This is a genomic window from Paenibacillus apis (genome assembly GCF_018333295.1).
Lineage (GTDB): Bacteria > Bacillota > Bacilli > Paenibacillales > Paenibacillaceae > Fontibacillus > Fontibacillus antibioticophila.
Genome location: NZ_BORS01000015.1, coordinates 1 through 57,671, shown reverse-complemented (window position 1 = coordinate 57,671; position 57,671 = coordinate 1). Strand labels below are relative to the sequence as shown.

Sequence of the window (57,671 nt, the reverse complement as noted above, 5' to 3'; positions counted from 1 at the left end):
CTTGAAGGAAGGTTTGGAAGAAGGCTTGGAAGAAGGCTTGGAGAAGGGGATTGAACAAGGCATAGCAGTGGGCATGGAAAAGGGAATCGAGAAAACTGCCCTTAATATGCTTCGCGAGGGAATGGAGATACCGCTGGTTGCCAAAGTTACGGGGCTGTCTGAAGAGCAGGTCGTGAAGCTAAAGAAAACTAGCCCCATAAAATGAACTGAACTACTCTGCCCAATACTGCAAATGCACCACGAGAAAAAATTAAATAGTTATTATTTTGAAACATGTCTAAACTACCGTTAATAAAATTTCTTTAAAGAACCGATTGACACCCCTACTACTCGGTGATACAATGTACCTGTAATCAGCGATACTGAATAGCGAAAGCAAGAGCTTTCATCCGCTATTCGGTTCATTTTTCCACCGGTACTAAGTTATACAGAATATTAGTCAGACAGAATAGTTTGGAAAATGATTGAGGTGAAGGAGAAGAGCCATGAATTTCTGGGACAAAATCACAGGCAATGACATGACGAGAGAATTTAAAGGGTTTGAAGCGCGGGCTCAAAAGCTGCCGGCGGATTACCAAGCGGCATGGGAGAAAATTAAAACGAATCTTTGGCAGCACTCCGACTTCACCGGTCGCAACCTCATGCCCATCCTGGACGGTGCCCTGAGCTGGCTTGAAGAAACGGCGGCGGACGGTCAGCGCGTTCAAGAGGTACTGGGTGACGATATCCAAGGTTTCTGTTCAGCGCTGGCCGGCGAAGAAGGGGCCAAGTCGCTTCGTGACAAGTGGCGCGAGCAGCTCAACAAGAATGTCGCCAAAAAATTAGGGGAGCTGGAGGGAAAACATGAATATTCAAGAAATGCTCCAAGGTAAAAAAGAATGGCGGGCTCACGTCGCACGCGTTAAAGCACTCCCGCAGGATTATCAAATCGTTTATAACGAGATTCAGAAATATCTTTTTCGGGTCGGCCCCGTTGAACTCAGTATTGGGATCGGCTTGCTCTCGGGGATTGTGGATTTATTTGAGGAGGGCGCGAGTCTTGGGAAAGGAGTCCTCGAGGTGACGGGGCGCGACGTTGCGGCTTTCTGCGACGAACTCATCAAAGGCTCCAAAACGTACACCGATATCTACGAAGACTCCGTTAACCAGGCAATGAACAAGGCCACGAAAAAGGTTACCGACAAAATGAAGTAAAGGGTGCAGATTATGGACAATTTAACTGAAATGCTGAAGGGTTCGCTGGAAGGGTGCGTCTTGGAAATCATCAGCCGCCGTGAAACGTACGGTTACGAGATTACCCGGCGCCTGAACGAGCTGGGGTTTTCCGAAGTCGTGGAAGGGACGGTTTATACCATCCTTGTGCGATTAGAGAAGAAAAATCTGGTGAATATCGAAAAGAAACCGTCGGATATGGGACCGCCCCGCAAGTTCTATACCCTGAATGAGGCTGGCCGCCAAGAGCTCGCCTCGTTTTGGAAAAAATGGGATTTCCTATCGTCAAAAATCAACGCTTTGAAGTCCAATTAGCTTCATAAGATATTCCGAACCCTAATTGGAACATCCCATGAAGTTCAACCCAAAGGAGGAGAAGCAACATGTTGGAAATGTTCAAAAAATTAATCGGTGATAAGAAAGAATACAAGATGATGATGGCAAGGGTGGAGGCACTGCCGGAGGACTACCAGTATGTGTTTAAGAAAATCCAAAACTATATGTGGAATTTCTCGGCGGGTAACGGGATGGATATGCTGCACATGCAATACGAATTAGTCGATTTGTTTGAAGCCGGCGCGGCGGAAGGAAGACAGGTGCTGGAGATCACCGGGGAAGACGTGGCGTCGTTTGCCGATGGCCTCGTGGCCAATGCGAAAACCTACTTCGCTAAATATCGGGAAGATCTGAATCAAAGCATTCTGGAGCGATTAAGAAAAAAATAAAACTTGGTCGGATCATACCGTAGATCAAACCGACTGAATGGCTGGTTCCGAATGGATACTTCCACCTTTGCTATTCAGTTTTATTTTAGTCAGGTAGTAAGTGATACGTGTTACCAGTGTTACTAAATAGTTGATTATAGGAGGAGAAAAAAGATGGGTAATGCAGCGATTTCCGTAAAAGGACTTAAAAAATCATTTAAAGACAAGGAAGTCTTGGAGGGAGTGGATTTTGAGGTGCGGCGCGGCGAAATTTTCGCGCTGCTGGGCTCCAATGGAGCGGGCAAGACGACGACGGTCAACATCCTCTCGACGCTGATGAAGCCCGATGGCGGAGAAGCAAGTGTTTGCGGCTCTGACGTCCAACGTCAACCGGATCATGTTCGCCAGAGCATCAGCCTGACCGGGCAGTTTGCAGCTATAGACGGCATGCATACAGGAAGGGAAAATCTGATAATGATCGCCAAGCTGCGGGGAGTTTCCCATCCCGCTCAAGTCGCCGACAATCTGCTTGCTAAATTCAGCCTGACCGATGCGGCGGGCCGCCGGGCGGACCAGTATTCCGGCGGGATGAGGCGCCGGCTTGACATCGCCATGAGCCTGATCGGGAGTCCGGCAGTCATTTTTCTCGACGAACCGACGACAGGACTTGACCCCGAAGCGCGGATTGAAGTCTGGAATACCGTCAAGGAACTTGCCGGCAGCGGAACGACCATCATGCTGACGACCCAGTACCTGGAGGAAGCCGAACAACTGGCGGACCGGATCGCCATCCTGCATGGGGGAAAAATCATCACGACCGGTACCCTTGCCGAACTCAAAGAGATGTTCCCGCCAGCGAAAGTGGAGTACGTTGGGAAGCAGCCGACTTTGGAGGAAATCTTCCTCGCGATCATCGGCAAAAGGGAGGAGAAGTAAATGACAAGCAAAACAGGGGTATTACTAGGACGTTTAATGCGCAATATCATGCGCAGCCCGGATACGATTATCACGGTAGCGATTACGCCAATTGCGATGATGCTGTTATTTGTTTACGTATTTGGCGGCGCCATAGAGTCAGGTACGGACAATTACGTCAATTATTTATTGCCGGGAATCTTGCTGATGGCGATTGCATCCGGCATCTCTTACACGGCTTTCCGGCTGTTTGGGGATATAAAGAGCGGGTTGATGGCGCGTTTCATCACCATGCCGATCAAGCGCTCGTCGGTATTATGGGCTCATGTATTGACATCGCTTGTTTCCAATGCGCTCACTGTCGTGGTGGTTTTTCTCGTTGCGCTTTTGATGGGCTTTCGTTCAAGCGCCGGTATCCTGGAATGGCTCGCGGTAGCCGGGATCCTCGGATTGTTTACGCTGGCGCTGACCTGGCTGGCGGTCATTCCCGGCTTGACAGCAAAGACAATGGAAGGGGCAACGGCCTTCTCGTACCCGTTGATATTCTTGCCGTTTATCAGTTCGGCCTTTGTCCCTACCGAAACCATGCCTAAAATTGTTCGGGTGTTCGCCGAGAACCAGCCCGTGACTTCCATCGTGAATGCGATTCGTGCTCTCTTGTATGGAGGATCGGTTGGCAGCGAAATCTGGACCGCGCTTGCCTGGTGCGTCGGCATTATGATCATCGCCTACTTCTTCGCCAGCAGAGTATTCAAAAGCAAGTTAGGGTAAGCCTCAATCGCTTATCCCAACGCGAGGCAGAAGGTGTTGCTATTTCGGTTCGCCCATGCCATTCTTTTCCTATCTTAAAAGAACGGAGGGTTACGTGGGATTGATTGGGGGGCAGCCTCCTAATCAATTGGGCAGCATTTGCTGCATAACAGGAACTTATTCTGGAGATCGTAGAGAGGGCCGATATTTCGGACGGCGAAACGTTGATTTAGTGGTATAATAGGCGTATCTGCAAAGGGTACTGATGAATTTGCAACTGCAGTTGAGAAAATTGCGCATAACGTTTCCAATAAGATATTTGAGAGCGATGGACCTGTTTATTTAGAGGATGGATTATGGGCTGAAGAATTGACATACGATGAAATGATTCAGAAAATAGCTATAAATAGAAATGAATCTATAGAAAATGTTAGAAGAAATATAAGCAAAAATGAACCCTCCTTAATGGCTGATGATCATATTTTCTATGTACATTTTTATTTTACTTTGGAAAAAAGGACGGGAACCGTGGAATTATTAGTGAATAAACTCATTAGCAGTATTCTGCAAATCCTTCTTTTTGCCGCCATTCCATTGATTTGGTGGGCTGTATCATCGAGAAGGCAAACCTCCTTCTGGAACTGGATCGGGTTGAAGAGAATCGGAGAAGCCAAAGGCAAGGGCCTGTATGTATGGATGGGGGCAGTGATTGTTGGATTTCTCCTGCTGTCGCTGTTGATCCTTCCCTTGGTATCGGGGTCTGACACGGCCGCCTCGGAGTTTAATGGTCTGGGAATCGCCGCCTTGCCTGCCGCATTGGTATATGCCTTCTTTAATACGGCGCTGCCGGAGGAGATTATTTTCCGGGGATTTTTGTTAAAAAGATGCTCGGCAAAGCTTGGATTTCCCATCGGAAATGCGATTCAGAGTCTATTGTTCGGATTGATGCACGGAGTCATGTTTTTTGCAATCACCGGCGCCCTTACGGCTTTGTTGATTATTATTTTCACAGGAGCCATCGGCTGGTTTATGGGGATGATCAATGAAAAGAAGGCGAATGGATCGATTCTTCCGAGCTGGCTGATTCATGGCATTGCCAATACATTCTCGGCGTTAATGGCCATGTTTTTGATTTTCTAAGCTGAAGAATCATAACCACCCGTTGGACGGGTGGTTTGCTCTTGTGGGAGGATAAACCCCTGTTTCCAAGCTGCGCCTGCTGGTTGCTTCAGCTCATTAAGCCTATTCTGACTGATTGCTGGATCACCTTGTCGATGAATTGTAGAACATACAACTAAAACCTCATCATTTCCAAATTTCACAGGTTTAAGTGTACCACCTACAGCTAAAAGTCTGTTTTTTTTCAGAAGGGCTGAGTTTTTGCGAATCTAACTGCACTCTATACACCTATTTTTAAATGCAGAGCCAGAGTCCAGTAATTAGGTGTACCTTTTACACTTAAACCGCCGCCCTAGGTTGAATATAAACTGGAGTAAAGATCTTGTTGGCAACCAAGAACTATAGTCTAGCTCACACGAAGTGGATGTGCAAACCCAGTTTAACTGGGAAGTGGAAGTGACAAATAACAATGAGCCTGAACAGATTTGTGGTCAGGCTAGCGTCTTTAGGCGCAGTTTGGCAACAAGGGGTTATACCCCAAGAGCAAACCACCCGTTGGACGGGTGGTTATGATTATGGCAACTTCCAATGATTATGCGGCTTGAGCGGGTATCGTTTCGCACTTCGCTTCGGAAGCGCCGCGTTTTTTGACGAAGGTGCCGCTTTTGTGTATCCTTTGTATTTCCGTCACACATTACTGAATATCCGACTATAAATGAAGACGATTGTATCAGTGCCCTCCGTTTATAATGGAGAAAAGACCTCGCTTTCCGGGAGGGGTTCCATTCATGTACAAGTTGATCATCGTCGACGATGAATATTCGACCCGTAACGGGCTAAAAGTGTGCATCAACTGGCTTGAATACGGTATTGAAGTTATCGGCGAGGCCGAGAACGGGATGAAGGGATTGGCGCTGGCCCAAAGCTGCCGGCCTGATATCGTGCTAACGGACGTCAAGATGCCCGGGATGGATGGCATCGAAATGGTCAGACGGCTGAGGGAAGTCATGCCCGAAATCAAGATCGTCTATATCAGCGGCTACGACGACATCGCTTACCTAAAGTCGGCAATAAAGATGGACGCAGTGGATTACATCCTGAAACCGGTCAACCTGGATGAACTGACGGCCGTCGTCGAGAAAATCATGGACATGTCCAAGCGCGAAGAGAGAGCCAATGACCTGCTGCAGCGGATGAGCACCAAGCTGCAACAGAGCATCCCGCTGCTGAAAGAGAAGTTCTTGATCCAACTGATCCGGGACGGTAATCCGGATCGCGCCCAGATCGAGAGGCGAATCGACTTCCTGGAGCTGCGGCTGTCGTACGACGCTTCTTATTGCGCGCTCATCATCCGCATCGACAACGCAATTACCGTGTTCGAAGCGATGTCGGAGCAGAACACGCAACTGATCTCGTTTGCGATCCAGAACATTTGCCAGGAACTGGTCGATCAGCGGACGTCGGGCTATGCCTTCGAAAATCGCCGCGGCGAATACGTGCTCATCATCGCTTTACCGGAGACGTTGGGAGAAGATATCCTCCTTCCGTTCGTCGAGGAATTGACGAGTAGCCTGCACGGGTTCCTAAAACGGCTGGCGGAGATTCACCTGACGATCGGCATCGGCGGCAGCGCCGCGCACCTGGGCCAATTGACTGAAAGCTACCAGACGGCCGCGGAAGCGATCGAACGCAAGTTATTCCTCGGCCGGAACCAGGCAGTCATGTATGACGCAATGGCGGCCAGCAAGGACGTGGACTACCGGCGCATCAACGAGTTGCTGGCGGCGATCGCGTCCGTGCTCAAGACAGGCGACGCGGAACAGATCGAGCAGTTGCTGGAGGCGATATTTCGAGAACTGATCCTCAGTCGCGGGATCAGCTATAAGGATTGTCAGCGGATCTGCTTGCAGGTTCTGCTCGTCGCCTCACAATTTCTGTCCGAATTCGGCCTTCGCACCGGCCTCCAGAACGGCGAAGAATCCGAAGTGTGGGAGCAACTGCTTAAGTTGGAGACGCTGGACGAGATGAGCCGTCATATAAAGCATTATTTGTTTTCGATCTGCCGCCAGGTAGAGACAAAGTCGTTCAAGAAGGACCATGACGACGTCATCGGGAAGATCATCCGAATCATCGGCGAGCGTTATGCGGAGAACTTGACGATTTCGGATATCGCACAGCGGGTTTATCTGGCCAAAACGTATATCTGTCTGCTCTTCAAGCAGGAGACGGGGGAGACCATCAATGAATATATCACGAGAGTTCGGATGGAGAAGGCGAAGGAACTGCTCAAGGAGACGGACAAGAAGCTGGCGGACATCAGTCAGGCTATCGGCTATGTAGAACCGAGCTATTTCACGAAGCAATTTCGCAAATACACGGGCATGACGCCAAGTGATTACAGGGACATTCATCGGAGGTAATGATCATGAGAGAACGTTGGCGGGGCAAAAGCTGGGCGACGCTCGGCGACAGTATTACTGCTGCAAACGGCTATCAGCCGCTGGTTTCGCAAGCGCTTGCATTCGAGCGAGTCGGCAATTATGGCCAGAGCGGCTGTCCGATGACGGCGGGCAGCGACAGGGACGAAGGGGCGACGGTTTATATGGGCGAGCGCCTGGAAAGGACCTACGACTGCGTCACTATCTTCGCAGGCACGAACGACTACCGTCTGGGTATGCCTCTCGGCGACCTTCGCCCGGTCGGTCAGGCGCCCTTTGATATCCGTACCTTTTGCGGCGCCTATCAGACGCTTGTCGAAGGCTTGCTGGCGCGCAATCCTTTATGCCGTCTGAATCTCTGGACACCGCTGCAGCGGGACAAGGATGGCTTTGACGGCGAGCGGCGCAACGGCCAAGGTGCCTTGCTGGCGGAATACGCGGCGGCCGTTGTCCTGCTCGGAAAAGCATACGCTTTGCCCGTGCTGGATTTACACGCACAAAGCGGTTTCAATAAGCTGACGCTGGACGTGCTGACAAGCGATCGGCTGCACCCAAACGAGGCGGGCCACCGGCGGATCGCCGATCTGGCCATCCCATTCCTGGCGGCGCTCTGATATCGGAAGAGAGGCGGTGCACCAGCGATGGGCGTGGTTCGCAAATTCCGTCTGCTGTGGGCGGAGTGCAGAAGGACAATTATCCTCTATTTGCTTATTGTATTACTGCCGGCCGGCGTGCTGTTGCATTACTACTTCCAACGGTCCGAGGACATTTTTGAGCGGCAAGTTACGGAGTCTATTCTGAATTCGATCCGTCAGGTTAAGATCAACTTAGATTACCGCTTGTCCAAAGTCGACGAGATTTCCGACGCGCTGATCTTGAACACGGATCTGTACGACCCGTTGGCTGGCGATCCGCTGGCAGGCACGCATTACAGCCAGGTTCAGGAGGAGGCCAAGCTGGGCAATCTGGTTCGCAGCCTGCAGGGCAATGACATTCGCAAGATCAAGCTGTATGTTAATCCCGATAAAATGTACGCTCGCGAGCACGTCAACTTTTTTAGCCTCGACGAAGCCAAGGAGGAGCCATGGTACGGGCAGGTGATGAGGAGCAATGGCGGCGTGTACTGGATTCCCACCCGAACAGTCTCCTACCTCGGATCGCCGGGCTCGGTTCGGATTGTCTCCTCCGCCCGCATCATCCGGGATCCTGGCAATTACGCTCGAATTGTCGGCATTCTGGAGCTGGACGTACCGGAGGCCAACCTGTCGGCCATTCTCGCGCAGGCTGAGTATCAGGAGTCGAATCGCACGATGTATGTCGTCGATGGCGACGGCTTCATTATATCCCAGACGCAGGAGGATCTGATCGGCACGCGGCTGCTGCAGCCGGATATGTTCAACACGGTGCGGGATCAGGCTTCGGGCATTCGGCGCATGACGATCGGCGACGAGGCTTATTATATGATTTTCGACACGTTGGATGAGAACGGATGGAAGGTCGTCTCGCTGTTGCCCGTTCGCCTGATCAACCGGACGAATGCGGACTTCAACGTCGGCTTTTCCATTGTTCTGAGTTTGTCTCTGATGCTGCTGGTCATCTTGGGCGCGTTCCTCGTATTTGCGAACGTCAACCGCAGCATGATCGCGAGACTGCGGCACATCACCGAACAGTTGAAGGAGCGGGGCGCGGTGGTGATCGAGGAGGGACTTCCAAGGCGCCGCGGCGTGGTTATTCAGTTGGAGAAAAGCGTGACGCACATGCTGAGCACGCTGCAGCAACTGCTGGAGGACAACTATCGGACAAAGGAAAAGGAGAAAGAAGCGCAGATGCGGGTGCTGCAGGCGCAAATCAACCCCCACTTCCTCTATAATGCGCTCGATACGATCAACTGGATGGCGCTGACGAAAGGGGCAAAGGACATCAGCCGGATGCTGCAAATGCTTGCGCAGTATTTCCGGCTGAGCCTGAGCAAAGGCAAGGATATCGTCACGCTGGAGGAAGAAATGAACCTCGCGAAGGCATATCTCGAGATCCAGAAGCAGCGGTTCCACAGTTTCGAATACGAGATGGTGTATCCTGATTCGCTGGCCGGACGATTACTGCCGAAGCTGATCGTGCAGCCGATCATCGAGAACGCGATTTTACATGGTATACAGAACGAGGACGGCCATCAAGGCTGCATCCGGCTGGAAGTCTTCGAGCAGGGAGGCGGCTTCGTCATCCGCGTCGCCGACAACGGCACGGGCATGAGCGAGGATAAGGTGCGTGAACTGTTCGCAAGTTTCTCGTCGCTGCCGACCTCGACGTCCAGCTACGGATTGTACAATGTCTGGGAACGGCTACGTCTGTATAGCGGAGGTGCAGGTTGCTTGAACGTTACGTCCATGCCTGGCGAAGGAACGACGGTCAGCCTGACGTTTCCGGACGGGCCACCGCCGCCGCATAGAGTTCAGTGATTTGATCCGTTCTCTCCGAGTACTCACTCGGGGAGGGCGTTTTTTTTTGTTGTATGCCGCGGGTGATACCTGAAGATTCGACCAGCGCAGCTGAATGCTGTACCTCACGCGCCGTAATTTCGTTCGGCTAAAATGAAAGCGTAACCTTCATCGGAAAGGAGGAGGAGAGGGATGAAAGGCCAAGCGGGCTGGCTTTCCCAGATTCGTCGCAATTATGATTTATATCTGCTGTTAATACCGGGCCTCGTTTTTTTGGTGATTTTCAAATACACACCGATCTACGGCCTAGTCATCGCCTTCCAGAATTTCAACATCTTCAAGGGTATCGGGGGAAGCGAGTGGGTCGGTCTTCAACAATTCGAGCGCTTGTTTCATTCCGCGGATTTTGGCCTCATTATGGCAAATACGCTGCTCATCAGCTTGTACAAAATCGTCTTCCTGTTCCCGATCCCGATCATCATCGCGGTGCTACTGAACGAAGTCGGCAGAATGTGGTTCAAACGGTCGATTCAGACGATTATCTATCTGCCGCATTTCCTGTCCTGGGTCGTAATCGCGGGGCTGTTCGTCAACATCCTGTCACCGTCCACCGGGATCGTCAATAGTATCATCGGCTGGTTCGGCGGAGAGCCGGTGAACTTCTTCATGGACAACCATTATTTTCGCAGTGTTCTCGTCGCTACGGCAGGGTGGAAGGAAACAGGATGGAACGCCATCATCTTCATCGCAGCCATTGCCGGTCTCGATCCAGAGCTGTACGAGGCGGCCAGGCTCGACGGCGCCAGCCGCGTGCGTCAGATGCTCCACATCACGCTGCCCGGCATCTCTACGACGATCGTCCTTATGCTCATCCTTCGCATCGGCGGCGTGCTGGAAGCGGGAACCGAGCAAATCCTGCTGATGTATAACCCAACTGTATACGAAACGGGGGATGTCATCGGCACTTACATTTACCGAATGGGGTTGACTTCCATGGAATACAGCTTCTCCACCGCGGTCGGGTTGTTCGAGTCGGTGATCGGCTTCATCCTGGTCATCGGCGGCAATCAGCTGTCTAAGCGGATCACAGGTAAGAGCATCTGGTGACGAGAGGAGGTGAAAAAAAGATGACCCAATCGCGCAGCCGGCCCTTTTCCGAAGCAATCTATGTATCGATCGTCTACGTCATCTTGGCCGGCACCGGCATTCTTTGCCTCTTCCCGTTCGTAAATGTGCTGGCCAAATCGCTCAGCGCTAACTGGGCGATTGTCTCGGGGAAGGTCGGGCTCTGGCCGATCGACTTCAACCTGAAGAACATCGGATTCGTCATCGACGACAACATGTTCCAGCGAGGGTTTCTGATCTCGGTCTCCCTGACCGTCGTCGGTACGTTGGCTTCGGTCGTCATGACGGCGGTCTCCGCTTATCCTTTATCAAAGAAGCATTTGCCGGGCATCAAGTTTGTACTGCTGCTATACATCTTCACGATGTTGTTCAATGGGGGACTCGTCCCTAATTACCTGCTTATTAAAAACTTAGGATTGATGAACAATCTGATGTCGCTCGTGCTGCCGGCGCTGATCAATGTCTTTAATCTGTTGCTGATGAAAAATTACTACGAAAGTCTGCCGGAGAGCCTGGAAGAATCGGCCAAGCTGGACGGCGCCAGCAACCTTCGCATTGTACTGCGCATCATCATTCCGCTCTCGGCGCCTGTGTTCGCCACAATCAGCTTGTTCTATGCCGTCTCCTTCTGGGGCGACTGGTTCCATCCCATGTTATATTTGAATGATCCGGCCTTGAAGCCGCTGCAGCTTTACATGCGGGATGTCGTGCTTCAAGCATCGAATGAGAACCTGCTGAACCAAGACAACGACTTGCTGCTGAATGTGTCGCCCGAAGGCATTCGCAACGCAACAATCATCGTATCAACGATCCCGATTCTGCTCGTTTATCCGTTCCTGCAAAAGCACTTCATCAAAGGGATTCTCATCGGCTCTGTCAAAGGATAATCGGCCTTAGCGGCTCGAAGACGGAATAATCTCTTGGCGGGCTGACCTCATTCCCGGAACGGCAAGGGTTATTTATAATTACTTACAATATGGAGGGGTTCAAATGTCGAGGAAAAAATGGTTCGCTGCGGCTGTCATGCTGCCGCTGGTTTTCTCCGTTCTCCTGGCCGGATGCGGAGGCGGGGGAGGAGGCAATAACGAAGGCGGGAACGCTGCGGCAGAGGACAAGCCGACGTTGAAGCTGCTGCGTAATTACATGGCCGACGATTACAACTCGTATCCGGTCAATCAATTCCTGGAGGAGGCGACCGGCTACAAGCTGCAGAACGATATGCTGCCCCAGGAGAATCCGGACGACAAGCTGAACCTAATCATGGCTTCCAACTCGGATTATGATCTGGTGGATGCCATGAACAAGCAGGTATACTTCAACTTCGCCCAGAATGGCGCACTGACGGACTTGACTCCGCTTATCGACCAATACGGGCCAAACATCAAGAAGGCGGTCTCACCGAAGAGCTTCGCGGGCGTAACGGTCGACGGGAAAATTTACGGGATTCCGACGCTGAACGTCTCCTACGTTCGCTCCGGCTTATTGATCCGCACCGACTGGCTTGAGAAGGCCGGCAAGAAGATGCCAACGACGCTGGACGAATTTGTCGATGTCTTGAAAGCGTTTAAGGACCAGGATCCGGGCGGAAACGGCGCGAACAACATTCCGATGACGATTGATGCCATCGGATTGCTGGACAACCTGACGGGTGCTTATGGGATCTTCGGATCATGGACCGATGTGGACGGAAAGCTGGTGAACGTTGTCGATCACCCTGGACTCAAGGACTATATAACTTTCATCCGGAATCTTTACGACCAAGGATTGATAGACAAGGAATTCGCTACAAACAAGTCGGCTACCGCCGCAGAGAAGTTCACCAGCGGCCGGGCCGGTATCTATCTGTCCATCTGGTCGTCGATTCCCAGTTTTGACGAAGCGCTTCAAAAGAATGTGCCGGGCGCAACCTACCAATTCATTCCTCCTCTAAAGGGGCCTAACGGACAAAGCGGATTTACCGAGATCGGCGGCTTTAATAAGATTACGTTCGTCCCCAAATCAGCCAAACACCCGGAGGATGCGATTAAGCTGGTTAATGCCATGCTGGATCCGAATACGTTCAAGGAACTGTTCATTGGCAAAGAGGGCGAGACGTATACGATGGAGAACGGCAATTACATGCCGATCGATCCCGCATTCTTCGATGATCGCGCCCAATCCAACAACTTCGTCATCGGGATGGATGAAGCGAACTTCGTCCAGTACTGGCAGGCACGCCTGCAGAAGAGCAAGCCGATGTTCGACAACTACAAGATCATCAACTCGGTTCCCCAGGATCAGATTCATATGGACCCGCTCGCCTTCGCGTCGTACTTGCCGAAATACTCGGCGAACAGCGTCAAGCTGGGTACACTCGTCAACGATGGCCTGATCAAAATGATCGTGGACGGTGTGTCCGACAATGCGATCGCCGATCTGCAGAAGGCATGGAGGGACGCAGGCGGTCAGGATGTAGAGAAGGAAGTGAACGACTGGTACGCAAGTCAACAATAAGAAAGATCCGGGGCTTCGCCTTGACGGCGAGGCCTCGCCTTTCAAGAGAGAGGAAGCTGACCGATGTTTATGGAATCTTCAATGGACCCGCTGCGTTCAGCGCCGGTCGTCCGGCGCTATGCCGGCAATCCGGTGCTAGCGCCCCATCAGGTACCCTATGGTCCGGCCATGGTGTTCAATGCCGGAGTGGCCAAATATGAAGGCCGCTATGTGATGGTGTTCCGCAACGATTACGGCGATGCTTCGATCGAGCAGGTTGCACCCGGTCATACGACCAATCTGGGCCTGGCGTTCAGCCGAGACGGCATTCATTGGGACGTACAGCCGAAGCCTTGCTGGCAATGGCATGACGAAGAAACCGTGCGCGTGTACGACCCCAGGTTGACTGTCATCGACGGCAAGGTGTACGTTTGCTTCGCCGTGGATACCCGCCACGGCTTGCGTGGAGGCATCGCGTCGACGGAAGACTTCGAGACGTTTGACGTACTTTCCTTGAGTGTGCCGGACAATCGCAACATGGTGCTGTTCCCCGAAAAGGTGAACGGCCGCTACGTCCGATTGGAGCGGCCGATGCCCGTCTACTCGCGGGGCGGGCGCGACCGGTTCGACATCTGGCTGTCGTCGTCCCCGGACTTGATCTACTGGGGACAAGCTTCCCTGGTACTCGGCGTTGAGGATGTCGGCTTCGCCAATGACAAGATCGGGCCGGGAGCCCCGCCCATCCGTACGCAGCATGGCTGGCTGACAACGTTCCACGCGGTCGAGATCGATCCGCAGCGGGGCAAGAATGGCTGGGAAGCAGCCTGGACCAAGCGGTACAGCGCCGGCCTCATGCTGCTCGATGCGGACGATCCGAGCCGGGTTGTCGGGAGGTACGACGGGCCGCTGCTGGCGCCCGAAGCGCCTTACGAGACGGCAGGCGGCTTTCGCAATGATGTTATTTTCCCGGGCGGCATGATCTTGGAAGACAATGGCGAAGTCAAGATTTATTATGGCGCGGCCGACACCGTGGAATGCTTGGCTACCGCACATGTAGACGATTTGGTCCGGCTTTGTCTGGAAGGCAGCAAACAAGCCGAAGCCGGGAGCGAAAGGAGGCCGTTAGAGCGATGATTTACGACCTGGTGATTTACGGCGGCACCGCGGCAGGCCTGGCCGCCGCAGTTCAAGCTCGCCGCATGGGAATGAACCCGATTGTCCTCGAGCCATCCCGCAGGCTGGGAGGCTTAAGCAGCGGCGGGCTGGGTGATACGGACTTCGGCGACAAGTCGGTGATCGGCGGCCTGTCACTGGAGTTCTACAAGCGCGTCGGCCGGAAGTATGGTTCGGACGAAGCGGTCTGGATGTTTGAGCCGAAGACGGCGCTGTCCGTCTTCGAGGATTGGGTGGCGGAATACGGCATCGAGGTTCGGTACGGCGAAAGGCTCGGTCCGGTCGATCCCGTCGTGAAGCGCGGCAATCGGATCGAATCGATCCGGTCGGAGTCCGGGCAAACGTATGCCGGCAGAATGTTCATGGACGCTGGATACGAGGGTGACCTCATGAAAGCGGCGGACGTCTCGTATGCATTAGGCAGAGAGCCGAACAGCCGGTACGGGGAAACGTACAACGGCATTCAGACTGCGGTTGCCGTCAAGAACCAGTTGCCCCGGGGCATCGATCCGTATGTGGTGCCGGGCGACCCGGCGAGCGGATTGCTGCCCGGCGTCAATCCCGGTCCCGGGGGGCCGGACGGCGGAGGCGACGACAAGGTCCAGGCGTACTGCTACCGGATGTGCCTGACGGACGCGCCGGACAACCGAGTCTTCGTGGAACAGCCGGCAGGCTACGACGAACGGGACTACGAGCTGCTGTTCCGCGCCATCGAACAGGGCGAGGACGTATTCTTCAAACTGCGGATGGTGCCAAACCGGAAGACCGATTCCAATAATGACAGGGGATTCTCGACGGACTTCATCGGCTGCAACTATGCCTATCCGGAAGCCTCTTATGCCGAGCGGGAGGCAATTGCGGCCGCCCACGAGCGCTATCAGCGCGGCTTGATTTGGACGCTGCAGCACCACCCTCGTGTGCCGGAAGCCATTCGTGAATTTTATAAGCCGTGGGGGCTGCCGCTCGACGAGTTCACGGAGAACGGTTGCTGGACACCGCAGTTGTACGTCCGGGAAGCCAGACGGATGGTGAGCGGTCTGGTTATGAACGAAAATCATATTTTCCTGCGTTCTCCCATCGCCGATCCCGTCGGTCTCGGCTCCTACACGATGGATTCTCACAATGTGCAGCGGCATGTCGGTCCGGAAGGAGACGTCCGGAACGAGGGAGATGTGCAGATCAAGCTGAATTCACCTTACCCGATCAGCTACCGATCGATTGTACCGGAGGAAGAGCAATGCGCAAACTTGCTTGTCCCCGTCTGCCTGTCGGCCTCGCATATTGCGTACGGCTCCATTCGGATGGAGCCGGTGTTTATGGTGCTGGCCCAATCCGCGGCGACCGCTGCGGCGCTGGCGCTCGAGGCCGGCATCGCGGTGCAGGCGGTGCCGTATGACAAGCTGCGTGAGCGATTGCTGCTGGACAATCAGGTAATCGGCTAAAAGTACTGCTTATAGGATGCACAACACGAGTTGACGTTGATCGACTGACGTGGTCCCGAATACGCCCCAACGCCTTTCCTGACGGAGAGGCGTTTTCTTTAGGCTTTAGCCAGTTGAGCACGCGAAGCGTGGGAAACAAAAAACCACCCGCTATGCGGGTGGATGGATCGAGGGTTTGACCACCAAGACCTTCCCGATAAAATTGAGATGTTCAGGCTCAATTGAAAGGAGGGGGTATTATGTGAGTACAGTGGGGTTGAATGAAGCCACCGTAGCAAAGTACATTCGTGAACAAGAAGCACACGGCCAAGCGATGGATAAGCTGAGTGTAAAAGAATATGAAGATCCATTCAGCGAAAAAAGGAACAAAAAGAAGTAACCCAGTTTAACTGGGATTAAATGAAAAAAGGGAACCAGCCTCTGCCCCGCAGGGATCAAGACCGGAACACCTTGGTTTGCAGCAGCTGTAATGCATCATGAACGGTCTCCAGCTCATGCTCTGTTAGATGAGCGATGTGCTGCTGGAAGCGGTGCTCCACGCGTTGGAAGGCTTCATCCATCAAAGCTTGTCCCTGCAGGGAGAGACGAATGTATTGCACCCTGCGGTCCTCAGCGGCCGTATCCTTCGTGCAGAGTCCCTTGTCCAGCAGCTTCCGCATTTCCCGGCTGGCGTTCGGCATCGAAAGATGCAGACAATCGCTGATTTCGCTCAGCGTTACCGGCTGACTCACGGCGATATATTCCATCATATTATACTGAACGGCTGTCAGATCATGACCCCGCAGGTCCTTGGTCATTCCATGCTTCACCTCATGCACCGCTGTCGTAAATGCGACGAATTGTTGAAATAATTGATGACGATCCATGTGCTCACCTCTGATTCAACATAACAAAATACATATCAATAAACAATTATCATTTGACAACTATATATAGAGTGATATGATTTAGTTATCAAATGATAATTAATGGGGTGAGGCGATATGAAGGTTTTGGTCATCTACTGCCATCCAAATCATCAAAGCTTGAGCTACGCTTTTTTGCAGCAGGTATTGCATGGAAGTGAAGGGAACGGCCGGATTTCCGAGGTGCAGGTGCTGGATCTGTATGAAGAGCGCTTCGATCCGGTATTAGTATTCCATGAGCACAAACGGCGCAGAGATATGCATAAGGATCCGGAGCTGGAACGCCATCGGGAACAATTAAAGTGGGCAGACAAGCTAGTCTTCATCTATCCGATCTGGTGGGGGAGACCTCCGGCTATGCTTCTTGGCTATATCGACCGGATGTTCGCTTCAGGCTTTGCTTATAGGGATCATGGCAAGCTGCTGCCTGAAGGTCTTCTGAAGGGAAAATCGGCAGTTTGCATTTCCGTGATGAAAGGGCCGACACTTTACCCGCTATTTTGGCTGAACAATGCTCATAAGATCCTCATGCGCAAGGCGCTGTTGCAGTATGTGGGGGTCCGAAAGGTCAAATTTTTTGAATTCGGAAATATGGAAAATGCCAAGGGCAATCATGCAAAGAAGCTTCAGCGAGTATTTGATTATTTCCAAGGGCTTGCGGGATAGGCTTTACCCCTTGATGTACGGTGTCATCGGGAGAGATCAAACCAGGAATGCAATTCGGGCTTTATCGCAGCGGAGTCATTCCGATGATGCCATTCCCCGCTTTGGATATCAACCGCGTAGTCCCTTTTCCAAGAGGAACAGTACCTGATGCATGTGCGAACGGCATAGCCGATATACGCCATTTCCTGCTCGGTCATGGTTGGATGTATAGAGACACGCACCCAGCCGGGCTTGCCGGTCAGATCGCCGCAGAGAATAGTCTCGGCCATCTGCTTGGAAGGCTCGGGGCCGATGCCGAGCAGATAGTGCCCATAAGTTCCGGCACAGGAGCAGCCGCCCCGGACCTGAATTCCGAAGCGGTCATTCAGCAGCTTGACCATCAGCGCGTAGGGTACGGACTGAGCAAGAAAGGAGACGATTCCGAGCCGGCGGCGTTCCTCGCCTCCGAGGATGGTTACCTCCGGAATAGCGCTTAATTGACGCAGCAGCAAGGATGTGAGCCTCCGTTCCCGCTCCTGAATCAGCGGGATGCCCATCTCTTCCTTAAGACGGATGCAGAGAGCCGCACGAATGGCTTGCATGACCCCCGGGGTCCCGCCATCTTCTCTGGATTCGGCATGGCCATTGTAGATCCAGCCGCCCCATGGATCCGTCCACAGCACGGTTCCCCCGCCGGGATGATCCGGCACACGGCCCTGGTGCAGCAGCCGGGCGTTCATGACCAGCACGCCGCTTGTGCCCGGACCGCCAAGGAACTTGTGGGGAGAGAAGACTATGCCATCCAGCCAGCCCAAGGGAGATTCCGCCGGATGCATGTCGATAGTTGTATAGGGAGCACTGGCGGAGAAGTCGATGAAGCACAGGCCGCCATAACGATGGAGAATCTCTGCCAGCTCGGTATAAGGGGTTTCGAATCCCGTAACATTGGAGCAAGCCGTGAATGCACCGATCAGAGGGCGGCCGGCATATTGCCTGGCAAGCCTTTCGAGGCAGGAAGGATCTACGCTGCCGTCGGGTGCCGGCGGAAGGCAGATGACATCGCCAATCGTCTCGGACCAGGAGATTTGATTGGAATGGTGCTCCATATGGGTGATGAAAATAACCGGGCGTTGGCTTACAGGAACAACGGAGTGCAGCGGTGCCGGGAGCTTCAATCCGAGCAGCCGCTGGAGCTTATTCACCGCGCCCGTCATTCCGGTGCCTGCAAACAGAATAATATCATGCTCTCCGGCGCGAACATGCTGCTTGATGATACGCTTCGCTTCCTCATAGGCCAGCGTCATTGTTCCTCCCGTAATATTGGATTGGGAGTGGGTATTGGCTGCATAGGGCCCGAAGTCCCTTAGCAAGACGGTCTCAATCGGCTCGTACAATCTTCCGCTGGCAGCCCAGTCGGCATACAGCAGCTGTTGCGGTCCGTAAGGGGAATTGAACCGGTGTCTGTGTCCGACAATATTTTCCCGATAATACGCAAAATCATTCATTTCTTGCCCTCCAAACATCTATCCTCACCATAGGGTACTCAGAGGAAGTGGGCGCGGTCTCTCCCATCTGAAAATTTTCTAAATTCGGCACATATTATAGGCCTGTTACAGGCCTGGTCAGCTGAGCGAAAGCGCGCAAAAAGGCCGCCCATCCGGCCAGTATGCTTTGTCAGCATTACTGGACCAGTTGAACAGCCCGCATGATAATGTTGGCTGGAGCGCGCAAGGACATAGAGCCTTTTTGTATGATATTCCATATAAAGACGGCTCTTTTCAAGCTATAAGCGGGAATTTTATATGGAAAATTGTATAACTTTTCGGTTTTTGGGTCCCAGTGCTTATTCTTTATACGACTTTTCGCACAACATGCATTGGTTGGATTGGCTTGGGAGACAACTTGTGCGGAAAATCGTATAAATCTCCTCGTACTTCATGCAGGCGTTCTGCCTGGAGAGGTCCTCCGCACCTTCACATCACGTGAAGCCCTGATTTTAAGGTTGAACCTTAAATAAACAGCTGGATATCCGACTGCAGCGCATCCTTCAGATAAGTCTGGGCATCTACGATCTCCAGCTCGGGAATCAGTTCCTCAGGCTTGAAGCCCATGATCTCAACCGACAGCTTGCAGGCATAGAACCGGATGTTCTTCTTCCGCGCGCCCTTCAGATAATGGATCAGCTTTGGCGCCTCGTTATCCTCGATCATCTCGGTCAGCATCAGCTTGCCGAGCCCTCCGAAATTCATTCGGGATAAGGGCAGCTCCTCCGGTCCTTTCGGGGTCATCCAGGACATCATTTTTTCGTAGACGGATTTGTCCTCGGTCGTCATCTTGTCCGGATCCCGAAGCAGCGTCAGGCCCCAGAAAGCAAAAAACATCGTGACATCCACTTCAATATCCTTCGCCGCATTTGCCAGAATCAGCCCGGCCATCGCTTTGTCATACTCCCCGCTAAACATCAGCAGGCTCATCTTTTTGTCCGTCATCAAGGATCGCCTCCATATCTATGCTCGATAAGCATAGTATGGATTCACTGGCACAGCCTATGCAGGTTCACGGAGTCGACATACTTTATGGCCTGCATTTTAATAGGCTGTTCAAAAAGTCATCTGACACGGACTTTAATAGACCCGGCGGGCTGTCACGAACCTCTCCTTCCACGAGGCGGAGAATTCCTCCAGCTTAACGCCGTACTTCACGGAATACGTATGGAGTATCTGATTGTCGCCCGCATAAATGCCGACATGTCCGATCTCAAGCCCCCGTGCGCCGAAAAAGAGCAAATCTCCTTTTTGCAAATCGCTGAGAGCGACTTCTTGTCCCTGGGTAGCCTGGTCATAGGACACCCGAGGCAGCTCGATATCCAACACCTCGCTGAAGACGCGCTTCACAAATGACGAGCAGTCAAAGGTACTTGTCTGATCCGGGGAGGCGCCGAACTCATAAGGTGTGCCGAGATAAGTCATTCCGTAAGCGATCAATTCATTTGCCTGCTGCTCCCGCAACGTTGCACTGGAATAATCGCTGTATTTCGGCTTGGCGGAAATATAGCCTGTCCGCTGGTCCTGCGTGCGCACCTCCAGCCACAATGCGCCGGCCTCCCGCATCACCTGGATCTTCTCCCCCTTCGGGAGCATCTCTCCAACCGTCTCGCTTGCGGCATCCGGCGCGTTCCTCAGGTTGACGCCCCACTGGATCGTAGCATTTACCTCGATCGGAGAATAAATCCGGACGGCGCGTGCCGCCTCGTCCCAATCCACCTTGCTGCCCAGCGATTCGCTGACGAAGCGCAGCGGAACCAGCGTGTATCCATCGGCAATTCGCCCGGGAACAGCAAGCTGCATCGCTTGCCCGTTGAGGTCGGCCGTGCTGTCGCCAATCCGGTAGATGAGCTTGGTATTCGCCTTCTCTGCTGTCACGGTCTTGGTGGTGCCGTCCCAGGACAACTTGGCGCCCTGCGCCTCGAATAGACTGCGCATGGGTACCAGCACAGACCCGTCGACCATGCGGGGGGCGATTTCCGTCTGCAGCTTGCTGCCGTCCAGATAGACGGCTACGGCAGAGGCAGCCTCCGTGCCCGAGGGGGCTGCAGCTTCAGCGGCCAAGGCCGGCATCGCCGGAGCCGAAGCTAATATAGCAGCCGCCAAGCTGGAGGCCAGCACCGCCTTGCGTGTGTGTCGAAGATATGTAGGAATCATATATACATCACCTTTATGCCAAATTTAGTTATATAAGGTTAAACGCAGGGAGACTCACTTTAGTTGTGGGGGAAAATGTATCCAATTGACGAAAATGCTCGAAAAAGCTAGAAGGGATAAGTCATCCTGTTTCGGGGCATCTTAAGCCCAAACACATAAAGGAGGGTTCCCATTGTCGAGAAGAAGCCGTAGATATGCCGTTCCGGGATCGGAACGCGGCATGCAAGCCTTCAAGGCGGAAGTGATGAAACAGGAGGGCTACCGGGTAGATCCGAATAGGCCGGATGACGTGAAGTATGAGGTAGCCAAAGAGCTGGGCGTTCCCCTTCGTACGGATGGGGAGAACGGAGAACTGACCACGGAAGAAGCGGGACAGATCGGCGGACGAATCGGGGGCTCCATGGTTCGCGAGATGGTCAGAATGGCACAGGAGCAGCTGTCCGGGCGGAAGCAGAAGCCTTAGGATGCAAAAGATGACTCATTTTCTGGCATCATCAGATTAGAAGTGTTTGGCAACAGTATACAACCGCAAAATACCCGCCGGAAGGGCGGGTATTTGTGCGTGCGGATCATGGGCGGCATGCCTTATTGCTGGCGTTGGCTATGCAGAACCAGATGCAGCAGCCAGCCGATCAGCCCTGTGACAGCACCAGTGACAGCGCCGGTCACCAAGCTGCTGATAAGCATGAAGCCTCTCATCAGAACCGCCTGTAATGCCGGGGCCATTCCGCTTAGATTGCCGCCCAGCACCGGCGGGGTATCGAAGGCGAATACCCAGAGTACAAGATGGATTACGCCGAGATACAGCCCATAAATAATGCCGATGGTCAGCAAAGCCTGAAACGGCTTATTTGTCTTGCTGACCAGTACAAAGCCGATCCACAAGATAAACGGCACCACGGCTAGAAGCAGATTCAGCGTACCGTGTGGATCTACGAGATGGAGGTCGTGGAAGAAGACGCGCGGTGCGCCCAGTACGGCCAATATCACCAGGATAGGTAGGGAAAGACCGGTAAAGCTTTTTATTCGTTGATTCATAATAATGCAGCCTCCTTGGCAGGTAATGATGATCGATGAACCGTGATCTGAATTCATCATACCGGGAGAATGTTGTGAACTTATGACGATCCTGTACGGTCTCCATGAAATGCCGAGAATTGCAAGTGACGGACCTGATCCTGTGGCATAATGAGGGAAGAGGAGGGATTGTGCGTGGCTTATGAACTGTTGATCGTGGACGACGAGCAGAAGGTGCTTGATTTTGTCAGGCCATTCCTGGAGGAGGAAGGGTATGCCGTACGGACGGCTGCGAATGGCCGGGAGGCGCTGCGCATAGCGCGTGAGCTGAAGCCGGATCTGATTGTGCTGGATTGGATGATGCCGCAAATGAACGGGCTTGAGGTGTGCACCGAGCTGCGTAAGTTCAGCGATGCCGGCATCATCATGCTTACGGCCAGAACAGAGGAAGCGGATAAATTGGTCGGCCTTGAAATCGGGGCTGATGATTATATGACCAAGCCCTTTTCGTTAAGGGAGCTGGCTGCTCGAATTCGCTCCGTGCTAAGGCGGGTGCGCAAGCAGGAGGAACATCCCGAACCGCAGCTGCTGCAGCGGGGCGGCTTGACGATCTCCCATGCGGAATACCGCGTATGGCGGGGAGACGAAGAACTGCTCCTAACGCCAACAGAATACAAGCTGCTGACCACCTTGGCCGACCGGCCGGGAGTGGTCTACAGCCGTCTGCAGCTGCTGCAGCTGGCGCTGCCGGATGATCTGCTGAACGACGAACGCACAGTGGATGCCCATATAAGCCGTCTCCGTAAAAAGGTGGAGGAGGACCCGGCGCACCCCGTCTATATCCAGACCGTATACGGATTCGGATATCGGTTCTCCCTGCCCGGAAAGGAATCGCTATGAGTGTCGGCCGCAAAATGTTCCTCGGTTTCTCCATGCTGCTGCTTGTGATGGGGACGCTATCCTTTGCCGGTACGTATTCGGTCGTGGATCGGCTGATGAGCCAAATGGCGGAAGCGACACAGCGTGGAGTGATGGACCGGGCCGTGGGTCAGCTGGTATCGATGTACGACGAGGCTTCAGGCTGGAGCGATCTGCTTGAGACGGAGCGGTTTCCCTTGAATAATGCCAATGATAGCGTGCTGATTATCGATGCGAATGGCGAGTCTGCTGCGCGGATCGGCGAGCTCGGGGACCGTGCGCTGGAGCGCTTCGGCATGAAGAAGAACGTGACTACTGAGGACGGACGAACCTGGACCATCTATTATGCGAATTCGGCGATTCATTTTGTCGGATTATTCAAATATGCTTTTCGAGATTCTCTGGTGTTTCTTCTGGTAGGGCTCGCTGTGTTGCTAACCGCGGTGGCCCTGGTTGCGGCTTACGTCTTGGCGCGTCATCTTACGGCTCCGATCCGCCGGATGATTCCGGTGATCGACCAGCTTGGGGCCGGTCAATATCAGGCCAAGGTGAAGGTGGATTCCAAGGACGAATTCGGCAGGATCGCTGCTGCGCTGAACAACCTGTCAGCCGGACTGGAACAGGCGGAGCATGCGAGGAAGACGATGACCGCCGACATTGCCCATGAGCTTCGGACGCCGCTGTCGATTATCGGGGGGCGCCTGGATTACTATCAGCAGAGCGGCAGGCCGGTGCCGCCAGAGCAACTGCTTCCGCTTCAGGATGAACTGATTCGGCTGGAACGGATCGTCAACGAGCTGCAAGAGCTGTCCCGGGCGGAGGCAGACCAATTGATTCTGCAAAAGGAACCGGTAGACATTGCCGAGCTGCTCGGGCGAATTGTGGAGAAGGTGCAGCTAGAGACGGAAGAGCACGGATTAACGATCACGCTTAGCACACGGCCTGCTTTCTCGAGCGGTCAGCCGCCGATATGCTTGGGGGACAGGCACCGATTGACCCAAGTCTTCCTCAATCTATTGATGAATGCGATTTGCTACACGCCTTCGGGCGGGACTATTGAAGTAACGGTTGCCACGGAGCCCGATGATTTGCTCGTCTCGGTTGCTGATACCGGAATCGGGCTTGCTCCCGAGCATTTGCCCCATCTGTTCCAAAGATTTTACAGGGCGGATCCTTCGAGGGATCGGCACAGCGGGGGCAGCGGACTGGGTCTGGCCATCGCGGCCGAATATGTCCGGGCACACGGCGGAGAGATTACAGCGGAGAGCGAACTCGGCGAGGGAAGCGTCTTCCAGGTCCGGCTTCCCCGGAACCAAGCTAATTCCAAGTAACTGTCGTAACCTTTCTCCTTTTATCACCGTCTAGGCAATAAAAGGGGTAAGGAGGTACGAATATTGAAGAAGCTCGTCGGCATCATGATCTTTTCGGCGGCATTGGTTCTGTCCGGTACGAACGCGCTGGCTGGCGATCCGAGTCCGCATGTATCAAGCTTGGCAGCACCGGCGCCATCGGATGAGACGACAAATAGGCTTGAGAGCGAATCGGATATCGCGAAAATATATCTGATCAAGCATCGGATGACGATGGAACTTGGATCAGACAAGACGAAGGCGAACCTCGACGGGGTTGAGGTTCAGGTCGACCCCGCAAGCTTGCGGGACGGGCATATGTATATATCGCTGCGCACCTTGAAGCTGAGCGGAGCCGCCGCATCGGTCGGTTGGGATGCACAGAAGCAGGAGGCTGCAGTCACCATGAAGCCGGAGCTGTCTCCATCGTGGCAGAAGCTCATCTTCCGGGCGGGCTCTTCCGGGGTCATTCGCCCGAACGGAAATCCGCTTGAAGGGGCTGCAATTCCGGAGCTGTTCTTGTCCGAAGGAAGGGTGTATATTCCGGTTAAGTCTCTCTCGCTGCTCGGAATTGCCGCAACAACGGATCAAGGGAGACTGGTGCTGGAGTGGAGTGAGAAGTTTATTGAACTAACCAAGCAACTGCAGGAAACGGAGGGCACGCAGGCGACCTTCTCCGTCCTGTACCAGCAGGAGATGTATACGCCGCAGATTTTGACCTCCTATGGCAGCGGGGCCTGGGGCGGCGGCACCGGGCGGCAGACGGGCAGCGGAATTGCCCTGGACGGCAGGATTTATAACCGGATGGAATATACCGTGGAATTGCGGCCGGGAGTGAACCCGCTCAGGTTGTATGCGGTCTCTGCCGGGGCGGTTGATTTCTCGGTCACGCGGACTGTGGAGCATTCGGAGCAGATTCCGGTATCATTTACGGAGCAAGGCTCGGAATATGTCGAACTCCTTCTGCCGGAATCCGGATATGTGAAGCTGAATGCCGGCGAGGAATTGACTTTAGCCGGAGGACTCAAGAAGGCTGGCTCAGGCCTAGACGAGCTGACGATCATTCAGCAACGATACGAGTCTAAGCGCAATGATTCCGGAAAGCCAGGGTACAAGACGATTAACACCGCGGCCTTGCCGATCTCGGACGGCGAATTTAATGGCAAAATCTCTTTCCCGGAGCCTGGAGACTATCTGCTGCAGGTTTATAGTCCCCGTTACATTCCGATGCCTGAATCGGAGCCGGCTTCCATACTCTGGGCAGAGCTCGTTGTGAAGGTGGAATAACGGACAGTTCCGGGAGTTTGATCTTCCAGGCTATTTTTGGCCCGTTGCAGCCGCTTCCTGCCGGCACAGGCAATCGACGGTATGGTCATTCACCATTCCAGAGGCCTGCATGAAGGCATACAGGATCGTAGAGCCGACGAATTTCATGCCTTTCTTCTTAAGCGCCTTGCTCATGGCATCGGACACCGGGGTCGAAGCTGGGACCTCTTTAATATGTGTCCAGTTGTTGATGACCGGTTCACCGCCTGTGAAGCTCCATAAGTACTCGGAAAAGCTGCCTGATTCCGGATCCTCCATGATCTCCAAATAGATGCGTGCATTCGTAATCACGGACTGGATCTTCAGGCGGTTGCGGATAATCCCGGAGTTTTGCATCAATTCTTCGACCTTCTCAGGACCGTACTGGGCGATCATATGGGGATCGAATTGGTCGAATGCCTCACGAAAATGCTCGCGCTTCTTCAGGATCGTGTACCAGCTTAACCCGGCCTGCATTCCCTCCAGAATCAGCAATTCGAACAGCTTCCGGTCATCGCGAACCGGCTTGCCCCATTCTTCGTCATGGTAGGCGATATATAACGGATCGGAATTAACCCAGGCACAACGGACAGTATTCATATGGTAGACACTCCTTATTAGATAGTTGAAAAAGAAGGGGCCTAACCGGACGCATCGCTGGTTAAGCCCCTTTGTTGTTAGGAATAAAATTGAAGCAACTCTGCCTTCACGGCTTCATTTGTGCCGCTGACCTGCTTCTGGTGCTGCGTCTTATCGAACAGTGCCTGAATTTGCGTCGGGAAGGTCTGTTCAATCTGGATCAGCTCAATAGCCTCGTTAAATTTGGCTGGATGTGCAGTAGCAAGTGCGACCGTAGCCTCTCCCCGAGCGCCAAGCTGCCCTGCAGCCGCGACACCGCAAGCGGTATGCGGATCAAGCAGATAGCCTTCATCATCATGTACCTGTCCAATTGTAGCCAGGCAATCGTCATTCTCAACACTTGCGGCAGCAAAATCCTGCTGCACCTGTGCAAGCAGGTCTCCCTCTACGGTGATGCGCCCCTCGGCGCGGAATGCCTCCATCCGGGCGGATACAGCCGCTCCGTCCTCACCCAGCAGATAGTAGAGGTAACGCTCAAAGTTGCTTGCAACCTGAATATCCATCGACGGGCTATAGGTCATGTGGAACTCGCCCGGCTGGTAGAGGCCATCATTTACGAAGCGCTCGAGGATATTGTTCTCATTCGTGGCGAGGATCAGCTTGCCTGCGGGAAGGCCCATCTTTTTCGCCAGATAACCGGCAAAGATATCCCCAAAGTTTCCGGTTGGAACGCTGAAATGGATCGGACCCGTCACGCCATGATTGAGCAGTTCAAAGTAAGCGTAGAAGTAGTAGACGGTTTGCGCCAGAATCCGCGCGAAGTTAATGGAATTGATCGCCCGCAAATGGTATTCATTCTTGAAGTTGACATCTGCGAACAGTTCCTTGATGATTCGCTGACAGTCATCGAAATTGCCGTCTACAGCTAGATTCAATACATTCCTGTCATCCACCGTTGTCATTTGCAGCTCCTGCACCTTGCTGACCTTGCCCTTGGGATGGAGAATGCAAATTTTGATGCCCTCCTTGCCCCTTACGCCCTCGATGGCCGAAGCGCCAGTATCCCCGGATGTAGCTCCCAGGATGTGAATGATAGAATGATTCTTACGCGAAATATACGAGTACAGATTCCCCAGAAATTGCAGGGCAATATCCTTGAAGGCAAATGTCGGCCCGTGGAACAGCTCCAACACGTACAGATCATCCTTGAGCTTGCGAACCGGGGTAACGTCCTTGCTGCGGAAAGTAGAGTAGCTGCTATCTATCAGCGCCTTAAGCTCATCACGCGGAATCTCACCATCCACATAGAGCGACATAATCTCTAACGCCAGCTCCGGATAACTTAGCTGCTGCCACTTGGCCAAGGTATCCCCTGACACTTGCGGAATGGCCTTCGGTACGAGCAATCCGCCATCGTCGGCGAGTCCCATCAGAACGGCATCGATAAAGCCGAGGCCTGCGGTCTTCCCTCTAGTACTGATGAATTCCATATTGATCCCCTTTACGACAATGATTTTCAACTATTGTAACAAAAAAAGCCGGCTTTCCCAACTGAAATTAATCTGCCGACTTTAGGGAGGTTACCATGTCGATGTCCTTCAACTTTCTGCTCATTAACATATTGACGATAAAGGAGCAAAGCAGCGTTAATCCAATGGCTGTCAAATAACTAGGGAGCTTGATTTCAGGAAATAACATCAGTCCTTCACTCATATTGGCTTGATCTAGCAGATGAATTGCTCCCCAACCCGCAGGCAATGCTAGAATGATACCAATCGCAGTGAGGAGAAAGCTTTCTTGGAACAACAGCTTGCGAATTTCACGGTGGTAAAAGCCCAGCACTTTTAATGTCGCAAATTGTCTCGACATCTCCGTCAAGTTGATAAGACCAAGACTATAAATCACAGCAATACCAAGGAAAATCGCTGCAATGGTAAGCCCTGCGGCAGAAGCAAAGACACCCTCGTTCAAGGCTCGATTTGCTTCCTTCATATCCTCTTTGGCGATGATCTGTGTCACAGGATAATGCTCCTTGGCCGCTTGCATTGCTGCTTGATCCCCTAACAATAATGCATTAGGGACAAAGATCTCCCCGTGCTGTCGCCATGCTGCCTCAGACACAAACATTCGATCTGCAACGGGCGATTGAATGGTCTCGGATACAACAATTTCCTTCCACTGTCCCCCGTCAATTCGCAGGGAAACAGCACTTCCCGCCTTTACGCCTAATACATCTGCCATTTTCCGAGATAATACAACTCCAGATTCAGGTACAGGCATGACATCCGGACTTGTGACATCAAGATTAATGTAATCCCCGCTTCCAATAATCGTAACAGGCAAATTACGCTGAGCAGTCGCAGATTTTATGACAACCCTTCTCTCCTGAATGGGCTGGATCCCTGCTTGATTCCAATTTGTGCTTTGTGCTTGCTCAGCATTCAGTGCTAAGAGATCTGCCTTGTACTCATATAAATATTGACGATCAAATTCTACCTCAATGGATTTATTGCTTGTATCGATATTGGCGAAGCCAAAAAGAATCAAAAAGGCGCAACCAAACGAGCCAACAATCCCCATTGCCCCTCGAACCTTGCGAGAGCGTAAGTTCCGCAGCAGCCACAATCGCTGAAAAGAAAATGTAGCTTTAGAATGAACAATCGACTCCATTAATGATTTCTTTGGTCTGGAAGGAGCCTCCCCCTTCAACACAATGACAGGCAACGCGTTTAACTTGCCCCGACATGCAAATAAGACTGCAAGTACACAGCAGCCGCTGACTGCAGCAATAGACCACAACGTTTCAATGGGAAATGACTCTGACCAACGCGGCAATGTAAAGGATCGGTGCAATGTTCCCATAAAAATCGCGGGAATAACATAATAGCCTGCAATCAAACCGATAGAACCGCCTGTAATGCCTAGAAAAAGACCGTACGATAAGTAGTGCCATTTAATTGTTCGAACAGGGACGCCTAGTGACATCAATGTTCCGATCTGAACTCGTTGATTCGTAATAAGGCGGCTCATAGTACTAATGACAACAAGGATTGCTAGCAGGAAAAATAGCATTGGCGTCACATAAGCAATTGTCTTGAACTGTCCAATCTGACTTGCCGCACCAGATGTACTAGTGTGCTCCTCATGGGTTAGGCTGTTCACATATTTCTTCCCTAACACTTGCTCAACATCCGCTAACAATGTCTGTATATTTTCCTCGGGTCTCAATTTGATTAAAAGCTGGTTCAGCCCGGAAGAAGAAAACATATTATATGCAGCAGCTTCACTCATATAAGCATAGCCATACAAATCATGTCTTGTAGACAACGTTTCCGAGGATACATCAATTAACTTTTCAGGACTTAATACAAGCCCCTGGATCTTGACGGGCACAGACTCCCCATCTCCTGCATGAACCTGAATCGTGCCTCCGATATTAAGCCCATTAGCCTTTGCAAATTCCTGATCTAGCCACAATCCTTCTCGCTCGCTCTGAAAAGGTTCACCTGAGGCCAAATAGGGTTTAGACAATATGTTTTCATTTAGAACAAACAAATCAAGTACCCGGTTCTCAGAGAAAACCTTCATTACCGTTCGGCCTTGCGCCGCTTCAATGCCAGGGAGCTCCTTTATTGCGTCTACATCTTGGGCGGAAGCCCCCTCAACATTTATCCATACATCATTCATTTCAGTGCTGTTATAAAACTGATTCACACTTTCTTCTAATCTGTTTCCCACTGTAATTGCACCTACAAAAGTAAATACACCGCAAGCAGCGATAATAATAATGGTCAAAAATTGTGCCTTTGCATGCTTGATATCCCGCAGCATTTTTTTGAACAACATCATTACCAGGCCACCTCACTCATGGGAAGCGGGTTTTCGTTGATTTGTATATCAATGACCTTACCATCCTTGAGACGAATAACCTTATTAGCCGTATCTGCAATTGCGGCATTATGTGTAACCACAATGACGGTCTGATTATATTTTTTGCTGATATCCCATAAGGCGGACATGATTAATGCTCCAGTGCTGCTATCAAGCGCCCCTGTTGGCTCGTCACATAGCAGCAGCTTCGGCTTCTTGCATAATGCTCTCGCAATAGAGACTCTCTGCTGTTCACCGCCAGACAATTCCGCTGGAAAATGATGAATACGTTGGGCAAGGCCAACCGCTTCCAGCATTTCCATACTATCCAGGCCGTCTTTGCACAGCTTGCGTGAAAGATCCACATTCTCTTTCGCCGTTAAATTAGGGATCAGATTATAGAACTGGAATACAAAACCAATATCACTACGACGATAACTGCTTAATTGCTCAAGTGAATACTGGGCAATATTATTACCATCCATTAGAATGGTGCCTGAGGTAGCTTGATCCATCCCGCCCAGCAAATTAAGTAATGTGCTTTTTCCCGAACCGGAAGGACCTAGTATAACAGCGAACTCGCCTTGTTCAATTTCAAACTCCATGCCATTCACTGCGGCTACTTTATTTTCCCCAACTTGGTAGGTTCGCAATAGGTTTTTGATTTGGATAAATGGTTTCATACAACGACTCCAGTCTCTTTATTGTTTAGTTATCATGGCGAACTTGTCGCCCCCTCTCCCAGCAAATAGAGAAGACTGTGTGCCAACGCCGAAGTAAGTGCCATTTCATTTAAAGGGATACCCTTTTCATCACCGGGTAGAGCGTAGCATTTAACTAAAACAAGATCACGCACCATGCCATCATAGGACACGACCGCAAATGAAAATATGTCCTCGAGCGGCATAATCGGTTTTAAAATTCCTTGCTCCACCTTCTCTTGCAGGTAAAGCATCGTGTTCTGCATTAGCTTCTCAAACTCAGTGACCTCTGTGATGCTCCCTTTTTTCTCCTCATATAGCTTGGGATTAGTTAAAAATTTGGTGTTCATTTCAAACGTAAATTTGCCCTCAGCGGGTATGGAATCGATTAAATGCTGTCCTAAAACATGAAATATGCTTAGCACCACATCCCGAACACTTATATCCTTCGCAAATAAGGGTTCACACTTCTCCCATAGTCGATACTCGCTCTGTTTACGATTAGTCAAGCTAATAAAAACATCGTCAATATCACGAAAATAACGATAAACGCTGCCTATACTCAGCTTGGTCTGACGAATAATGTCACGCATAGTAACTTCATATGCCGGCTTCGTTTTACAAACTTCTAGGGCTGCATCCAAAATACTATTGCGCATTTTCTCCTCATAGTCTTTAGGAACTTTGGGCATACTGCTCTCCTTCCTCCGTAATTTAAAATGACGCACCAGTCATTTTAAGAATACGAAGCTATTTTTTATTTGTCAAGACTCACTTCGAGTCTGGGTACGAGCCTCTTCATAATGCACCACCTGGGCGATCGAAGCAAAATACCCCTCAGCAGCGCCGATCCTGCTGAGGGGTATCCATTTCATTTCACTCGATTCAATTCAATTATCCTTTTAGAATTGCCTCGATGCGAGCCAGCTCCTCTGCACTCAACTCCGGTGCTTCGAGGGCGCCGACAGCATCCTCGATTTGAGATACCTTGCTGGCACCAATCAATGCAGAGGTCACCCGGCCGCCGCGCAGCACCCATGCAAGTGCTAGCTGGGACATTTTCTGGCCGCGTTCGGCAGCCAGCTCATTAAGCTTGCGCACCTTGGACAGCACATCCTCGGTAATCTGCTTCTCGGTCAAGAATGAGGTTGGCTTCGCCGCGCGGGAATCAGGCGTAATTCCGTTCAGGTAGCGGTCCGTCAGGATACCTTGATGCAGCGGAGAGAAGACGATGGAGCCGATGCCTTCCTCCTCCAGCACATCCTGGAGTCCATCCTCAATCCAGCGGTTAAGCATGGAATAGCTTGGCTGATGAATCAGACAAGGCGTTCCCAGCTCACGCAGAATACGGGCTGCTTCCTTTGTCTGCTCAGGATTGTAATTGGACAGCCCTACATACAGGGCCTTGCCCTGGCGCACGATCAGATCCAGAGCAGACATCGTCTCCTCGAGCGGGGTGTTCGGGTCTGGGCGGTGATGATAGAAGATATCTACATAATCAAGCCCCATCCGCTTCAAGCTTTGGTCCAGGCTGGATACCAGATATTTCTTGGACCCCCATTCGCCATAAGGGCCAGCCCACATATAATAGCCTGCTTTGGTCGAGATGATCATCTCGTCACGGTACGGATACAGCTCCTGCTTCAGCAGGGTTCCGAACGTATCCTCTGCGGATCCTGGCGGCGGCCCGTAATTGTTAGCCAGATCAAAATGGGTAATTCCGAGATCAAAGGCGCGGCGGACCATCGCCCTGCAATTCTCTAATGTATCCCTCCCTCCGAAATTATGCCATAATCCAAGGGAAATCGCAGGCAGCTTCAGGCCGCTGTTACCGCTGCGGTTATATTTCATGCTCTCATACCGTTGCTCGTTCGCCAAATACATAGAATAACCTCCTCAAAGTATATAGACTCCATTCAGAATGCGTAAGCGCTGTCTTCCTTTTCTCCGCGTCTATCATTGTACAGGAATGCTGCCAGTCTTCGTATGTCAGTATGACCGGAGTTTATAGTATAATGTCTGTTTTCTCCTGATGAAGACTCCGGTACTCCTTGGGTGACACGCCTTTCACTCTTTTAAACATCCGCGAGAAGAGCAGCGGATCTTCATAGCCTACAGAGCAGGCAATTTCGCCGATGCTGCAATCGCACCAGGAGAGCAGCTCGGCCGCCTTCGTCATACGGTAATTCAGCAGATACTTCTGGGGCGGCAAGCCGATCGTCTGCTTGAATAGGGCGGACAGGTATTTCCGGTCAAGCCCAAGCTTCTCGGCCAGCAGTCCGATGGTGACATTCTCACAGTAGTGGGCATGCAGATAATGCAGCGCCTGATCCACATGAGGATTTTTCGGCTTGGAACGGGCGGGCGGTTGGGCGAGAGGCGGTGCGCAGTGCAGCAGCACACTGAAGAAGTCATACAGGATGGACTGTAATGGCAGGTCCAGCTGCCCTCCGGCAGCCTCACCCGCTGCAGTAAGCCGCCCGAACAGTCCGGGCATGACATGTTCATCCATGGGAAAGACAGGGTGTTCCGGTGTCAGGCATGTTCTGGAGAGCAAGTGCTCTACCTGGTCTCCGGAAAAGGCAATCCAGCTATAATGCCAGGGCTCCTGCTCGTCCGCTGCATAATGCGTCAAAATATGCGGATAGGTCAAAAAGGCCTGTCCTGCATGCAGGCGGTGACTGGCTCCCCCTGCCGTTAAGTCTCCTGTTCCACTGTGAACAAAGTGGATCTTATACGTGTCTCTAATGCCTGGACCGAAGCTGTGTCCGGGCACACACTGCTCCTGTCCCCAATAATGGAGATAGAGGTCAGGATTGCTGCGGTAGGGGCGCTGCGGGTTAAAGTGGAATACGGCCATGGACATCTCTTCTTTCTCATTCATTACCATCCATTATACAAAATAAATCGTCAATCCGTATTTATCGGACTCCAGCTAAAAATTTGAACCTAAAAACAGAATATTGGTACACTGCGCCGGGTCAGGTCCTATGGTAAGTTAAAGAAAAAACGGGAGGATTCTGATTTGAAGCAATCATCTGGCGGACCCGGGATACACTTGGCCGGAGCTGACGGCCTTCGCGCTGTGGCATGCCTGGGCGTAATTTTTCACCATCTGGCTCAATTACTGAATATGAATCTCCAACCTCCAGCGATTCAAGATATCCAGTCTTTTCTGCTCATGGGCAATGCCGGGGTCAGCGTCTTCTTCGTGCTCAGCGGCTATCTGCTTGCGCTTCCGTTCTGGCGGGGTTATTTGGAGCAGGGGGATTTTCCGCAAATGAAACACTATATCCTGCGCAGGGCCGCCAGAATCGTCCCGGGATATTACACCGTGCTAATTCTCTGCATTGCTCTAGTACTTATCTTAGGTATTCCGTCCGAGAGCTTCTGGCTGCGTTCCTTGGCAGGACTTACGTTCACCTCGGGCTTTCATTACGTCACCTTTTTTCCATCGGAAATTAACGGACCGCTCTGGTCCATCAGCTTTGAGGTGTTCAGCTATTTGCTGCTGCCTTTGTGTATGTTTGGCCTTTTCCGTCTATTTGGCAAGCGCCGCTCCTTTAAGGGAGCTATGGGATACTGGGTTGGCGTGATGCTGGTCCTTCTGGCCGTCAATCAGGTGATTCATGCGCTGCTCACCCCCGAGCCGAATATGAGGAGCTGGGATTTTGGATTGATCGGCGGTGCGAAATACTGGATGCCGAATTATAATCCGGTTGGCTTCTTCGGTCACTTTGCCATCGGGATTATCGCCTCCGGCGTGGTCTGCCGTCTTCAAAGCACGGAGCGCACAGCATCGCTTCGAAAGCGCGGAGGATTTGATGTGCTGGGCGGATTGTTTCTGTTAGGGGCCGTAGTTCTAATCTGGGCAGCACGGCACCAGCCGGAATTTAGCTGGAGCATTCAGCATCAGCCGTATCTGTTTCCTTGGTTTGCCCTGCTGGTTGCCGGCTTTCTGGCGACAGCACCCTATTCCAGATGGCTGCCCGCTATTGTTGATAACGGATTTTTTCGCTATACGGCCAAAATTTCCTTCGGTCTCTATATCTGGCACAATCTGATTATGACCTTGGCCAATAAATACTGGATTGCGGACATGCACTATTTTGGCATCTGGGAGATAGGACGGTGGATGTGGATCGTGCTGGGTGTGCTGGCAGCCTCCTACTTAGCAGCGACACTATCTTATTACTTGATAGAGAAGCCGGTGCTGGATCGGGCTCATTTGGCAGGGAAGAGTTTGCCTAAGCCTGCATCTGAAGGAGCAAAAAACACAAATGCATGATTTTGGAAAATGTGATAAGCTGAGAAAAATACATATATGAGGTGAATGGAATTGATTGGACGTAGTGGAAACCCTACCCTAAGGGACGATACCTTTGAACGGCCGGAGATCTATCATGGCATGGAAGTCATGACGATTAACGGCACGGTCAATAAAGCGTTTATTACTTTGATTATTTTGATCGGCAGCGCATTTAGCACATGGATGTTATATTTCGATGGCTACAACGTACTGCCGATGGCGATCGGCGGCGCATTGGTCGGATTCGTGCTGGCGCTGATTACGAGCTTCAAGCCTAAGGCAGCGCCATTTTTGGTACCGATCTATGCCATTGCCGAAGGGATGTTTATCGGAGCGATCTCGGCTCAATACGAATGGCGGACTGGCGGCATTACACTGCAAGCTGTGCTTTTGACCATGGGCGTATTTCTTGCCTTGCTGCTGGCGTACAAGACCCGTTTGATCAAGGCTACGGAGAATTTCAAGCTGGGCGTGTTTGCCGCTACCGGCGGGATTGCGCTTGTGTATATCATTAGCATCGTACTGAGCTTTTTCGGTATCCGGATGCCTTATTTGCACGAGTCAACCTGGGTCGGGATCGGCATTTCGCTAGTGATCGTGATTGTAGCGGCGCTGAACTTGGTGCTTGACTTTGACTTCATTGAGAACGGAGCAGAGCAAGGTGCACCGAAGTATATGGAGTGGTACGGCGCATTTGGCCTGATGGTGACGCTGGTGTGGCTGTATCTTGAAATGCTGCGTCTGCTGGCGAAGCTGTCCAGCCGAGACTAGTGAATATAGATAAAAGTCAGAAGGAGCCTTCCAAGTCTCACGATGTGCGGCTGGAAGGTTCTTTTGCTTGTGTTCATATTCAAAATTTGGGACAATAGTACAGATCACCGCTATAGCAAGGGTTGGCGATCAAATGGAATACCGGCTTTATGCGGTTTTTCGTATAAAAATGATGCGTTGAGACGGTTTCCGTGAGCATTTGTAGGATTTTTCGTACAAAAGTGGATGTCAGGTCGCTCCCTCTGAGTGATTTGTGCGATTTTCCGTACAAAAGTAGCTTACAGAAGGGGCCGCCGGGTATTTTGTACGATTTTCCGTATAAATTGATCATCCGCCCAGGATAATGAGTCACGGCTCGCCGGGTCTATTAACGGATCTATTAAAGTGTTACGGCACTTATATTAGTTATTGAATAGAAAGAGGCATCTGATATGAACAAACCTTCGATATATGGCATGACATTGGAGCAGCTTGGGCTATGGCTGGAGGAGCGCGGCCATAAAAAATCGCGGGCCCTTCCGGTCTGGGAAGCACTCTACCGCGAACGAGTCAGCGGCTTTGAAGAGATGGACGGAGTAAGACCGGAGTGTCTGGAACTGCTGAAGGAGCACTTCTCTCTCCAGACGCTGGAAGAGCACACCCGTCAGGAGTCATCAGACGGTACGGTGAAATTCCTGCTTCGTCTGGAAGACGGCAACCTGATCGAGACGGTGCTGATGCGCCATAAATTCGGGTTGTCCGTCTGTGTGACGACCCAGGTCGGCTGCAATATTGGCTGCAGCTTTTGCGCGAGCGGCCTGCTCAAGAAGAGCAGGGACCTAACCTCTGGGGAGATTACCGGTCAGATTCTCAAAGTGCAGCGCTACCTGGATGCTGCCGGAGAAGGGGAGCTGGTCAGTCACATCGTTGTGATGGGGATCGGTGAACCGTTCGATAACTTCACGCATTTGATCGCCTTTCTGCGGACGGTGATGGATGCGAAGGGTCTTGCGATTGGGCCGAGACATATCACGGTGTCGACCAGCGGCCTGGCAGACAAAATCCGTGAATTCGCCGATTTGAATCTGCGGGTTAATCTGGCCGTATCGCTGCATGCGCCGAACAATGATCTGCGGACCAGCATTATGAAGATCAACAAGGCCATCCCGATTGAAAAGCTGATGCAGGCCATCGATTATTATTTGGAGAAAACGAATCAACGGATTACGCTGGAATATATTTTGCTGCGGGGCATCAACGATCAGCGTGAGCATGCACTGGAGCTGGCGGAGCTGGTCGGTGACCGCAGACCGTATGTGAACGTCAACTTGATCCCGTATAATCCTGTTGACGAGCATAGCCATTACCAGCGCAGTGAGCAGGATTCTGTTCTGGGCTTCTATGACATGATGAAGAAGCAGAATGTGAGCTGCAGTATCCGGCTGGAGCACGGCACCGACATCGATGCCGCCTGCGGTCAGCTTCGCAGCAAGCAGATTAAGAGGGAGAAGACCCCGGCTGTTTAGAAATGATTTTAAATTTGATAAAGGCTCGCGCCATGAGGCGCGGGCCTTTTTTTAGATTTCAACCAGTTGAGTGTTCAAGATACATGCGTGATTGCTTTAATCAGACATATTATAGTCAAAACTTACGTGGCAGCTATCATAAATTTCAGCGCATAGCTTTTAGCGGATTTCTATTTGTTCGTGCATATGCATATGAAAACCCGGATTCTGCAACGAGAATTGAAGTGATGTCATCATTTTTCTTCCTCTTACATCCGTCTCTCATAATAGATACTCACGATCAATTCGACCAAAACTAAAAATCCCAGTAAAATTGCTGACACTGTATAAACAGGAATCCATGCCGTGTTGGCAGTTAGTTTGTATCCAACCACGCCCCCAATTGTAGATACTATAAGACACCCATAAAGAATTTTAAGTGTCAATGACTTGGTTCTAAGTGTTAAAAGTCTGTTTCTCTCATCGTTATCTTTAATCAGATCTTCTCTTGTTGCCTGTTTTGAAAACGCACGAATAAAACTGCCAATTCCTATCAGGATAGACAACACAGCAAAGGTCATATCTTTGACCTGTTTCGGTAAGAACTCCTCTGGCGAAATGATATTAAAGATGAAGTTAAAGACACCAAATGCTGTAAATATGATTCCAACGACTAATCCCTTTTTATTATAAATCTTCACGCTGCTGATCCTCCAATTCTTTATTTTCTTTGAGACAGCATAAATCCTCCACCGTTGTGCCTAACACCTCTGCCATTCGATATGCCAGCATAAGGGAAGGGCTGTATTGTTCTTTTTCAATTGAAATGATGGTTCTTGATGAAACATAAACTAAGTCGGCCAACTGTTGCTGGGTCAAATTAGCCTTAGTCCTTAATTCTTTTACCCTTGTTCTCATAATTCCCCTCCATAAACATGAAGTCCACTTCACATGAAGTAAACTTCATATTATTGTAATGACAAAGAAATGTCAATTGCAAACAAGAGTCTTACACAGATGAAATAGTGGAATTTTAATCAGTAACAAGTTTAAATTCGCCTCTATTTAGGGTAAAGTGAGATAAAATAGTTCAGAAAATACGGGAGCCATTACATACCATGCAAAATAATTACGTGAATATTGGGATTATCGATATCGGATCTAACTCCATCCGGCTTGCCATTTATGAGTCCGCGGCGGAGGGCCGCGCATACAGGTTGATTAATGAATTCAAGGAATCGGCCCGGTTGAGCGAGAAAATGAGTGCGGACGGCATGATGCATCAGGAAGGTATTCAATCTATTGTGCCGATCTTGCGGCAATTCAGCGAGGTATGCTCGGCCTATAGCTGCACGAAGATTCGCATTGCGGCAACAGCAGCTATCCGGAATGCAGCGAATACCTCCGAGATCAAGGCCATTCTGGAGCGGGACACCGGGATGGAGATAGAGGTTCTTACCGGCGAGCAGGAGGCATACTTCGGCTTTATTGCCGTAGCAGGAGGCATGGCTGTCGAGGACGGCTTCATTGTCGATATCGGCGGAGGGAGCACCGAGATTACGTTATTCCGCAACCGGCATCTGGTAGGCAGTGTTTCCCTGCCGCTTGGAGCTGTGAATGCCCAGGTTCAATTCGGAGAAGGGGAGGAAACCTGGACAGAAGAGAACTGTAGACGTCTTCGCCATGCGGTGGGTCGGCTTATGGAAAAGGAGTCCTGGATGGAGAGTCATTCGGGCCTGCCGCTCATCGGCTTGGGAGGGACGATTCGGACGCTTAGCAAGATGGATCAACGGCGGCGGAATTATCCGCTGCGATTGGCACATCATTATTGTGTGGAGCCGGAGGGCATTCAATATTATGCCGAGACACTGCCACAGCTTTCATTGGAGAAGCGCAGAAAGATCGATGGCCTGTCCAAAGCACGAGCTGATATTATCGTTCCCGGCATTCTGATTCTGCAAGCAGTGTTTGACCGCTGTCAGGCCTCGTGCTGTTTGGTCAGCGGTACGGGATTGCGCGAAGGACTCCTGCAGGATACGCTGGGCATAGACATCCCGCCTGCAAGCGAGGTGCTGCAGCGGCAGACGGAGTCCTTGCTGGCCTTCCATACCCGGACGCCCCAAGCCCATTTCCATCAAATCAGCCGTTATGCGGAGCAGTTATACAAAGCCATAGATAAAGATGCGAATCCTGCGGTCACTGGGCTGGTCAAGGCTGCCTGCATGCTTTATAAAATCGGCGGAGTGATTCGCTATCACCAGTACGATAAGCACACCCTGTATTGGTTAACTCATGCGCCGCTTGGCGCGCTCAATCATCGTGAAGCGATATTGTGCGCCTTCATTGCCGATTTCCCTTCCAATCATGCCAAGAAGTTAAACCTCGAGGAGTATGCAGAGCTGTTGAAGGAGAAGGATGAGGAAGAGATTCTGAGGCTGGGGTCTCTGGTGGAATTGTCCATTGCCCTGGATGCAGGAGAGACGCAGAAGATCGAAGAGATGGAAACCGAGATTACGGAGGATACCTTGCTGTTGAAGCTAAAAAGCCGCAGCCATCCTTACCTGGAGACCAGGCAGTTGGAGGCTGCGGCCAAGAACTTCAAGAAAGCTTGGGGACGGAAGCTGGAATGGGAGCTTCAACCGGCTTCCATGCGCTGATATCAAGGGCTTCGAACTGGCTGCGAAGGGCCGGTTCGGAGCTGCGGATCGGCTCGTATTTGCCGTTAGGCAGCAGTCTTTTGGCCTTCACATTATCTGCCAGCGTCAGCTTCATAATTTGTTCCAGGGCCTCCCGGTTGGATGAGCTGGTCACTGGACACATGATCTCAAGCCGTCGGGTCAGGTTGCGTGTCATCCAGTCCGCGCTGGACAACCAGACCTCCGGATTTCCGCCATTTTCAAAATAGTAAATTCGCGAGTGCTCCAGAAACCGGTCCACGATACTGCGCACCTTGATCCGTTCACTCAAGCCTTCGACACCAGGGCGCAAGCAGCATACGCCGCGAACCACAAGCTCGATATCCACACCGGCGCCGGAGGCCACGTATAATTCATCGATCATTTCCTGATTGGATAAGGAATTCATTTTGGCAATAATTTTGGCTGGACGCCCTGCGGCCGCATGCTCTGCTTCTCTCTGAATCAAGCTGAACAGCCGGTCCTTCATCCCTGTAGGAGCTACCGTGATGGCTTGCCATTGGTCGGCATCGGAATACCCGGTAATCAGGTTAAATAGCTGGGAAGCATCTTCCCCGATCGCCGGATTGGTTGAGAACAGACCAATATCCGTGTAGAGCCGGGCTGTCGTATCGTTATAATTTCCGGTTCCCATATGGACATAACGCTTCAATTCCCGCCCTTCCTGCCGAATGACAAGAAGGACCTTGGCATGGGTTTTCAGCCCGATCAGCCCGTAGACGACATGGCATCCGGCCTTCTCCAGCTTTCTTGCCCACGCAATATTCCGCTCCTCATCAAACCGTGCTTTTAGCTCCACGACCACCGTTACCTGCTTGCCCGATTCCGCTGCTTTAGCCAGCGCCTGAATGAGCGGAGAGTTACCGCTGACCCGATATAAGGTCATCTTAATAGCCATAACAGCCGGGTCCTCTGAGGCTTGGACAATAAAATCCGTGACCGCGTCAAAGCTCTCATAAGGATGGTAGACCAGTACATCTCTTTGCTTCAGGACATCGAAGAAATCCTCATTATCCGCGAACTCCCACGGGTATACCGGATCGATCTGAGGATAGCGCAGCCGGGAATAGCCTTTCACGGCACCGGGCAGCTTGCCCAGAAATCCCAAGTCAAGGGGACCGTCGATCTCGAACACGGCGTCCTGAATCTCGAACTCCTCCTGCAGCACTTCAAGCGCATAAGGATGGAAGCCTTCCTCAATCTCAATACGGACGGGTGCGCCCCAGCGCCGCTTGCGCAGCTCCTTCTCGATCTCTTCCAGCAAATCTTCGGCGCCTTCTTCATCTAATGCCAGGTCGGCATTGCGCGTTAGCCTGAATTCATGCACCGCAAGGGGAACATAGCCGCTGAACAGCGTCTGAATATGATGACGGATCAGCTCTTCAATCAGAATGAAGGACTGCTTCTTGCTATTGGAGTTATGCGGAAGCGGAATGATGCGAGACAGGTTGGAAGGAATTTGCACGATTGCAAAGTAAGGCTCCTGATCCTCTGCATCATCATTCCGGACAGCTCCATTATCGCGCATGAGTACAACCGCCAAATAAACAAAGCCGGTGTGAACGAGCGGAAAGGGGCGGCTCTGATCGACGGCCATCGGGGTGAGTACCGGGAATACGATATCATGGTAATATGTCTCCATGGCTTTGCGCTGCACTCCGTTAAGCTCAGCATAGTCAAGGAAGACGATGTTTTCTTTTGCCAGCTGTCTCAATATGTCTCTAAAAGTCCGGTATTGCTCGGAGACCATGGCCGATACCCGGGAAATCAGACGTTTATACAGACCTTCAGGGGCATAGCCGGAGAAGTCCTTCTTGGAATATCCGGCACGGATCTGGTCCTGAATGCCGGCCACGCGAACACTCATGAACTCATCCAGATTACTCGACACGATCGATAGAAATTTAGCCCTTTCCAATAAGGGGGTGGTAACATCCTTTGCTTCCATCAACACGCGGCGATTAAATTCGACCCAGCTAAGATCGCGGTTCAAATAACGGGGTCCTTGTTTTTTATAATCCGTAAGCTCCATATGACCTTGCCTCCGTTAAGTACAAGTTCAAAATATAGCAAGGCAAGCACGATTCGGTTGACTTTGTGCTGTATTGCCTGCATCCCTTTTATTGTACATAATCTGAAAAAAAGGAGGTGCTTGGTTTTGTAAACTCTGTGTAAAATCTTTAATTCTACGTAAACTCTGCGAAAAAGAATTAATTTTGTCGAAATGCTGGAATATCAAGTGATACTTCACCACCGGGACAGGATATTCTATTCGCAAGGTTCAGATTTCCGCCGTGCAGTTGGGCTATAAATCGGGCAATATATAAACCCATGCCATAATGTCCTTGCAGCCTTCGGGAGGAATCCCCCATATAGAACTGCTCGGCCGCTCGTCGAAGCACCTCAGGCGAGAAGCCAGGACCCTCATCGGTTACACAAAACCGGATATAGTCATCCTCCATTCCTATCGTCATCTTGACCGTACTTCCTTCTGGGGCATGATCCATAGCATTGGAAATGATATTCATCAAGGCTCTTTCCAGCAATGCGGAATCGCCGTGCAGGGAGTCAGGCAATCCGGGGGCTGAGACACAAGACACCGAGATATCTATTGGTGCAGCTAATGCCAGCATTTGTCCGCTTAGCTTGTCCTTAAATTTCTGCAGGTCTATAGCTGCTGGATGATAAGAGAGGGAGCTTTCTGCATAAACCATTTCAAACAGCGACTTCATATAGCTCTCCAACTGAGCGGTACTATCTGTAATATACTCCGTATACAGCTTCTGTTCCTCTGTCTGTTCTGTCTCGGAGAGAAGCTCTGCATTACCGCGGATAATCGTTAGGGGTGTCTTGATATCATGAGCTAATGCGGAGATTTGCATTCGCCGGTTTTGCTCAAGCCTCCATTGCTGCGTAAGCGACTTCTTGAGTGCAGTCTTCATTTGATCCATGGATTGAAGGATGTGGTCAATTTCTGCGATCCCGCTGAATTGTACCGTGAAATTCAGATCCTCGGCCTGTATTTTTCGGGTGGTCTCTTGAAGGACGCTCATCTTGTCAGCCAGCCTTCGGCCAAAGGAAGAGGACAGTCCGATGGTTCCTCCCAGAAAAGCAATGAAAAAAATAACCAGCATGATAAACTCCACATGCGGGAAGATTCCTCGCAGCGAAGGATTGTGGAACTGTACCGTAAGAAGATAACGAAACATATAAATTTCATTTTGAAAGGACACCTTTAAATACCCGTATGGAAAATCATACGTTGAATCTGCAGCCTGCAGCCGATTCCAGATCCGGCTCCCTGGCTTGACAGCCAGGCTTCCTTCCAGCAGGGTTCCTTCCGGGGTATATCTCCCGTATATATATAGTCGCTCCGGGTCCTCCGGGGGCAGCTGCTGACCGGCTAAAATGGCGGTTCGGACTTCTGCTACCTGTTTTTCCGCATAGTTGGCGGGCAACAGAATCCCCGAAGATAGGGACAAGGAGAACAGAAAGACCATCATGAGCAGCAAGCAGATGGTCCCGGCACCAAAAATAGCCAGATACTTCAGAAAGAGCGTGCGCAAGCGGGTCGCCGAGCGTCTGGGCTTGGGGTTGATTATTTCCATCGGTATCCGATCCCCCATACGGTCTCAAAGGGAGCAAATTGCAGCCGGTTTAATTTACCCCGGATATTCTTGATATGCTCCACAATGGTAGAAGAATCACTATCTCTGTCATAACCGAAGACGGCCTCGTAAATCTGTTCTCTGGAAAAGACCTGTCCGCGGTGCAGAGCAAGAAATTCACAGATCATATACTCACTGCGAGTCAATGGAACCGGACGTTCATTTACTATAAGCTCCTTGCCCGATAAGTTAAAATAAGCTTCACCCACGGAATAGATATTCCGCCGTTCTCGTTTTTCCCGCCTTAGGTGGGCATGAACGCGAGCTCGCAGTTCACCTGCCCCGAAGGGCTTGGTCAAATAATCATCTGCTCCAACACCAAGTCCCTCCATGATGTCTGACTCCATAGACCTTGCGGTTAGAAATAGAATCGGACAGTCCACCTTTTCGCGAATTTGCCGGCAGAGGGTGAATCCGTCGATTCCGGGCATCATCACATCCAGCAAGATAAGGTCAAAGCTTCCCAGCTGTGTATCCAATACTAACGATGCTTCTGATAATACCGTCACTAAATGACCCTCCTTTTGCAAGGTATGTTGCAGCAGGGCCAGAACAGCCGGTTCATCGTCTACAGCAAGAATATGTGCCAATGTCATCCCCTCCTCTGCTCCTTGCCAACCTGCGTATTATTCATAACTTGATTACTCCACCGATTGAGTTCCTTCCCAACGCCCATACCAATATCCTAATACTATCATGCTGATCACCGTTGCGCCTGTACACCATAGAATACCTGGCCAGAGTAATAGTTCGGCGGGTAGCATGTCTCCGCTTGCTATGCCATACTGCATCCAGATGGTTAGCATCCGGATAGGCCAAGCACTAGGGAAGTATATCCAGATATGATCACCCAATCCGGTGAGGAGCAATGCGCCAACCAGGCTCTCTACGATCCCTAGCCCAATGGAGGCTCCCTTGCCGAAGCGCAGACTAATGAACAGATGCAGGAAGTAGAGAAATAGGCAGCTTCCGAATAAGAGGGAGGCGGCTTCTACATAGAAGACCGGATCAAAAATGGTCTGCTGCTTCAAGATGTACATAAAGCCTGCCCCAAATCCCGCAGCAGCGAGAAGGGAACTGCAATACCCCAACAGCAGGAGCAGGGTAAGCTTTGCAGCAAGAGAGGCAAGCCGGTTCGGCGAGACAAGCAACTGTTGATAGTTCCCGGCGGAGGCCTCCTGATCTGCGGCGACACTGCATACGATTCCGATCATGGTTGGAAAGGCAATAGCCAGCACCTGCATATAAGCGCTTATTTTGCTCGCTGGAGAGAAAGGGGTGTAGCCATAGTAACCAAGAAAGATAGCGATACCGGCAAGCGGGACAAACAGATGGACCCATATAAGGGGCTGCCGCTTGAGCTTAATCAGCTCAGAGTAGAAGCTGCGCCAGTAAGTCGTCATTTTATCGCGCCTCCTGACGTTTGAAAGCCTGCATTGTCAGCAATGACAGTAACAGGAACCAGCCCAGCGCAATCAGAACCCCCGGCAAAAGAACACCTTGCTCCAGCAGCGGATCTCCCGCTGGCACAGGCAGACCATTGGGGAGTGTATTTATTACAGCGCACATCAGTCTGGCGGGAATTGCATAGGGAATGACCCACCACAGCTCTGTAGTCGCAAAAGAACCTATAGCCATCACATTCCCCAAGAGATTCAAGAGTAATGCGCCGTACATGCCGAGTCTCATGGTCAAATACATGCACAGCGGAATCTGCCAGAGAACGGTGAGGACAAGCAATGAAAAGGCAGTCAAGCTATCTTTCAAATTCAGGGCAGAGGGAAGCACAAATCCACTGAGCGTAATCCCCGCAAACAAAAGAAAGGTTGAGGCGAAGAGCACGAGGGAGACAGCCCCGATTTTGCCTAGCCAGACCTTGCCAAGAGAAGCCGGAAGTCCAAGAATGGCACGGTAGTTCAGCTTTTTCCGATCCTTCTGAATAATTCCGATACCCATAAGCGATAATGCTCCTGGCAGAATCATCGTATACCACCAGTTATAGCTGGCGGTCTGAAAGAAGGTGCCGGCCATCAGTCCGGCGCATAGCAATAAGGTCAGCAAGGGGGCTAGCCAGACAAGCCTGGCGGTAAAGGTTCGTCTCAATTTTAGCAGCTCGGCATGAATGTATACCCTCATTTTAGCGTCCCTCCCCCTGATGCTCTGAGACAATCTGCATAAATAAAGACTCCAGACTTTCGCCGGGAAGGATAACACTCTGATAGGCCAGAACGCCCCCTGCCATTATTCCGATGTGATCAGCAACCTGCTCCACCTCTGACAGCACATGGCTGGATAAGATGACGGTGATTCCCTGCTTCGTTAGGGAGCGAATCATCTCCCGCTGCTCCTGGATGCCAATCGGATCAAGCCCGTTAGAGGGTTCGTCGAGAATGAGCAGCTTGGGATGGTTGAGCAGGGCAATCGCAATGCCAAGACGCTGCTTCATGCCCATTGAGAACTGACCCGAGCGCTTCTTGCCGGTGTGACTCAGCCCCACCACCTGCAGCACCTCATCCATGCGCGAATCAGGCAGACCGAGCAGTGTGGCTCTAACCTTCAGATTTTCCCTTGCCGTTAAATTTTCATATAACGGGGGAGACTCGATCAAGGCGCCAATTTGTGATAAATGTCGGCGGGTCCAATCCTCACCCTGGAACAGAATACGGCCCGAAGTTGGGCGAAGCATGCCCGTCAGCATTTTTAGAAGGGTAGACTTTCCCGCGCCATTTGGGCCTAAAAGTCCGTACACAGTATTCTCCGGAATGGATAAGGAGACATGATTTACCGCTTTTTGTCCTTTAAAGGACTTGCATAAATCCTGTGTCTTCAGCAGAATATCGCTCATAAGGCTTCATCCTTTTCTCTAGTGATGAGACCAGAGTACAGGATAATTCTAAGGAATTTATAAGGTTATCCAGCTTAACTCGCCGCTTTTGCGCACTTTATTGCGAGTGCGCAGCACAATGTTTAAACAGCAATAAAAGTCGGATTAATGAATCTGCGTGCCGGGGCAACGTGTGAAGTGTGCTTACGATCGCTGTTGCTCGCGGATTTCTTGATTGAATAAAACACAGTAGGGTAGAAATCCACTCACAAAGGCGAACGCTTACGCTTCTTCAGCACACTTCACACTTATGCCCTTATTACGCGGGTTCTTAGTTCGGCTTTATAGTGCCAGATGGAGCTGATGCACTGCAGACTTCACGGGAGAGTGACCAGAATGAGGCCGATTAGGTAGGACGAGTAAAGTTCGAAGCAAGACTGGAATGCTAGTGGACAAGATGACGGCGGAACAGAGGGGGCGATACTTGGCCGGAGCATCGCGAGTGGAATTTAATTGCTTTTGGGCACTTATTTCGCCGGATGAGCGTCCGCGCGTGAGACAGAGCACAACCTCCAAGCAAGCGATGGGCATACATTGAGTTCGTGTGAAAAGCGGATCGCCCGAGTTGCTGTGCGCGCTTTGCCCAAGGCTTGCGCTAAGTATCCATGCAAGCTACCACAGGCGGTAGTAGGCTTGCGGGCAGTACCTGTTTGCATGGCACGGGCAGCAAGCTTATTGCAGCCCAGCATGTTGCAATTGCGCTTTGCTGCCCAGGAGGTGCAAATTGCTCTGCATGTGCAAACTGCATTGCAGTTGAAGCCAATAAGCGCGAAGTTAGGGCAAGAGTGTGAAATGAATCTGAAAAAGCGAAGCGGTCGCCTTTGTGAGCGGATTCCCCCCTTGTCAGAACTTAGTCCAATCATGGAAATCCGTGAACAACAGCGATTGTAGGATCATTTCACACGGCTGTCCTCCCTGCGTGCTAACTGCAGTTCAACCCACTAATTGCTATTGCACAGTAAACAGTAAATAGACAACACCGTATATCATTGGGCACCCCAATCTCGACAAACCCGCAGGGCAAGAGTTATTCCAGTAGATTCAGCAATATACCCACCAAGTACGTATGCCGTACGCCTCGCACCGAGCGCAGCTCCCAGGGCGCGGTGTTTCGCAACATGACAGTGATCGTTTGATCGCATGAAAATACGATCATACGTATCCAGTGAAAAAAGTTACCTTAAATTCAGTGGAAATGATAGAAATGCGGATATAGTGAAATTTTTGTACTTAAAGTTGACTAAAACAAGGGTTTGGCTAGCTACTGGCGATCTAAGGTAAGTTTTTTCACTAAAAGTGGGTTCGTGCGTCGAATGAAGATTTTAAGGGAAGTAATTTCATTAAATCGCGAACGGATGAGCATGAGCATTAGTAAGGTTGGTCAAGAAGGGCGGATGAAGTCCGGAGCAAGGTGGAACGCCGGTGGGACAAGTTAATTTCGGAGAAAAGCTTCAGTACTGGCAGGACAGGCAAAGATGCGGTGCAAGGCCGAAGCAACATAAGGTCGGGGCGCAACTCTAGCGCGAGTGGTACCCTGCTTGCATGATTCCGAAGGCGGCAAGCTCATTGCAGTTCTGCTTATGGCACATCCATGTGCAAACTGCATTTTCAGTTGAACTTCAAAGGCGAAGTAGCCAGGGCATAAGTGTGAAGGGGTGTGAAGTAAAAGCTTTCTGTAAGAAAGCTGCATCGGGAGCATAGACTCGGAGCGTTGGCCTTTGTGAGCGGATTTCTCCCTTGTGAGACCTTAGTCCAATCATAGAAATCCGTGATCAACAGCGATCGTAGCAACCCTTCACACGTTGCCCCTCCAACTCGCCCTTTTCTGTTCAACTGTTCTTCTGCTATTGAACACTTAACAGCAGATGTATCTCACTGCAATGCAAGCTCAATTTGTTCCCCGGAGCGGATAATCTTGTAAATTCCCTCCTGCATTTCAAGCCCGTAATGCTTCTTCAGCAGCCGGTTCCCGTCAGGATCACTCTCTACCACGACAAAATAATCATACCCGCTCAGCAGGTTATCCATATTGTCTTCATAGAACAGTACAATGCCATCGACATTCGGGGCGTACAGGTAGTACCTCCCGATATACTGCAAGTAATAATTCGTCACCTGCATGTCTGCATCCGAGCTATAGAACAAATATCGGTTCTGATCCTCTTGGCCGTTGTCATACCAACGGTCTCCGGTCACCTGGTACACCTTGTGGGGCAGTGTGCTCTCGTAGTCCTTGGCGATCGACTGCATGCCGTTATACTCCGACAACAGAAGCGTCACGGCAATGGCCGTACAGGCCCAGATCCCTTTTTGATAATAGCCTTTGTTCCGCACGCTCTTGAAGGCGCGATGGCGGGGAACCTCGCCGAGCTTATAATGAAAGGACCGCTCGATATCGACGGTGGCGCAGAGCACCAATCCCCCGGCGAACGGGACCACGATACTGGAGGCATAGCGCTCGAAGCCGGCCAGTACAATCGCTTCATCCAGTGGCATGGAGAAAAGGTACAGCCCCAGAATTCCCGCATAATACAGAATAACCACGAGATCGAGGGCGATGAGCGCCTTCCACAGATTCCATTTCTTTTTCAGCATGAACGCCGCAAATATAGAGGCCAGAATCGCAGCAATTTGAAAAGCGGCAATGCCAAGCGCAGGCCGGGTAGACAGGTCGGTCGCGGAGCTCACGAACAGGGAGAGGATCTCCGACATTTGCTCCAGGGTCTTCTCCGTTTGAAGGCCGGCGGCAGCGATGTCGAATTTATTTTCAACCCCACGAAAGACCGTCTTCATCCGCCAGTCCCAGCCGAAATAAGGGAGCACCGACCCGCAGAGCGCAGCGATGACTGCCGGGGCAAGCCGCAAGATGGCGCGGCCCCCGCTTCTCAGCCAGACATAGACCAGGTACAACAGACCGATGGCGGCAAAAATAATCCCTGTGCTCTTGATGACCGTCAGCAGGCCTGCAAGCGGAATAACGACCAGGCATGCCATTTTAAGCCGGCCGCGATAATGATGAACTATCGCAAAGATCGCCAGTGTATAGATCGGCAGCAGGAAGTCCACGAGCAGATTGCTGATACGGATCGTAATATTAAAGAATGATAAGGAAGACAGACCCATTCCGAGAAAAGCTGCGAGCAGGAAGCGCTTCTTTTCCGAGATGATCCCGAACATGGCGTAGAAGCAGGAGAAGATCAGCAGCCCCTGGGCAAGCAGCATAACAGGCTGGGCATGGCCCGCAAACAGGCACACATAATAGAGAAAGGACGAGGTGCCGAGCGGATAATTTTTGAAATCGATCAACGGGGAGTCCGGCCCCGGAAATGCGTCGGTGCTCAGCATCTGCTTCAGGACGATAGCCCAGTGAGAGAAGTTATCGTAGTGCGTCAGCCGGTTCTGGAACAGGACCAGCAGGAACAGAAGGCTGCCTGCGAAGAAGGCGAGCTGATAGATGGGCGGCGGCGTACGGCGCGCGGCTCTCCGGCCTGTCCGCAGGAACAGCGCGGCGATCAAGGCCAGCAGTCCCAGCCCTAACAAGACAAGACTGCCTGTCCGCAGCTGGCCTGCCAGCCCGCAGAAGAACACGATCACAGCGATCGACGAGAACACGAATACGGGAATGAACTCCCAAGGCAAGGTCAGCGTTCTCCGAACGAACAGCATATAGCCAGCGAAGGAAAGAATCAACAGGACTGCGGTTATCCAAGGAAAAGAAATCATCGCGTACTCTGCTCCTCTCTCGTAGCCGCAATTTCAGCATGTACATGCGGGTTGGTCAAGTCCTCCAGCAGTTGCTCAAGCAGACCCTGTTCCACCAGAGCATTGATGTTCTCGACCTCCAGCAGCGCCTCTCCGTGAATCGTTGTCTTTCCTGTGTAGCGCACCTGTACTTCGATCCGGCTGCGCGTAGCAAAAGTCACGGACGTTCCGGCAGGCATTTCCCCGATAAAGCCGGAGGCGGTGAAGAAATCATAATTGAAGCTGCGCAGCGTGCAAATCACCCCGTTCGAGAAGAACGCAGACAATCTGAGGGGGATCCGCGGCCGGGCACGTTGATCCGATAGGGGCGAATCGATCCGTTTTTTGATATTGCGAAGCATATCGTCGTAAGCCGTATCCCACAAGTTCATCTGCTCGGGCAGCGAATGCTTCCGGTCATAGATGATCTGCATATATTGACGCTTGTCCTGCTCGCTGAGCGGCTCTACCTTGGCGGTATAGCGCCATCCCTGGCCGTCGGGCTTCACATAGACGATGACCGCCTTCAGCCTGGCCTTGTATCGCGTTGTCCGAATGGTCAGAATCAGATCTTTTTCCTGCGGCAGATAAAGCGGCTTTCCTATATAGAGGGCGACGCCCTGCTCCGAGACGTCGACGGTGCGGACCCGATAGTCCACCGGGCTGCCTTCCCAGGTGATCGTTACCTCTTCATTAGCCCGGATACGTTCAGATTCGCGGTAAGCACGGCGGCCGATCATGAAGAACAGGGCATAGATCAGCGCGACCATATTATAAACGAGCCAGAACAGGATGACACTGCTGTATAACAGCGCCAGACCGTACTTTCCATAGGCGAACCGGACGATCGCAGCAACCGAGAGCAGCAGCAGAACGAGATGCGGCAGGGCATAGAGCAGGGAAGTCAACCATTGCCTCCGGTTGATCTTGCTCTTGTTCTTGCTCGTGACCTTGAACCTGCGTTCATGGATTCCCAACGTTTCCAGCAGGACTGGAAGGATCAAATAAGGCATGAGTATCGTATCTATGACCTGGCTCCATCGTTGATTGCGGATATTGCTGGACAGATAACGCATCGACATGCTGTAACAGAAGTACGAAGGCAACCAGAAGATCAGAATCTCCCAAAAGCCGGTATTTACGATTTTAAAATCAAACAGCGCAAACAGAATCGGCGCCAGAATAAAGATTAACCGGTTAAAAAAGGACCACCAATACAAAAAGCTGCTTAAATAGGTCACTCTCGTCCAGAAAGGAAGCTTCCTGGACACGATGGCACGGGTGTTCTGCAAGCTTTGAATAATGCCCCGCGCCCATCGGATACGCTGCTTTATCATACTCTTGATGGTTGTCGTGGTCAGTCCGGCGGCCTGAACTTCATCTGTGGCATAAGTAATGTATCCGGCCTGCTGAAGACGGATGCTCGTCTCAAAGTCTTCTGTGATAGTCTTTAACGGAAAACCGCCGATCTCCTCCATCGCTTGCCGGGATATGACCGTGTTGCTGCCAGTATAAGCCACTGCATTGGAGGCGTTGCGCAAAATATTGACTTCCCTTGAGAAGAAGTCCTGTTCGTTCGGGATCTCTTGCTCCGCATATAGGTTGAATTGGAATAAGTCCGGGTTATAGAAGCTCTGCGGAGTCTGAACCAGTCCGATCTTGAGGGAGGCGCTGCGCTTGCCCTTCCGGCTGCGAGGCAGCCACACGTCCTGGTCTTGTATGGACTTGTCGATCAGGAAGTAGGGGACCGTCTTCATCAGGAACGTATGCTGTGGAATCATATCGGCATCAAAGGTTGCGATCAGCGGGGAGGAGGTTTTGCTGAGCGCGTTGTTATAGTTGCCCGATTTAGCTTCCTTATTGTCCGGAAAGCCAAGGTATCCGACACCGAATTGCTTCGCGAGCTCCTCTACCTCGGCCCGTCCTCCGTCATCACACAAATAAATATGAACCTTACGCTTGTCGGGATAGTCCATAAACGTGCAGGCATTGACGGTCTTGTACAATAAATCGACCGGCTCATTATGCGTGGCGATGAATACGTCCACATCCGGATACTCCTTCTCGGGAATGACCGGGAAATCCAGCGTGGAGCGCTTCTTCTGCATTTTCTGAAAAAAGAGTTCAAAGGTCGTCAATACGGTGAGCGCCTCGGCCAAATATAATAAGATCCCAAATACAGCATTCAACGGGCCTTCATCGAAGGGAAGGGTGAAGATCAACCGCCACAGCAAGTAGATGGACATTAAAATGATGGTGACGATAAACAGTGCATGCTGCCGCTTTTCGTTCTTCAAGGCAACCGATGCCCCCTTGCTGCAAATACCCATCGCTGCTGTACCTGGTAGCTTAGCAGGAACAGTAAAGCATCACAGATGAGCTTCGCTATTTTTTCATCTATTAGGAAAACGGTGTGAATCATATATACTCCGCCGCTGGACAGCATAATCACGAGAGCGCACAAGGCTAGATAACGCCACAGACTTCCGCGGCTGTTCTTTTTTCGAAAGACAAGATGCTTGTTCAGCAAGTAGTTGACGCCGATGGAGACGACTCTGGCCGTCACTGTTGCAATCCAAATTCTTAAAAAAGCTTGCTCCTCGAGCATGGGACGTAGAGTATCCATTAACAGCCAGGCAATGCCAAGATCAACCACCGAGCTGCCTAATGAAGAAAGAATAAATTGCAGAAAGCCGGTAAAAAGGACCCTCATGACCCTGAAGCTATCCCGAATCGCTCTGAAATGCGTCCCCGTATTTCCGTGTTCATAAATAACCTGAATCGGCAAAGTGGAAATCGGTACGCCGGTATGGATGCAGGAGATCAGCATCTGCAGTTCATATTCAAACCGTGAGCCGCGAATACGCTGGAAAAATGGAAGCAATTGAGGGCCAAAAGCACGAAGACCGGTCTGGGTATCCGACAGCTGCTTGCCGTACAATAAGGCGAACATAGAGGAGGCAATACGATTGCCAACCAAGGATTTAGGCGGAATTCCGCCTTTGCTGAAATCCCGAACACCGAGGGTCAGCGCCTCCGGCTGGAGCACGGCCTCCTTTGCGAGCCGGTACACGTCCTCCGCTGCATGCTGTCCATCTGAATCAGCCGTCACAATGCAAGCCGCATCCTGGAGCTGCTGCTCAATATACAGGAACCCGGTCTTGAGCGCAGCTCCCTTGCCCAAATTCACCATGTGACGCAGCACGATACAGCCTTGACGGGACAGCTCCGCGAATAGGGGCTGATACTTCTCGCCGGAGCCGTCATCTACAATGACGATATGGACAAAGCCGTATCCATGGAGCTGTTGTACATAAGCGGGGAGCTTCTCATTCGGTTCAAGGGACGGAATAAGGATAATTGTCTTGCTGATTGGGTTTGTCATGTCCACCTCTACAAACTTGTATAAATTTAAATATAAGACAAATTTCGACAAATTCCAACACTATACAACAAATATCAACATTATCATTATTTTGTAAGGGGGGACAATAGAAAGATGTTATACTAATTTATAAACCATAAAAATGGACGATAAGAAACTATGTAGAAAAGGCATAAGTGTGAAATGTTCTACCTAAATTATAATTTGAAAAAGACGGAGGCGGATATGGATTTTTTTAAAGCAATGTTCGAGGATATCGGGGTGGGGAATGAGACAGCATTGTATCTGACCAACTTGCTCTTGATCGTAGCGATCGCCGCATTGTGTATAGTTGCGAACTTTGTAACTAAGAAGGTTGTATTAAAGATCCTTACGAAGGCGATTCATAACAATCGATTCCAGTGGGATAACATTTTTCTGGAAAGAAAGGTGTTCCATAAGCTATCTCATTTTGTTCCTGCAGTGATCATTTATAATTTTTCATCGCTTTTTCCTGCCTATCAGCAGGTTATTATAAAATGTGTCGGAATTTACGTCATTATCGTTGCCATTTTAGTGATCAATGCTTTTCTAAATGCGGTTAACGATATTTACCGGACCTATGAGGTCTCCAAGTCCCGTCCGATCAGGGGCTATATCCAGGTAGTGAAGATCTTTGTCTACATTATCGGCGGGATTCTTGTTATTTCGGGTATGATCGGCAAGAGCCCGTTGCTGTTGCTGAGCGGGATTGGGGCGCTTTCGGCAGTGATCATGCTGGTCTTTAAGGATTCTTTGCTGGGGCTGGTTGCAGGTATTCAATTGGCGTCCAATGATATGGTGCGAGTCGGGGACTGGATTGAAATGCCGAAGTATGGCGCAGACGGTGATATCATAGATATTTCCCTCAATACGGTCAAGGTTCAGAACTGGGATAAGACCATTGTGATGATTCCAAGCTATGCGCTGATTTCAGATTCCTTCAAAAATTGGCGAGGCATGCAAAATGCAGGCGGCCGGCGGATCAAGCGCTCCTTATTCATAGACACCAGCAGTATCACCTTCTGCACGGAAGAGATGATTAACAGATTCAAGGGCATCCATCTGCTCACGAATTATATATCAAGCAAGCAGCAGGAAATTGCAGCCTACCATGCCGATAGGCAAATTGATACGTCCAATAGAGTCAACGGAAGAGCCCTTACGAATATCGGAGTGTTCCGGATGTATATTCAAAATTATCTTCAGAATCATCCGCAGATTCATCAGGAAATGACGTTGATTGTCAGACAATTGGAGCCCGGGGAGACAGGGCTGCCTTTGGAGATCTATGCGTTTACGAACGATACAAGATGGGCTGTCTATGAAGGGATTCAGTCTGATATTTTTGATCATATTCTGGCGATCGCGCCGGAGTTTGGTCTGCGTGTGTTCCAGAATCCTAGCGGGAATGATATTAAACAAGGCTTGAGCGTAAAGCAAGAACAGTATTCGATGTAGTTATTAACGGGATCATTTATGAAGGAGGATTATTATGAAGCTGCATTTTACAGGAGAACTGTCCGGTCTGTTATCAGGCATTCAGGTGCTGGCACCGGAGCTCGGAATCGAACAGGATGAAGAAGGTCTGGAGGTCGAGGTGTCCGCCTCGAGCCAAGGTCTGGAGGTAGGGCTTGTTCAGGGCAAGGCTTACATAAGACATGAAAAGAAGCATCAATTCTTCCGGGGATTGGGCTTGCTGATCCAGCACGCGGGAAGCAAGGCTGCATTCGAGATTAAAGAAGAGCAGCAACTCTCGACGATCGGGCCGATGTTCGACCTGTCGCGTAATGGCGTGCTGACCCTGGAGAGCTTCAAGTTCATGCTGCGCAAGATGGCGGTTATGGGGTTGAACACAGTTAAGCTTTATATGGAGGACACATACGAGCTGAGCAGTGAGCCGTATTTTGGCTATATGCGGGGCAGATACAGCTATGAAGAGCTGAAGGAAATAGATGATTATGCGGATCAGTTCGGCATTGAGGCGTTCCCGAGCATTCAGACCCTGGCTCATCTGGAGGAGTTCCTGAAGTGGGAGCCGGTGGCTAAATACAAGGATACAAAAGGAGCGCTCCTGGTCGGAGATGAAGCGGTCAACGCACTGATTGAGCAAATGATCGACGCTGTAAGTGCTCCATTCCGCAGTAACAAGATTCATATCGGTATGGACGAAGCGGAAGAGCTCGGACGGGGCAAGTACCTCGACCGCAATGGGTATCATGACCGGTTCGATATTATGACCCGGCATCTGGAGCGGGTATTGGCCGCTACACGCAAGCGCGGTCTGGAGCCGATGATGTGGAGCGACATGTTCCTGAAGCTCGCCTCGAAGAGCGGAGACGCCTACTATGAGGAAGGGACGAGTATTTCTGAAGAGATGGCTAACCGGATCCCTAAGGATGTCAGCATGGTGTACTGGGATTACTACCATACCGAGCAGGAGGATTACGAGAAGCTGATCGCGAAGCATCGTCCGCTTGGCTGCAATCTGGTGTTCGCTGGGGCGGTGTGGGTCTTCAACACCTTTGGGGTCAACTACGGCTTGTCGCTCAAGGCAACGGATTCAGCGCTTCAAGTGTGCAAGAGAGAGGGCATCACCGAGATCTATGCTACCATGTGGGGGGATGACGGCAATGAGAGCACGCCGCTCGGGGCATTGCTAGGTCTGCAATTCTATGCAGAGCATGCCTATACTGCGGGCTCCCCATCCTGGGAGCAGGTATCTGACCGGGTGAAATTCTGTACCGGCATTGAAGCCGAGACCTTCCTTCGCCTGAAGGATCTCGATGAGACGCCAGGAGCAGTGCCGGGCAATCACAAGCAGAGTAATCCGTCGAAATTCCTGTTGTATCAGGATGTATTACTTGGCTTGTTCGATAAGCAGATCGAAGGATTGCCGATGGCCGATCATTATGCGAAGCTGGAGCAGGAATTTGCAGCTAACCGTGTGAAGGACGCCGAGCTGGACTATATCTTTGATGTGCCGCAGAAGCTATGCGCGGTGCTGAAGCAGAAGAGCGAGCTGGGCATTGAAGTGAAGCGGGCTTATGATGAGGGCAACCATGCGGAATTGAGACGGATTGTTGAGGAGGTGCTGCCTGCATTGATCAAGGCAGTGCATGAGCTCCGTCTGGCTCACCGCAGCCAGTGGTTCCGCATCTTCAAGCCATTCGGCTGGGAAGTCATCGATATTCGCTATAGCGGTGTAACGGGACGTCTGGACACGGCGGCGATGCGGCTGCTCGATTATGTCGAGGGACGGGTCAAGCGGATTGAAGAACTGGAGCAGGAGCGGCTTGTCTACAGCGACAACAATCCCTTCAATGAGCGTGGGGCCGGCTGGTGCAGCTATTATTACCGGATGGCCTCGCCGAATGTATTCTTCCATGTATTGAATCCGTTGTAGAACTAAAGAGGGTGTTCCCAAAGCCAGCTTAGATGCCGGATTGAGGACACCCTCGCTCTCTTCACCGGAGTTGTGCTATGGGCTGCAGAAATAAGTGCGCAAAGGCACTAAAAATGTTGATGTGGGAGCTCGTGTGGCGATTATAGTGCAGAAAGGCATTAAAATTACTGGTGCGGGAGCTCATGTGGCGATTATAGTGCAGAAAGGCATTAAAATTACTGGTGCGGGAGCTCATGCGGCGATTATAGTGCAGAAAGGCATTAAAATTACTGATTTGGGAGCTCGTGCGGCGATTATAGTGCAGAAAGGCATTAAAATTACTGGTGTGGGAGCTCGTGCGGCGATTATAGTGCAGAAAGGCATTAAAATTACTGGTGTGGGAGCTCATGTGGCGATTATAGTGCAGAAATGCGTCTAGAATAAAAAGTGGACACAGCGTTAAGTGACCCCAATAATATACTTAACGATGAAAGAGGTGTCCGCTATGGGAGAGCAGCGTCAGCGCTACAATGAAGAATTTAAAATGCAAGCTGT

52 protein-coding genes and 1 pseudogene (1 of these 53 running past the window's edge) are annotated in these 57,671 nt (G+C 51.3%); 30 read left to right on the top strand and 23 right to left on the bottom strand.

The genetic code is table 11. The annotated features are described in order from the left end of the window. From KI362_RS19725 to KI362_RS19645, 17 genes and pseudogenes are all read left to right on the top strand, one after another. On the top strand, window positions 1-205 hold the 3' end of the coding sequence (locus KI362_RS19725; protein WP_301629714.1) for an Rpn family recombination-promoting nuclease/putative transposase. The gene continues 800 nt to the left of window position 1, outside the view; only the last 205 of its 1,005 coding nucleotides appear in the window; its start codon lies off the left edge, out of view; it ends in the stop codon at window positions 203-205. A gap of 280 nt (window positions 206-485) precedes the next feature. Then, window positions 486-872: a DUF1048 domain-containing protein gene (locus KI362_RS19720; RefSeq protein ID WP_301629712.1), complete on the top strand. Its 387-nt coding sequence runs from the start codon at window positions 486-488 to the stop codon at window positions 870-872. Then, window positions 844-1,194 carry a DUF1048 domain-containing protein gene (locus KI362_RS19715; RefSeq protein WP_301629710.1) on the top strand — a complete coding sequence of 117 codons (351 nt, stop codon included), beginning with the start codon at window positions 844-846 and terminating at the stop codon, window positions 1,192-1,194. Before KI362_RS19720 ends, KI362_RS19715 begins: the two co-directional genes overlap by 29 nt. A 12-nt stretch (window positions 1,195-1,206) precedes the next feature. Then, window positions 1,207-1,527 carry a PadR family transcriptional regulator gene (locus tag KI362_RS19710; RefSeq protein ID WP_301629708.1) on the top strand — a complete coding sequence of 107 codons (321 nt, stop codon included), beginning with the start codon at window positions 1,207-1,209 and terminating at the stop codon, window positions 1,525-1,527. 68 nt (window positions 1,528-1,595) lie between these two features. Next, entirely contained in the window at window positions 1,596-1,937 is a 342-nt protein-coding gene (locus KI362_RS19705; RefSeq protein WP_044481288.1) for a DUF1048 domain-containing protein, read from the top strand. Between the two features lie 153 nt (window positions 1,938-2,090). Beyond that, entirely contained in the window at window positions 2,091-2,852 is a 762-nt protein-coding gene (locus tag KI362_RS19700) for an ABC transporter ATP-binding protein (protein WP_301629706.1), read from the top strand. Continuing rightward, window positions 2,853-3,602 (top strand): ABC transporter permease, encoded by a 750-nt coding sequence (locus KI362_RS19695; RefSeq protein WP_044481285.1) that lies wholly within the window; start codon window positions 2,853-2,855, stop codon window positions 3,600-3,602. A 519-nt stretch (window positions 3,603-4,121) separates the two neighbouring features. After that, entirely contained in the window at window positions 4,122-4,721 is a 600-nt protein-coding gene (locus KI362_RS19690; RefSeq protein ID WP_301629703.1) for a CPBP family intramembrane glutamic endopeptidase, read from the top strand. A 767-nt stretch (window positions 4,722-5,488) separates the two neighbouring features. Further along, window positions 5,489-7,120 (top strand): response regulator transcription factor, encoded by a 1,632-nt coding sequence (locus KI362_RS19685; protein WP_301629701.1) that lies wholly within the window; start codon window positions 5,489-5,491, stop codon window positions 7,118-7,120. Between the two features lie 5 nt (window positions 7,121-7,125). Further along, window positions 7,126-7,752, top strand: a complete 627-nt coding sequence (locus tag KI362_RS19680; RefSeq protein WP_301629699.1) for an SGNH/GDSL hydrolase family protein — start codon at window positions 7,126-7,128, stop codon at window positions 7,750-7,752. A 27-nt stretch (window positions 7,753-7,779) separates the two neighbouring features. After that, a complete protein-coding gene (locus KI362_RS19675; protein WP_301629697.1) occupies window positions 7,780-9,594 on the top strand; it encodes a cache domain-containing sensor histidine kinase in 1,815 nt (604 codons plus the stop codon). Window positions 9,595-9,765: 171 nt separating this feature from the next. Further along, window positions 9,766-10,680: an ABC transporter permease gene (locus KI362_RS19670; protein WP_301629695.1), complete on the top strand. Its 915-nt coding sequence runs from the start codon at window positions 9,766-9,768 to the stop codon at window positions 10,678-10,680. A 20-nt stretch (window positions 10,681-10,700) separates the two neighbouring features. Then, window positions 10,701-11,585, top strand: a complete 885-nt coding sequence (locus KI362_RS19665) for a carbohydrate ABC transporter permease (protein WP_301629693.1) — start codon at window positions 10,701-10,703, stop codon at window positions 11,583-11,585. A 103-nt stretch (window positions 11,586-11,688) separates the two neighbouring features. After that, on the top strand, window positions 11,689-13,191 hold the full coding sequence (locus KI362_RS19660) for an extracellular solute-binding protein (RefSeq protein WP_301629691.1): 1,503 nt from the start codon (window positions 11,689-11,691) through the stop codon (window positions 13,189-13,191). 81 nt (window positions 13,192-13,272) lie between these two features. Next, window positions 13,273-14,304, top strand: a complete 1,032-nt coding sequence (locus KI362_RS19655; protein ID WP_374705686.1) for a glycoside hydrolase family 130 protein — start codon at window positions 13,273-13,275, stop codon at window positions 14,302-14,304. Continuing rightward, the gene (locus KI362_RS19650) at window positions 14,301-15,785 is read left to right on the top strand and encodes an FAD-dependent oxidoreductase (protein WP_301629689.1); all 1,485 of its coding nucleotides are present in this window, start codon (window positions 14,301-14,303) and stop codon (window positions 15,783-15,785) included. The genes KI362_RS19655 and KI362_RS19650 overlap by 4 nt, the downstream gene beginning before the upstream one ends. A 232-nt stretch (window positions 15,786-16,017) precedes the next feature. Further along, a pseudogene (locus tag KI362_RS19645) lies at window positions 16,018-16,164 on the top strand (IS200/IS605 family transposase); the annotation flags it as partial. 55 nt (window positions 16,165-16,219) lie between these two features. Here the strand turns inward: KI362_RS19645 and KI362_RS19640 are convergent. Then, window positions 16,220-16,651 carry a MarR family winged helix-turn-helix transcriptional regulator gene (locus KI362_RS19640; protein ID WP_301629688.1) on the bottom strand — a complete coding sequence of 144 codons (432 nt, stop codon included), beginning with the start codon at window positions 16,649-16,651 and terminating at the stop codon, window positions 16,220-16,222. A 117-nt stretch (window positions 16,652-16,768) separates the two neighbouring features. On the opposite strand from KI362_RS19640, the gene KI362_RS19635 reads away from it, so the two are divergent. Beyond that, a complete protein-coding gene (locus KI362_RS19635) occupies window positions 16,769-17,356 on the top strand; it encodes an NAD(P)H-dependent oxidoreductase (protein ID WP_212937866.1) in 588 nt (195 codons plus the stop codon). 23 nt (window positions 17,357-17,379) lie between these two features. Here KI362_RS19635 and KI362_RS19630 read toward each other — a convergent pair whose 3' ends face one another. The 3 genes from KI362_RS19630 to KI362_RS19620 form a co-directional block, all read right to left on the bottom strand. Then, complete coding sequence (locus tag KI362_RS19630; RefSeq protein ID WP_301629685.1) at window positions 17,380-18,840, bottom strand: aminotransferase class V-fold PLP-dependent enzyme; 1,461 nt, start codon at window positions 18,838-18,840, stop codon at window positions 17,380-17,382. Between the two features lie 504 nt (window positions 18,841-19,344). Beyond that, window positions 19,345-19,824 (bottom strand): DsrE/DsrF/DrsH-like family protein, encoded by a 480-nt coding sequence (locus KI362_RS19625; RefSeq protein ID WP_212937864.1) that lies wholly within the window; start codon window positions 19,822-19,824, stop codon window positions 19,345-19,347. A 135-nt stretch (window positions 19,825-19,959) separates the two neighbouring features. Further along, window positions 19,960-21,036: a C40 family peptidase gene (locus KI362_RS19620; protein WP_301629681.1), complete on the bottom strand. Its 1,077-nt coding sequence runs from the start codon at window positions 21,034-21,036 to the stop codon at window positions 19,960-19,962. A gap of 172 nt (window positions 21,037-21,208) precedes the next feature. Between KI362_RS19620 and KI362_RS19615 the strand changes: the two genes are divergently transcribed. Next, a complete protein-coding gene (locus KI362_RS19615; RefSeq protein ID WP_044481266.1) occupies window positions 21,209-21,499 on the top strand; it encodes an alpha/beta-type small acid-soluble spore protein in 291 nt (96 codons plus the stop codon). Between the two features lie 122 nt (window positions 21,500-21,621). Here KI362_RS19615 and KI362_RS19610 read toward each other — a convergent pair whose 3' ends face one another. Next, window positions 21,622-22,074: a hypothetical protein gene (locus tag KI362_RS19610; protein WP_301629678.1), complete on the bottom strand. Its 453-nt coding sequence runs from the start codon at window positions 22,072-22,074 to the stop codon at window positions 21,622-21,624. 174 nt (window positions 22,075-22,248) lie between these two features. On the opposite strand from KI362_RS19610, the gene KI362_RS19605 reads away from it, so the two are divergent. The 3 genes from KI362_RS19605 to KI362_RS19595 all read left to right on the top strand — a co-directional run bounded on the left by KI362_RS19605 (window position 22,249) and on the right by KI362_RS19595 (window position 25,607). After that, window positions 22,249-22,953 (top strand): response regulator transcription factor, encoded by a 705-nt coding sequence (locus KI362_RS19605; RefSeq protein ID WP_301629676.1) that lies wholly within the window; start codon window positions 22,249-22,251, stop codon window positions 22,951-22,953. After that, window positions 22,950-24,302, top strand: coding sequence for a sensor histidine kinase (locus KI362_RS19600; protein WP_301629674.1), 1,353 nt, complete (start codon window positions 22,950-22,952; stop codon window positions 24,300-24,302). The genes KI362_RS19605 and KI362_RS19600 overlap by 4 nt, the downstream gene beginning before the upstream one ends. 63 nt (window positions 24,303-24,365) lie before the next feature. Then, window positions 24,366-25,607, top strand: coding sequence for a hypothetical protein (locus tag KI362_RS19595; protein ID WP_301629672.1), 1,242 nt, complete (start codon window positions 24,366-24,368; stop codon window positions 25,605-25,607). Between the two features lie 30 nt (window positions 25,608-25,637). Here KI362_RS19595 and KI362_RS19590 read toward each other — a convergent pair whose 3' ends face one another. The 7 genes from KI362_RS19590 to KI362_RS19560 form a co-directional block, all read right to left on the bottom strand. Beyond that, window positions 25,638-26,225 (bottom strand): DNA-3-methyladenine glycosylase I, encoded by a 588-nt coding sequence (locus KI362_RS19590; protein WP_212937857.1) that lies wholly within the window; start codon window positions 26,223-26,225, stop codon window positions 25,638-25,640. A 77-nt stretch (window positions 26,226-26,302) separates the two neighbouring features. After that, window positions 26,303-27,694, bottom strand: a complete 1,392-nt coding sequence (thrC, locus tag KI362_RS19585; protein WP_301629865.1) for a threonine synthase — start codon at window positions 27,692-27,694, stop codon at window positions 26,303-26,305. A 67-nt stretch (window positions 27,695-27,761) separates the two neighbouring features. Continuing rightward, window positions 27,762-30,053, bottom strand: coding sequence for an ABC transporter permease (locus tag KI362_RS19580; protein ID WP_301629669.1), 2,292 nt, complete (start codon window positions 30,051-30,053; stop codon window positions 27,762-27,764). Further along, window positions 30,053-30,757, bottom strand: a complete 705-nt coding sequence (locus tag KI362_RS19575) for an ABC transporter ATP-binding protein (RefSeq protein ID WP_044481254.1) — start codon at window positions 30,755-30,757, stop codon at window positions 30,053-30,055. The genes KI362_RS19580 and KI362_RS19575 overlap by 1 nt, the downstream gene beginning before the upstream one ends. Window positions 30,758-30,789: 32 nt before the next feature. Next, window positions 30,790-31,467: a TetR/AcrR family transcriptional regulator gene (locus tag KI362_RS19570; RefSeq protein ID WP_301629667.1), complete on the bottom strand. Its 678-nt coding sequence runs from the start codon at window positions 31,465-31,467 to the stop codon at window positions 30,790-30,792. 202 nt (window positions 31,468-31,669) lie between these two features. After that, entirely contained in the window at window positions 31,670-32,659 is a 990-nt protein-coding gene (gene mgrA, locus KI362_RS19565; RefSeq protein WP_301629665.1) for an L-glyceraldehyde 3-phosphate reductase, read from the bottom strand. Between the two features lie 121 nt (window positions 32,660-32,780). Continuing rightward, the gene (locus tag KI362_RS19560) at window positions 32,781-33,659 is read right to left on the bottom strand and encodes an AraC family transcriptional regulator (protein ID WP_301629664.1); all 879 of its coding nucleotides are present in this window, start codon (window positions 33,657-33,659) and stop codon (window positions 32,781-32,783) included. A 141-nt stretch (window positions 33,660-33,800) separates the two neighbouring features. On the opposite strand from KI362_RS19560, the gene KI362_RS19555 reads away from it, so the two are divergent. The 3 genes from KI362_RS19555 to rlmN all read left to right on the top strand — a co-directional run bounded on the left by KI362_RS19555 (window position 33,801) and on the right by rlmN (window position 37,360). Further along, window positions 33,801-35,063: an acyltransferase family protein gene (locus tag KI362_RS19555; RefSeq protein ID WP_301629662.1), complete on the top strand. Its 1,263-nt coding sequence runs from the start codon at window positions 33,801-33,803 to the stop codon at window positions 35,061-35,063. A 51-nt stretch (window positions 35,064-35,114) separates the two neighbouring features. Next, entirely contained in the window at window positions 35,115-35,855 is a 741-nt protein-coding gene (locus tag KI362_RS19550; RefSeq protein WP_212937850.1) for a Bax inhibitor-1/YccA family protein, read from the top strand. A gap of 431 nt (window positions 35,856-36,286) precedes the next feature. Continuing rightward, entirely contained in the window at window positions 36,287-37,360 is a 1,074-nt protein-coding gene (rlmN, locus tag KI362_RS19545; protein ID WP_301629660.1) for a 23S rRNA (adenine(2503)-C(2))-methyltransferase RlmN, read from the top strand. Window positions 37,361-37,608: 248 nt separating this feature from the next. Here the strand turns inward: rlmN and KI362_RS19540 are convergent, their stop codons facing one another. Together KI362_RS19540 and KI362_RS19535 are read right to left on the bottom strand one after the other, a co-directional pair. After that, window positions 37,609-38,040, bottom strand: coding sequence for a hypothetical protein (locus tag KI362_RS19540; RefSeq protein ID WP_301629659.1), 432 nt, complete (start codon window positions 38,038-38,040; stop codon window positions 37,609-37,611). After that, window positions 38,027-38,257: a helix-turn-helix transcriptional regulator gene (locus tag KI362_RS19535; RefSeq protein WP_212937847.1), complete on the bottom strand. Its 231-nt coding sequence runs from the start codon at window positions 38,255-38,257 to the stop codon at window positions 38,027-38,029. The genes KI362_RS19540 and KI362_RS19535 overlap by 14 nt, the downstream gene beginning before the upstream one ends. A 215-nt stretch (window positions 38,258-38,472) precedes the next feature. Between KI362_RS19535 and KI362_RS19530 the strand changes: the two genes are divergently transcribed. Further along, window positions 38,473-39,996, top strand: coding sequence for a Ppx/GppA phosphatase family protein (locus KI362_RS19530; protein WP_301629656.1), 1,524 nt, complete (start codon window positions 38,473-38,475; stop codon window positions 39,994-39,996). Here the strand turns inward: KI362_RS19530 and ppk1 are convergent. From ppk1 to KI362_RS19500, 6 genes are all read right to left on the bottom strand, one after another. Beyond that, entirely contained in the window at window positions 39,938-42,067 is a 2,130-nt protein-coding gene (ppk1, locus tag KI362_RS19525; RefSeq protein ID WP_301629654.1) for a polyphosphate kinase 1, read from the bottom strand. The genes KI362_RS19530 and ppk1 overlap by 59 nt on opposite strands. A gap of 178 nt (window positions 42,068-42,245) precedes the next feature. Beyond that, complete coding sequence (locus KI362_RS19520; protein ID WP_301629652.1) at window positions 42,246-43,643, bottom strand: sensor histidine kinase; 1,398 nt, start codon at window positions 43,641-43,643, stop codon at window positions 42,246-42,248. Further along, on the bottom strand, window positions 43,634-44,293 hold the full coding sequence (locus KI362_RS19515; RefSeq protein ID WP_044481238.1) for a response regulator transcription factor: 660 nt from the start codon (window positions 44,291-44,293) through the stop codon (window positions 43,634-43,636). Before KI362_RS19515 ends, KI362_RS19520 begins: the two co-directional genes overlap by 10 nt. Before the next feature lie 51 nt (window positions 44,294-44,344). Further along, window positions 44,345-45,106, bottom strand: a complete 762-nt coding sequence (locus tag KI362_RS19510) for a lantibiotic immunity ABC transporter MutG family permease subunit (RefSeq protein WP_301629648.1) — start codon at window positions 45,104-45,106, stop codon at window positions 44,345-44,347. 1 nt (window position 45,107) lies between these two features. Next, window positions 45,108-45,839 (bottom strand): lantibiotic immunity ABC transporter MutE/EpiE family permease subunit, encoded by a 732-nt coding sequence (locus tag KI362_RS19505; RefSeq protein ID WP_301629645.1) that lies wholly within the window; start codon window positions 45,837-45,839, stop codon window positions 45,108-45,110. Between the two features lies 1 nt (window position 45,840). Continuing rightward, window positions 45,841-46,548 carry a lantibiotic protection ABC transporter ATP-binding protein gene (locus tag KI362_RS19500; RefSeq protein WP_301629643.1) on the bottom strand — a complete coding sequence of 236 codons (708 nt, stop codon included), beginning with the start codon at window positions 46,546-46,548 and terminating at the stop codon, window positions 45,841-45,843. A 693-nt stretch (window positions 46,549-47,241) separates the two neighbouring features. Here KI362_RS19500 and KI362_RS19495 point away from each other — a divergent pair. Next, on the top strand, window positions 47,242-47,478 hold the full coding sequence (locus KI362_RS19495; protein WP_301629641.1) for a hypothetical protein: 237 nt from the start codon (window positions 47,242-47,244) through the stop codon (window positions 47,476-47,478). A gap of 981 nt (window positions 47,479-48,459) precedes the next feature. On the opposite strand, the gene KI362_RS19490 is transcribed toward KI362_RS19495, so the two are convergent. The 3 genes from KI362_RS19490 to KI362_RS19480 are packed head-to-tail and all read right to left on the bottom strand — an operon-like array spanning window position 48,460 to window position 53,713. Next, window positions 48,460-50,310, bottom strand: a complete 1,851-nt coding sequence (locus tag KI362_RS19490) for a hypothetical protein (RefSeq protein WP_301629640.1) — start codon at window positions 50,308-50,310, stop codon at window positions 48,460-48,462. Beyond that, on the bottom strand, window positions 50,307-52,625 hold the full coding sequence (locus KI362_RS19485; protein ID WP_301629639.1) for a glycosyltransferase family 2 protein: 2,319 nt from the start codon (window positions 52,623-52,625) through the stop codon (window positions 50,307-50,309). The genes KI362_RS19490 and KI362_RS19485 overlap by 4 nt, the downstream gene beginning before the upstream one ends. After that, window positions 52,622-53,713, bottom strand: coding sequence for a bifunctional glycosyltransferase family 2/GtrA family protein (locus KI362_RS19480; RefSeq protein ID WP_212937836.1), 1,092 nt, complete (start codon window positions 53,711-53,713; stop codon window positions 52,622-52,624). The genes KI362_RS19485 and KI362_RS19480 overlap by 4 nt, the downstream gene beginning before the upstream one ends. A 225-nt stretch (window positions 53,714-53,938) precedes the next feature. On the opposite strand from KI362_RS19480, the gene KI362_RS19475 reads away from it, so the two are divergent. From KI362_RS19475 to KI362_RS19465, 3 genes are all read left to right on the top strand, one after another. After that, a complete protein-coding gene (locus tag KI362_RS19475) occupies window positions 53,939-55,192 on the top strand; it encodes a mechanosensitive ion channel family protein (RefSeq protein ID WP_212937835.1) in 1,254 nt (417 codons plus the stop codon). A 34-nt stretch (window positions 55,193-55,226) separates the two neighbouring features. Beyond that, window positions 55,227-57,137, top strand: coding sequence for a beta-N-acetylhexosaminidase (locus KI362_RS19470; protein ID WP_301629635.1), 1,911 nt, complete (start codon window positions 55,227-55,229; stop codon window positions 57,135-57,137). A gap of 133 nt (window positions 57,138-57,270) precedes the next feature. Further along, window positions 57,271-57,555 (top strand): hypothetical protein, encoded by a 285-nt coding sequence (locus tag KI362_RS19465; RefSeq protein ID WP_301629633.1) that lies wholly within the window; start codon window positions 57,271-57,273, stop codon window positions 57,553-57,555. Window positions 57,556-57,671: the final 116 nt, after the last annotated feature.

What these genes read in the sequence shown, in the direction of transcription:
- KI362_RS19720 (WP_301629712.1), top strand. Translation starts at nt 486, where the DNA reads ATGAATTTCTGGGACAAAATCACAGGCAATGACATGACGAGAGAATTT.
- KI362_RS19715 (WP_301629710.1), top strand. Translation starts at nt 844, where the DNA reads ATGAATATTCAAGAAATGCTCCAAGGTAAAAAAGAATGGCGGGCTCAC.
- KI362_RS19710 (WP_301629708.1), top strand. Translation starts at nt 1,207, where the DNA reads ATGGACAATTTAACTGAAATGCTGAAGGGTTCGCTGGAAGGGTGCGTC.
- KI362_RS19705 (WP_044481288.1), top strand. Translation starts at nt 1,596, where the DNA reads ATGTTGGAAATGTTCAAAAAATTAATCGGTGATAAGAAAGAATACAAG.
- KI362_RS19700 (WP_301629706.1), top strand. Translation starts at nt 2,091, where the DNA reads ATGGGTAATGCAGCGATTTCCGTAAAAGGACTTAAAAAATCATTTAAA.
- KI362_RS19695 (WP_044481285.1), top strand. Translation starts at nt 2,853, where the DNA reads ATGACAAGCAAAACAGGGGTATTACTAGGACGTTTAATGCGCAATATC.
- KI362_RS19685 (WP_301629701.1), top strand. Translation starts at nt 5,489, where the DNA reads ATGTACAAGTTGATCATCGTCGACGATGAATATTCGACCCGTAACGGG.
- KI362_RS19680 (WP_301629699.1), top strand. Translation starts at nt 7,126, where the DNA reads ATGAGAGAACGTTGGCGGGGCAAAAGCTGGGCGACGCTCGGCGACAGT.
- KI362_RS19675 (WP_301629697.1), top strand. Translation starts at nt 7,780, where the DNA reads ATGGGCGTGGTTCGCAAATTCCGTCTGCTGTGGGCGGAGTGCAGAAGG.
- KI362_RS19670 (WP_301629695.1), top strand. Translation starts at nt 9,766, where the DNA reads ATGAAAGGCCAAGCGGGCTGGCTTTCCCAGATTCGTCGCAATTATGAT.
- KI362_RS19665 (WP_301629693.1), top strand. Translation starts at nt 10,701, where the DNA reads ATGACCCAATCGCGCAGCCGGCCCTTTTCCGAAGCAATCTATGTATCG.
- KI362_RS19660 (WP_301629691.1), top strand. Translation starts at nt 11,689, where the DNA reads ATGTCGAGGAAAAAATGGTTCGCTGCGGCTGTCATGCTGCCGCTGGTT.
- KI362_RS19655 (WP_374705686.1), top strand. Translation starts at nt 13,273, where the DNA reads ATGGACCCGCTGCGTTCAGCGCCGGTCGTCCGGCGCTATGCCGGCAAT.
- KI362_RS19650 (WP_301629689.1), top strand. Translation starts at nt 14,301, where the DNA reads ATGATTTACGACCTGGTGATTTACGGCGGCACCGCGGCAGGCCTGGCC.
- KI362_RS19640 (WP_301629688.1), bottom strand. Translation starts at nt 16,651, where the DNA reads ATGGATCGTCATCAATTATTTCAACAATTCGTCGCATTTACGACAGCG.
- KI362_RS19635 (WP_212937866.1), top strand. Translation starts at nt 16,769, where the DNA reads ATGAAGGTTTTGGTCATCTACTGCCATCCAAATCATCAAAGCTTGAGC.
- KI362_RS19630 (WP_301629685.1), bottom strand. Translation starts at nt 18,840, where the DNA reads ATGAATGATTTTGCGTATTATCGGGAAAATATTGTCGGACACAGACAC.
- KI362_RS19625 (WP_212937864.1), bottom strand. Translation starts at nt 19,824, where the DNA reads ATGACGGACAAAAAGATGAGCCTGCTGATGTTTAGCGGGGAGTATGAC.
- KI362_RS19620 (WP_301629681.1), bottom strand. Translation starts at nt 21,036, where the DNA reads ATGATTCCTACATATCTTCGACACACACGCAAGGCGGTGCTGGCCTCC.
- KI362_RS19610 (WP_301629678.1), bottom strand. Translation starts at nt 22,074, where the DNA reads ATGAATCAACGAATAAAAAGCTTTACCGGTCTTTCCCTACCTATCCTG.
- KI362_RS19600 (WP_301629674.1), top strand. Translation starts at nt 22,950, where the DNA reads ATGAGTGTCGGCCGCAAAATGTTCCTCGGTTTCTCCATGCTGCTGCTT.
- KI362_RS19590 (WP_212937857.1), bottom strand. Translation starts at nt 26,225, where the DNA reads ATGAATACTGTCCGTTGTGCCTGGGTTAATTCCGATCCGTTATATATC.
- thrC (WP_301629865.1), bottom strand. Translation starts at nt 27,694, where the DNA reads ATGGAATTCATCAGTACTAGAGGGAAGACCGCAGGCCTCGGCTTTATC.
- KI362_RS19580 (WP_301629669.1), bottom strand. Translation starts at nt 30,053, where the DNA reads ATGATGTTGTTCAAAAAAATGCTGCGGGATATCAAGCATGCAAAGGCA.
- KI362_RS19575 (WP_044481254.1), bottom strand. Translation starts at nt 30,757, where the DNA reads ATGAAACCATTTATCCAAATCAAAAACCTATTGCGAACCTACCAAGTT.
- KI362_RS19570 (WP_301629667.1), bottom strand. Translation starts at nt 31,467, where the DNA reads ATGCCCAAAGTTCCTAAAGACTATGAGGAGAAAATGCGCAATAGTATT.
- mgrA (WP_301629665.1), bottom strand. Translation starts at nt 32,659, where the DNA reads ATGTATTTGGCGAACGAGCAACGGTATGAGAGCATGAAATATAACCGC.
- KI362_RS19560 (WP_301629664.1), bottom strand. Translation starts at nt 33,659, where the DNA reads ATGAATGAGAAAGAAGAGATGTCCATGGCCGTATTCCACTTTAACCCG.
- rlmN (WP_301629660.1), top strand. Translation starts at nt 36,287, where the DNA reads ATGAACAAACCTTCGATATATGGCATGACATTGGAGCAGCTTGGGCTA.
- KI362_RS19535 (WP_212937847.1), bottom strand. Translation starts at nt 38,257, where the DNA reads ATGAGAACAAGGGTAAAAGAATTAAGGACTAAGGCTAATTTGACCCAG.
- ppk1 (WP_301629654.1), bottom strand. Translation starts at nt 42,067, where the DNA reads ATGGAGCTTACGGATTATAAAAAACAAGGACCCCGTTATTTGAACCGC.
- KI362_RS19520 (WP_301629652.1), bottom strand. Translation starts at nt 43,643, where the DNA reads ATGGAAATAATCAACCCCAAGCCCAGACGCTCGGCGACCCGCTTGCGC.
- KI362_RS19510 (WP_301629648.1), bottom strand. Translation starts at nt 45,106, where the DNA reads ATGACGACTTACTGGCGCAGCTTCTACTCTGAGCTGATTAAGCTCAAG.
- KI362_RS19505 (WP_301629645.1), bottom strand. Translation starts at nt 45,839, where the DNA reads ATGAGGGTATACATTCATGCCGAGCTGCTAAAATTGAGACGAACCTTT.
- KI362_RS19500 (WP_301629643.1), bottom strand. Translation starts at nt 46,548, where the DNA reads ATGAGCGATATTCTGCTGAAGACACAGGATTTATGCAAGTCCTTTAAA.
- KI362_RS19495 (WP_301629641.1), top strand. Translation starts at nt 47,242, where the DNA reads ATGGCACGGGCAGCAAGCTTATTGCAGCCCAGCATGTTGCAATTGCGC.
- KI362_RS19490 (WP_301629640.1), bottom strand. Translation starts at nt 50,310, where the DNA reads ATGATTTCTTTTCCTTGGATAACCGCAGTCCTGTTGATTCTTTCCTTC.
- KI362_RS19480 (WP_212937836.1), bottom strand. Translation starts at nt 53,713, where the DNA reads ATGACAAACCCAATCAGCAAGACAATTATCCTTATTCCGTCCCTTGAA.
- KI362_RS19475 (WP_212937835.1), top strand. Translation starts at nt 53,939, where the DNA reads ATGGATTTTTTTAAAGCAATGTTCGAGGATATCGGGGTGGGGAATGAG.
- KI362_RS19470 (WP_301629635.1), top strand. Translation starts at nt 55,227, where the DNA reads ATGAAGCTGCATTTTACAGGAGAACTGTCCGGTCTGTTATCAGGCATT.